This window comes from Nonomuraea monospora (genome assembly GCF_039531895.1).
Classification (GTDB): Bacteria; Actinomycetota; Actinomycetes; order Streptosporangiales; family Streptosporangiaceae; genus Nonomuraea; species Nonomuraea monospora.
This window is the reverse complement of record NZ_BAAAQX010000035.1, coordinates 1-57168: the sequence shown is the minus strand read 5'-3', so window position 1 is coordinate 57168 and position 57168 is coordinate 1. Positions and strand designations below refer to the sequence as shown.

Genomic DNA, 57168 nt, shown 5'->3' with positions numbered 1-57168 from the left:
CGGCGCCGGTGCCGACGACGGCGACAGAGGTCATGATCCGCTCCTTTTCGGGCATGGCTGGGGACCGTGGCGCCCGGAGGCGCGACGGGTGGGGTGGTCCGATGGGAACCGGTCAGGAGCCGCTCAGGTCGGTCTCCACGTAGAAGCGTTCGCCGCCGGGCGGCACGATCTCCTCCAGGAGCTCGGCGATCTCACCGCGGCGGGTCCAGGTCTCGCGGGTCCAGCGGAAGACGGGCGTGCCCGCGGGCAGCCCGAACAGCTCCGCCTCGGCCTCGCCGAGCGCGTACGGCTCCACGTAGAGCCTGGCGCGGACCAGCTCGACCCCGCGGTCGCGCAGGTAGGCGTGGCTGGTCAGGGGCGCTAAATCCTGGTCGAGCAGGTCGGGGGCCAGCCGGAAGGGCAGCACGTGCAGCTCGGTGTTGCTGACCCTGCCGTCCGCGGCGAGCTTGTGGCGCTCCATCTGGACGACCGCCTCCTCGTCGGGCACGCCCGGCAGCCGCAGGCGCGCCGCCCGCGCGGGCAGCACCTCGGCCGAGACGACCCGGTGGTCACCGTGCGTCTCCGGCCCCTGGATGAGCAGGCCGGTGAAGCGCAGCAGGTTGTGCTGTCCGACCGCCTGGGCGACGAAGCTGCCGCGTTTGCGGAAGCGGACGATGAGCCCGGCGTCGGCGAGGTCGCGCAGGGCCCGCTGCACGGTGATGCGCGAGACCTCGAACTCCTGGCAGAGCTCGACCTCGGTGGGGATCCGGGTTCCCGGCCCCCACTGGCCGCTTCTGATACGTGCCTCCAGCGCCCTGCGGATCTGCACATGAAGCAAGAGGTCACGTTCTGACATGACAAAATACTCGTCGTGGCGATTAGTCATGTCAATAGGGGATTAGATATAACTTATCGGCGTTTATCGTGGTGAGAGGGCTCAGCGGACGGCCGCCGTCTCCCGTACCCACGGCAGCAACAGCCGCTCGGCCAGCACCAGCGCGTAGAACAACGCGATGCTCATGACGCCCAGCAACCCGATCGCGGCGAACGCCAGCGCCGTGTCCGAGCTGCCGCCCGCCTGCACGATCACGAAGCCCAGCCCCGCGTCCCCCGCGCTGAACTCCCCGATCACCGCCCCCACCGACGCCAGCGGCATCGCCACCTTCAACCCCGTGAACACCTGCGGCAACGCGCCAGGGAAGCGGATCTTGACGAACGTCTGCCACCGCGGCGTGTCCAGCGACCTGGCCAGCTCCACCAGCTCAGGCGGCGTCGAGGCCAGCCCGCCCGCCACCGACAACACCACAGGGAAGAAGCACACCAGCAGCGCCATCACCACCTTCGGCTGCTGGCCGAACCCCATCCACACCACCAGCAGCGGCGCCAGCGCCACCTTCGGGACCGCGTTGAAGGCCACCAGCAGCGGATAGAACATCAGCTCCGCCACCCGGAACGCCGCGATCAGCATCCCGATCACCAGCCCGCAGCCCACCGACAGCACGAACCCCAGCACCGTCTCACCCAGCGTCACCACCGCCTGCTCCAGCAGGTAGTCCGGGATCCGCAGGAACGCCGCCACCACCTCACCCGGCGACGGCAAAACGATCTCCGGGATCGCGAACGCCGACGCCACCAGCGCCCACGCGCCGACCGCGACGACCACGCCCAGCGTGGACCAGCCCGCCGCAGTCAGCGCGTCCCGGCCGCGCTCCACCCGCCTCAGCCCTTGGGCACCAGGTCGAACGACACCACCGAGTCCGGCGTCAACGGCTCCTCCAGCGCCCCGGCCGTGCTCAGCGCCGTGATCGCCCGCTCCACCCGCTCCCTGCTCATCGTGCCCATCGGCGCCCCGCCGTCCGGGCGCACGTACGACGCCATCAGCGTCAGCTCGGCGGCGGCCACCTCGGCGTTCTGCGTAGGCTGCTTCGCGACCAGGATCTTCGCCGCCTCCTGCGGATGGTCCACCGCGTACGCCAGGCCCTTGAGCAGCGCCCCGGTGAACCTCCTCACCAGATCCGGCTGGCCCCCCGCGACCTTGGCGGAGGTCGTCACCGCCGAGCCGTACAGGTCGGTGATGACGTCCCCGAACGGCAGGACCGTGACCTCCTTGCCCTTGGCGGCGTTGCTCACCGTGGGCTGGCCGACCACGTACTGGCCGATCGCGTCCACCTGCCCCGAGGCCAGGTTCGCGGCGAGCTGCGCCGGCTCCAGGCTGACCCACTTCACCTTCGACGCGTCCACCCCGGCCAGCCGGGCGTAGCTGGGGAACATCATGCTGATCACCGACGACGCGGCGTCGGCCACCGTCTTGCCCTCCAGGTCCTTCGGACCGCTGATCCCGCTGCCGTCCAGCGCCATCAGCGCGGCCAGCGTGCGCTGGTGCAGCGCCGCCACCGCGACCGCGCCCTCCGCCTTGCCCCCGGCGGCGCTGATCAGCGTGGCCGTGAAGTCCACGGCGGCGAACTGCGCCCGGCCGCCGAGAACCGCGGCCAGGTTCTCGCCGCTGCCCTTGCCGGGCTGCACGGCGACCTCCAGACCCGCCTCCTCGAAGAAGCCCTTCTCCTGCGCGACGTAGACATAGGCCTCCCGGCCGAACGCGCCGAACCCGGTCACCCACGTGACCTGATCGGCCGCCTGCCGGGACGGCGACGGCTCCTGCGCCCCCGAACCGCAGGCGGCGGGGAGGAAGGACGTCGCGACCAGAACGGAGATCGTGATGACGCGCGGCAGTCGCCTCATGCCCCAGATCATGACGGACCCTGCGCGGCGGTCAATATGTTCCGGCCCGCCACTCGGCATACCATCGGGGGTCAGGAGGTCCTCAGGTGATCCTGCTGCGCGAGGTTTCCCAGGTGTTCGGCGGACGCCGCGGCGCCGTCGAAGCGCTGCGCGACCTCGACCTCGACGTGGCCGACGGCGAGTTCACCGCCGTCGTGGGCCGCTCCGGCTGCGGCAAGTCCACGCTCCTGCGGCTCATCGCCGGCCTGCTCACCGCCACCTCCGGCCAGGTACGCGTCGCCGGCGAACCCGTCGTCAAACCCCGCCGCGACGTCGCCATCATGTTCCAGCGGCCCGCCCTCCTGCCCTGGCGCAGCGTGCTCGACAACGTCCTGCTGCCCGTCGAGATCTTCGGCTGGCCCCGCCACGAACACCGCGCCCACGCGCACACCCTCCTGGAGACGGTCGGGCTGGAGGCCTTCCACCGGCGGCTGCCGCACGAGCTGTCCGGCGGCATGCAGCAGCGCGTCGCGCTGTGCCGCGCGCTCATCCAGCGGCCCCGCGTCCTCCTCATGGACGAGCCCTTCTCCGCCCTCGACGCGCTCACCCGCGAGGAGCTGTCGATCGAGCTGCAGCAGATCCACATGGAGCACGCCGCCACCGTCGTCCTCGTCACCCACTCCATCGAGGAGGCCGTGCTGCTCGCCGACCGCGTCGTCGTCCTCACCCCGCGACCCGGCCGCATCCTCACCGTCGTGAACGTGGACGTGCCCAGGCCGCGCACCCTCGGCCAGCACGCCTACGCCGCCGACCTGGCCCGCTGCTCCGCCGAGCTGCACGAGGTGCTCGGCGCCCGCGGCGCCGCCTCCGGGCCGCCGCCCGCCACTCAGCGGTAGGCGGCGCGGATCCGGTCGGCGTACGTCGGCAGGTCCAGGCCCAGCACCCGGAAGCGGCCGAGCTGGTGCAGCAGGAAGTGGTTCGCGCCCATCCTCGACAGCCGGCCTACGTCGCCCGCCAGCAGCGCCGTCAGCTCGGCCTCGTCCAGCGGAGGACGGGCCGCGCGCAGCGCCTCCTCCGGCGAGTCCGCCAGCGCCCGGCGGAACTCCGGCTCCCTGACCACCCGGTAACACACCTTGTTCACCGCGTACAGACTCACCGCCGTCACCTCACCGACTCCGACCGCCGACTCACCGCCGTCACGTCACCCGCCCCTGACTTACGGCCGTCACGTCACCCGCCACGCCGCGTAGGCGTGACCGAATCTCTCCTGCGCCTCCAGGAACGCAGGCGCCCGCGGATCGAACGTCCCCAGCATCGCGATCCAGTCGAGCAGCTCGCCGCCCGCGTTGCCCGCCCGCGCGAGCTGCTCCTCGCTCGCCTCGGCCACCAGCTTGCCCACCTCCGCCGCGTCCAGCAGCGTCAGCACCCGCTCCGCCCACCGCGGGTCCGGCACCCCCGTGTGCGAGTCCGCGCTGATCCGCGGCCCGCCGATCTCCAGCGAGAAACTGCCGCTGGCCAGCACCGCCACCCGCGTCGGCGCCGGATCCTCCTCCACCACCGCCCTGATCGCCGCCCCCAGCGCGTGACAGCGCCGCGACAACGGGATCGGCGGCATCAGCCCGCTCACGAACACCGGCACGATCGGCACGTCCAGCCCCGGCGTCAGGAAGTGCAGCGGCACCGTCACCGCGTGATCCAGCTCGAACTCCTGGCTCATGCCGACGTCGAACTCCGCCCGCACCAGCTCCGCCTGGAGCCGCCTGGCGAACCCGGCGTCGATCCGCGCCTCGCACCGCGGCAGCTCCGCGTAGTCGCTCGGCCCGGCCGCCGACTCGGCCACCCCGATGCTGAAGATCGGCACGCTCTCGACGAAGAACGTGTTGTAGTGGTCGGAGGTGAACACGATCAGCACGTCCGGCGCCAGCTCCCGCAACGCCCCCGCCACCTCGCCGTAGAGCCGCTCCAGCTCCCGCCCCAGCGGCTCGCCGCGCCGCACGATGCCGGGGAAGTGCGGGGTGTGCGGCACGCCCGCCGCACCGACGATCTGCCCCACGCGCCGCTCCTCTCGCCCGCCTCCCTCCAGCGTTGGCCGACCCGCCGCCGCCGTCAACCCGGCCGCCTGGGGCGCGAATTTCGGTTGCCTGGCGCCATCTCCTGCCCGAATCATGTGCGTGTGGTACGGATGGCGTTCGGCGTGGTGACGGGGCGGGATCAGCAGGTACTTGACGCGCGCGGGCGGCTGGTGGCGGACGAGAGCGAAGTCGCCGGAGCCGGTCCGTCTGTCGCGGCCGGGCCTGCCGGTGCCGGTACGCCTGTCGCGGTCGGGCCCGCCGGGGCCGATCCGCGTCCTGCCGTGACCGCGCTCGTCCGGTATCTCCACGGCGACGGCGACACCCTCACCGCGGCAGGGGCCGGAATCGCGCTCTCCCCCGGCTTCGTCACCGCCCGGCTGCACGGCGCGCGCGGCGACCGGCGCGACGCCGTACTGGCCGCCGTCCAGATCCTCGGCCTCGACGGGCTGCACCGGCTCGGCGAACGGGCCGGCGTCCTGGTGGCGCTGTTCGGCGCGGAGGCCACCAAGCCGCTGGCCGCCGCGGCCGGGCAGGCCATCGCCGAGGGCCGCTGGGCCGCGCTCCAGCTCGCCTCCGCCGCCAGCGGCGTGCTCGGCGCGGAACAACTCGTCCGCCTCCTCACCCTCGACGGCCCGCCGATCGACCCGACCCCCGACGCCGCCGCCTCCACCATGGCCGCCCACCTCGGGCGGCTCCTCACCCCGTACTCCGGAAGAAGGCGGCTCGACCTCCTCCTCGACCTGTGGCAGCGGGTCGCCGCCCGCCAGCAACGGCTCCGCCGCGACCAGCGGCGGCGCGCCACCCAGGGCAAGCACAGCAGGCTCGACGAGCTCACCACCCGCTACCGCACCCACGACGACGCGCTGCTCCTCGACCAGCTCCGCCAGGACCTCGGCCACGAGCCGACGGTCGCCGAAGCCGCCCGCTGGTTCCCCTACGCCTGGCAGGCGGAGGTGTCCCTGAACCGCACCCTGGCCGACGCCCTGGCCGCCACCGCCCTGGTGCGCACCGCCGCCAACGTCGGCGACCACGGCGTCGTCCAGGGCATGAACCGCTCCACCGCCCTGCTCACCGCCGCCGCCCGCGCCATCAGCCAGGAGGAGGCCCGCGCCGCCGCCCGCCGCGTCCCCGGCCTCACGGGGCTCCCGGCCCGCCCCGGCTGCTACGTCAGGGACCTGGCCGCCCAGCTCGGCAACCCCGCCGAACAGTACGTACGGCAGCGCCTGGCCAGAGCCGCCGAGTACGCCGAGATCCTGCTCGACGTCGCCACCGACCGCCTCATCGAGTTCAGGAACCAGCTCGGCGGCTGGCCGTCCGTCAGCCTGCGCGACTGGCGCGCCGGCGTCGGCTACCTCACCGGCCGCGACCCCGCCCGATGGGCCCAGCCGCCGGTCGGAGGCGGCCGTCCCCCGCTCGCCGAACGCCTGCGAGCCCGCCCCGGCGTGCCGCCTGCCGAGGAGGAGACGGCGGGCGACCTGTTCTGGTACGCCGAACTCGCCGACGCGCTCGCCCAGCTCAACGGCCACGAACAGGCCGACGTCGAGTACGGCGCCCACTACCCGTACACCGACCACGACCCCCTCCCCGACGACGACCGGCAGCTCGTGCCCTCGCTCGACTCCCTGCCCGCCGCCCTGGCGGGAGCGGCGCAGCTCGTCTCGTTCGGCGGGCAGCCGCCCCGCCAGTGCCGCGCCTGGCCCGAACTCACCGACCGGCTCCTCGCCGCCCTCGGCGTCACGCAGCGGCTCACCACCGCCTTCCGCGTCCCCGAGCCGCTGCTCGCCCTAGACGGCACCGTCCTGCCCGGCACGGAGGTGCGGCTGCGGTTCGCCCGGAACGCGCGCACCCTCACGCAGTGGGCCACCTACATGGGCAACTGCATCGCTTCGCTGCCGTACGTGGAAGCGGCCGAACAGGGCGAGTCCGCTCTGGTCGCCCTGCTCGACGAGGACGGGCGGATCGTCGTCAACGTCAAGCTCGACCAGCACGTACGGGGGTGGCGGGCCGGGGAGATGCGCGCCCGCTTCAACGCCGATCCCGACCTGGAGCTGCGCCGTCTCATCGTCGCCTGGGCCGCCGCCCTCCCCTCGGCCCCCGCCGAGGAGCCCGTCCCCGATCCGGAGGGCGAGCGCCTTCCTCCGGCCCGGCCCGCCTTCCGGCGGCGGGCCGATCGCACGTTCCAGGAGGTCGGCGGGCCGCTGGCGCGGCTGGCGGCCGACGCCCTGGCCGCCGGGGAGACGGTGGACGCCCTCCGCGTGCTGCACGCTCCGGACGGTGCGCCTCCGGCGGAGGTTCTGACCTCGCTCCGCCGCCTCTCCGCCGACCGCGTCGAGCGGCTGTGCCGTAACAAGCTGCAGGCGGTGGGCTTACCTGCGCTGTGGCGAGCCACCTCTGTACGCCCCCTCGAACGCGCCCTGACCGCCCTCCCCTCGGCCCGCACCTCGGAGAACGCCCCCACCACCAGCCGCACCTCGGAGAACGCCCCCACCATCAGCCGCACCTCGGAGAACGCCCCCACCACCGCCCGCGCCTCCGAGGACATCCTCCCCCCAGCTCGCGCCTCGGAGGACGTCCGCGCCTCAGCCCGCGCCCCGGAGTACACCGGCGGCCGTCCTCAGCTCGCTCTCCTCCTGCTCGACGCGCCCCTGCCCGGCTCGCTCAGAAAGCTCGCCCGCCACGACGCCATCGCGCCCGCCCGCTCGATGGAGCTCGTCGCCCGCCGGATCCGCGCCGCCCTCGGCCGCCTGGCCCGCGCCGGGGACCCCGCGCTCGCCCACCAGGTGGCCCGCCGCGCCGACACGGCGGTGCTGTGCTCACTGGTCGTCGCCGTCACGTCCTGGCCGCCGGACCCCGCCCTGCCGACCGTCGCGGTGAGCGAGCCGGGCAGGACGAGCGTGCCCGGCTTTCCCCGCTCCGACCTGGACGACCCGTCGGGGCCGTGGCAGCGCGCGCTTCCCGGCGCCGTGGAGCTGGGCGCGGACCTGGACGCATTCCGGGATCGCGTGGCCGGTGCGGGGCTGCACGTGCCGGTCGCCTGGCTGGGGCACGGCGGCTGGAACGCACTGTGGCAACGCGCCGCCCGCTGACACGCGTTCCTTGACACTCCGCTCACCGGCGCACTGACGTGGCATCCCGTCCAGGCGCCTTTACGCTGTAGATTCGCAGCGGCGCCCCTCTACCCTGAAGACCATGGACATCACCACCGCCGCCAAGCTCTGGGACGCCACCCCAGGCTGGCTGAACACCGCCTCCTACGGCCTCCCCCCGCGCCGGGCCTTCGAGGAGCTCCAGACCGTCCTGACCGACTGGCGGCACGGCGACACCGACTGGAAACCCTGGGACGCCTCCGTCGGACGCGCCAGGACCGCGTTCGCCCGCCTGGTCGGAGCCCCGGCAGCCGACGTGAGTGTCAGCTCGACGGTGTCCCAGATCATGTCCGTGGTGGCGACCGCGCTGCCGTCCGGCGGCAAGGTGGTGGTGCCCGAGGTCGAGTTCACCAGCAACCTGTTCCCCTGGGCGGTGGCGGCCGAGGTCGAGACGGTGCCCGCCGACCGGCTGGCCGAGGCGATCACGCGGGACACCGCCGCCGTGGCGTTCAGCCTGGTCCAGTCGGCCACCGGGTACGTGGCGCCGCTCGCCGACATCGTGGCCGCCGCCCGCGACCATGGCGCGCTGGTCATCGTGGACGCCTCGCAGGCGTGCGGCTGGCTCCCCGTCGATGTCACGGGTGTGGACGCGCTGGCCTGCGCCGCGTACAAGTGGCTGATGGCGCCGCGCGGAGCGGCGTTCGGCTACCTGTCGCCGTCGCTGCGCGAGCGCATGCGCCCGCTCGCCGCCAACTGGTACGGCGGCGCGGACGAGGGCGGCTCCTACTACGGCCCGCCGCTGCGGCTGGCCGGTGACGCGCGGGCGTTCGACCTGTCGCCCGCCTGGTTCTCCTACGTCGGGGCCGCTCCCGCCATCGAGCTGCTGAACGAGCTCGGCGTCGAGCGCATCCGCGACCACGACGTCGCCCTGGCCAACCGCTTCCGTGCGGGCCTCGGCCTGCCGCCTTCCGACACGGCCATCGTCTCGGTGGACGCGCCCGGCGAGCGGCTGGAGGCGGCCGGGATCAGGGCGGCGGTGCGGGCGGGCAGGGTGCGGGCCAGCTTCCACGTGTACACGACGGAGGACGACGTCGATCGCGCCCTGGACGCCCTGACGTCCCCACGCTAGCGCCGCGACCCGCTCGCGAGACAGCCGAGGATCCGCCGCGCGCCCCATGATCCGTCACTCGCCCGCCGGACACCCGAGGATCAGCACCAGCGCGTCCAGCAGTCGCTGCCAGTCCCCCTCGCCGAGGTCGCGCCCCAGCGGCACGGCCACGGCCGCGAGCGCCCCCGCCAGCTTCGCGCGTACCGCCGTGTCGTCCTCACCCAGCGACTGCGCCAGCGTCCCGGCCGCGCGGCGGAAGCGGCGTCCGCGCGTGAACTCCACCAGGGACGGCGGCGGCACAGGCGCGCCCGGCTCCGTGCCGTCGAGGGTGATCACCAGCCGGGTGCCGAGCGCCTCGGCGAGCCGGTCGAGGGCGGAGACGGTGGGGTTGCCCCGCCCGTTCTCGAGGTTGGCGACGTACGGGACCGACAGCGCGGCGTCGGCGGCCACCGAGGCGACGGTGCGGCCGAGTGCGGCGCGGCGGGCGCGCAGCCGCCGGCCCAGTTCCACAGCATCCACAGGGCTATCTTGACAGAATAATCGGCAGCCTGTTCTCTCTTGTGAGAATAATTTCCCCGACGAGGAGGAACGGCGATGCCGCATGCCCACGCCCTGCGCGACCGCGACTTCCGGCACCTGTGGGCAGCGGGCGCCGCCGGCGGGCTGGGCAGCGGCATGCTGGTGGTCGCCGTCCCCGCGCACGTCTACGCCGTCACCGGCTCGGTGCTGGCGACCGGCGTCACGCTGGCGTTCGAGCACCTGCCGTCGCTGCTGCTGGGGCCGGTCTCCGGCGTCCTGGCCGACCGGTGGGACCGCCGCCGCCTGATGATCGCCACCAATCTGGTGCACGTGCTGGCGGTGTCCGTCGTGCTGCTCGCCAGGACGCCGGAGACGGTCTGGCTCGTGTACGTGGCGGTGCTGGGGCAGGGGCTGGCCTCGGTGTTCTTCCGTCCCGCCGTCCGGGCGCACATCCCGGCCGTCGTCGGCACCGGCCCCGCCCTCACCAGCGCGAACACCGTCAGCGCCGTCACCACGGGGGTGGTCGGGCTGGCGGGGCCGCCGCTCGGCGGGCTGCTGTTCGCCACGTCCGGGGTGGGCGCGGTCGTCGCGGCAGCGGCGGCGGCCGGGCTGCTCGCGGCCCTGGCCATCGCCCGCACCTCGCCCAGGGCCGTCAAGGAGAAGCCGGCGCGGTCTCTCGTCGGGGAAGGGCTGCGGACGGTGTGGCGGGCGCCCGCGACCCGCGCGCTGCTCGCCGCCGACGGCGTGTACCTGCTGGCCAACGCCGCCCTGACCGCCCTGCTCATCCCCTTCGGCGTCGCCAGGCTCGGCGGCAGCGCCGAGGTGGGCTACCTGCTGTCCGCGCTGGGCCTCGGCTTCCTGCTCGGCGCCCCCGTCAGCCGCCGCCTGGTGGACCGCTTCGCCCCGAGACGCGTCATCTCCGTCGCCCAGGCACTCGTCGGCGCCGCCTTCCTGCTGCTGTTCAACAGCACCTCGCTGCCCGCCGCGCTGGCCGCCGCCGCGCTGCTCGGGCTGCCGGGGGTGACGGTGCTGGTGGCGATCCAGACGTACGTGCAGCGCGCCACCCCCGGCCACCTCCTCGGCCGGGTCACCGCCGTGTTCCTCACCGTGGAGGCCGCCGCCACCATGACGGGCGCCTTCGCGGGCCCGGCACTGAGCGAGCTGTCGGGCCTGCCGGTGGCGCTCAACGCCGCGTGCGCGGTGACGCTCCTGTCGTCGCTGGTGACGCTCTGCCTGGTGCCGCCCCCGTCCCGTCCGGTCAGGTGAGCGGATGCTCGAAGCCGCGCTCCGACATGCGCCTGGCCACCTCCATCAGGTCCGCCCTGAACTCCTCGACCCGCTCGTCGGTGAAGCGCACGGTCGGCCCGCTCAGCGTGAGCGCGGCGACCGTCGCCTTCGACCCCCCGGTCACGGGGACGGCGACCGCCGACAGCCCGGGCTCGCGCTCGCCGTGGCTGATCGCGTACCCGTCGTGCTCGGTCCGCGCGGCCCACTCCCGCAGCGTCGCCACATGCCCCTCCCCGTACGGCGAGGCGCGCGCCACCCGTTCGAGCAGCCGTTCCGGCGCGTCCTTGAGCAGCACCTTCGAGGACGCGCCCGCCCACAGCGGCAGCTCGTCGCCCACGCGCACGACGTGCCGCAGCGGCTGCGGGCTCTCCTGCTGCGCGATGCAGACGCGGTGCACGTCGCGCAGCACGTACAGGTTGACGGTCTCCCGCTGCCGCGCGCCCAGCTCCCGCATGAGCTGCACGGTCTCCGGCGGCAGCTCCCAGGCGTTGCGGGCCAGGTGCGCCCACCGCCACAGGGCCGGGCCCGCCGCATAGCCCTTCGGCGTGGCCCACAGCAGCCCCATGTGCTCCAGCGTCTGCAACATCCGCAGGGCGGTGGTCTTGGCCAGCCCCGTCTCGTCCACCACCTCGCGGATCGTCAGCGTCCGCCGGTCCTCGGTGAGCAGCGACAGGATGTCGAACGCCCGCTGCACGCTGCGCACGCCGCCGGCGTCTTCAGCCTGGTTCGAAGGCACGGGATCCTCACTCGTCGGTCGAATGGTCAACTGCCGCTCACCCTCTCATGGGTACGGAGCGCTGGAGGGCTTGGCAGGTCAGTACGCATATTTCGGATTCCCGAGAGGGCCATCTGAAGATTGCTTGTCGGGGTTCGTCTCAGTTTCGTCCGGCCTGAGGCATGACCTCACGCCGTCCGCAGGCCCGCACACGAGCCGGGATCACCGTCGCAGACCCGTCGACCAGCCACACCTACCCCATGATCACCAAAGCCTGGGCGGACAGCGGCTCCCAAGCGCCTCAATGGGTGGCGATAAGTTCCTGTAGCTGCGGCCCGCTCTGCGGTATCAGATAAGGATGATCTCGAATGAGCAGCTTCGCCACGAGATCGTCGACGCTTTCTCTGAGGAGGCTGCTGTTCATACCGAGAAGCTCTTCACAGATGCCGAGAAAGGAGCCGATTACGTCCTTGTCGTCATCCTCCACGGCTGGCATAAACACTTCGGCAACGACCTCGAGCAGATATTCGAACATGCTGACGTAGGTTTCGCCTTCTTGCTCGGCCTCCACTTCGAGCGCCTGGATGAATCGTCGCGCGGAGGGTATCTTCCAAAGGATCTTCCGAGTTCGCCGGATGAGTTCTTCCAGGCTCACAGACTCGTCGAGATCAAATTCGTTCATGGTCATCCCCGAGGGACTATTCGCTGAGGCCTCGGACTGGCGCGCAGACCCGTTCAATTGAGATGATAACCATACCGCGAAGGAATCCTGCGGACGGAACACCTGCCTCGTCACGTTCTCTCTACGAACTCTTTCGCCGCAAAAAGCTGCCGCTTTGTTTGCGGGCCTGCATGCGTGCGGCTCGCCAGGTGCTGAGGACCGGTTCGAGTAACGCTCAGCGGACGTCTGACAGGTCCGAGGGACAGGGGCGGTGTGAGGTCATGCCGCTCGTGCCGGCAGCTGTCGCCGCGGAAGGTCCGCAGTCTGTCGAGTTGGGCGATTCGGAGGCATCCCGCAATCAAACGGGCAGGAGGGTGACTCCTCAGGCGAAATGCCACCTCGATGGTCCCCTGATCGGGAAGGCTGATAGTGGCGAAAGTTCGATAAATCCCACATCCCCACAAGCCATTTTTAGGATGCCCCCTGAAGAAGCGCTCGGCCGGGAAATCGATTCCGCGTGAGCGTCTGGGCGCGCAGGTCGCCGCCGATGGTGGACACTTGCTGCGATGCCCACGATCTACGACGTCGCCCGCGAGGCAGGCGTCTCCGCGGCCACCGTGTCCCGGGTGCTCAACGGCCGGCGCACCGTCGATCCCGAGATGGTCGCGCGCGTGCTGACGGCGGTCCGCGAGCTGGGCTACCGGCCGAACGCGGTGGCGCGCAACCTGCGCCGCAGCCGTACGACGCTGTGGGCCGTGATCGTGCCCGACATCGGCAACCCGTTCTTCACCTCGACGGTCCGCGGCATCGAGGACGTCGCCCAGCAGGCCGGCTACTCGGTGGTGCTGTGCAACAGCGACGAGAGCCCCGCCAAGGAGGAGACGTACGTGGCGGCGGCGCTGAGCGAGCAGATGGCGGGCGTCATCATCGCCTCCTCGGGCAGCGTCAAGGCGGCCAGGTGCCTGCTCGACTCGCCGGTCCCTGTCGTGGCCATCGACCGTGAACTGCCGCGCGGGGCCGTCGACACGGTCGTGGTCGACAACGAGGAGGGCGCCCGCGCGGCCACCCGTCACCTGCTGGACGCGGGTTACTCGCGGGTCGCCTGCGTCACGGGGCCGGAGGGCGTCAGCACCGCCGACCTGCGGTTGCGCGGCTACGCCGCCGCTCTGGGCGGCGCGCCCGTGGTCGTCAGGACGGACTTCCGCGAGCAGGGCGGCTACGACGCCATGGCCGCGCTGCTGTCGTCCCCCGCGCGGCCCGACGCGGTCTTCGTGGCCAGCAACCTGATGGCGGTGGGGGCGCTGCGGTGCCTGGCCGACCGGGGGGTGGAGGTGCCAGGGGAGGTGGGGCTGGTCGGGTTCGACGAGATCCCGTGGGCGGATCTCGTGCGGCCGTCGCTCACGACGGTGGCGCAGCCGACGTACGAGCTGGGCCGGATGGCCGCCCGTCTCCTGGCCGACCGGATCACCGCGCCCGCCGCCCGTCCGGCCACGGTGGTCCTGCCCACGGAGCTGCGTCCCCGCCGGAGCAGCGCCCGCTGAGCGGGCGTCCGGTCAGATACCGATTTCCGCAGTTCAGAGCAGTGACGCGCGCCTTAGACGCACGAAAGGGGGTTGCGGGTTCGGCAGCCCTCGATCGCAGCTCTGACAGCACACCGTAACCGCTGGTTACGTTGAGTAACTGTCGCGATCGGCAAAGTCAACACAGGACAAACCACGGCCCCCTCCATCACAGAGAGGCATCTTCATGCGTCAATCAGCCCGCATCGCCACCCTCGCCCTCGCCGGCGCGTTCGCGCTCGCCGCCGTCGCCGGACCGGCGGCAGCGAACGTGCCCAGCGGCATCGACGCGCTCAACGGCAACAGCGTCCTCAACGGCAACAACCTCTGCGTGCAGGACATCGACGCGGCCGGCATCGGCGTCAAGGTGCCGATCGGCTCGGTGGACTCCGCCGGCTGCGCCCAGCGCTGACCGGCACGCACGCGGGCCCGGTCACTGACCGGGGCCGCCCCTGAGACCCGCGGCGCGGCGTTCGTCCTGGTGCTCACGGCCGGCACCGATGTCCGGCACCAGTCCCGCACGCCGCGCCGCGGCCCTGCTCGCAAGCTCACAACCCGTAGCGGCTCTTCAGATGCCGCCACCAGTCACGGAACATCCACGCGTCGAACTCCGTGATGGACGACGCGCTGCCCGCCTTCATCAGGAAGCAGCACACGCCGGTCGGCGTCCAGTCGTAGAAGTCGTCCAGGCCGAACGAGTGCCCCATCTCGTGCAGCAGGATGTGCACGTTGTCGGCGTTCAGATTGGACAGGTAGTACTCGCTGCCGATCCGCTGCCCCCAGTCGCCGCCGGCGCCGCCGCCGAAGCCGGCGGTCAGCCACAGCGACATGTCGTAGTGGTGCGAGGCGCCACCCGGGCAGTTCGGGTAGGTGCCGCTCTGGTTGAAGAAGCGGCCGCACGCCTCCGCGCACTGGGGCGCGTTCTCGCGGATGTCGCCGACGTAGACGTCCACGGAGGTGTCGCTCCACTGGAGCTGTGCGCGGTCGCGCACGGCCCAACCCACCACCTTCACCGGCACGCTGCTGTACGGCCAGCCGTTATGGCCCACCATGAGGTCCATCCACTTCTTGAACTGGCGGGCCAGCGTGGCGTGGATCTGGTCGCGCTGGGCGGCGGTCACCGAAGCGCCGCTGTCCCAGCGGACGCAATAGTTGATCGAGCCGCCGTTGGCCATGACCTGGTCCCAGCCGTAGTTGCGGAAGCCGTACAGGTTCGGGTACGTGCTCTCCTGGTGCTGCCAGACCTCGTTCAGCGGGGTGACCAGGTTGCTCGGCGGGTTCCAGCCGGTGCCGCCCGGCGAGCCCGCGGTCCATGCCCTGACCTCCAGCAGGCCGACGGAGCCCTGCCCGCTCTGCAGCACGACGCGCAGCCGGGCGGTGCTGACGGCCGAGGCGAAGGTGACCTTGTTGTAGGCGTTCACGGCGGTCGGGTAGGCGCCGGGGATGTCCGCGTACGTGCTGCCTGTCCAGCGCTGCAGCTTCCACGAGGACGGGACGCGCACGCCGCCGCCGTCGTCGAAGAAGTACACCTCGGCGGAGATGAGCGGCTGGGCGGCGCTCCAGGTCAGCTCGGCCCACTGGGAGCCGGTGTTCGGCCAGGTGCCCCAGCGGCGGTTGGCGGTGTCGTTCGAGCTCGGCGGGTCGATGCCGTCGTTGATCGCCGCGACGCTCTCCCAGGGGGAGGTGTACGAGGCGGTGGGGGTCGCGGTCGTGGCGACGTTCGTGTCCGCCAGGGCCGGGCGGGCTGGTAACAGGAAGCCGCAGATGAGCAGGATGGGCAGGACGGCCAGGCGTCTCACGCGTCTCTTCACGCCGGTCCTCCGTTCTGGTAGCGCTAACATTCGTGGGCCTCGAGAAAGGGCGCGCTTCCTCGAGGCCCGGCTCGCCAGTCTCGCCGTACGTCGCGCACGCCCACCGGGGCGGGACGCCCACGCACGAGACTTGATCGCACGCCCTTGACCGGCCGTCAAATCACGCGGTCGAGAACCACTGCCGACCTGGGGCTTCCCGCTGAAACTTTCACAGTCCCCGGATTGTCGGTGCGGCCCCGTAGGGTTCCCGCCATGACCACGCTCATCGGACGCGAACGCCCCGCCGCCATCCTGCGCGGCAAGATCGAGCGCGCGCTGATCAGCCACGGGGCGCTGGTCCTCGTGACGGGCGAGGCCGGCATCGGCAAGAGCACGCTGGTGGCCAGCGCCGCCGCGGAGGCCGTCCGCGCGGGCGCCAGGCTGCTCACCGGCGCCTGCTGGGAGGGCGAGGGCGCGCCGGGCCACTGGCCGTGGGTGCAGGTCGTCAGGCAGCTCGCGCCCGGGGCCACGCCGCAGAGCCTCGCCGGGGCCGACGCGGAGGTGTTCCAGCTCTACGACGCGGTGACGCGGCTGCTGGTCGACGCCTCGCGGGAGCAGCCCGTGGTGGTCGTGCTGGAAGACCTGCACTGGGCCGACGCCGCGTCGCTGCGGCTGCTGGAGTTCGTGGTGCGGCACGCCTGGTCCGAGCGGCTGCTCGTGATCGGCACGTACCGCGACGGCGAGCTGACCGGCCTCCCACTCGAGGCCAAGGCCACCACCGTGACGCTGACCGGCCTCGATCCCGACGGCGTGCGGCGGCTGGTGGCCCGTACGACCGGCTTGGACCTTCCTGAGCCGGAGCTGGTCGCCGAGATCCACCGGCGCACGGGCGGCAACCCGTTCTTCGTGGAGCAGACGGCCCGCCTGTGGCAGGGCGGCAGCCCGCTCGCCACCATCCCACCCGGTGTGGAGGCGGCGGTCCGGCGGCGGCTGTCACGGCTGGCGGGCGGGGTGCTGGAGGTGCTGCGGATGGCGGCGGTGCTGGGGCGCGAGTTCACCCAGGACGCCCTCGTCTCGGCTCTGCGGCCCGCCTTGCCCGTCGTCGAGGCGCTCGAACAGGCCGTCGCGGCCAAGCTCGTCGTCTCGCACGGCTCCGGGCGCCACTCGTTCGTGCACGACCTAGTGCGCGAGACGCTCTACGCCTCGCTGGACGCGCCCAGCCGGGCCGCCCTCCACGCGTCCGCCCTGGCTGCGCTCGGCACGGCGCCGCCCGCCGTGCGCGCCCATCACGCCTACCTGGCCGGTGCGCCCGACGCGGTGGACCTGCTCGTGGCGGCGGCCCGGGATGCCGAGGGGCGGATGGCGGATGAGGAGGCTGTGCGGCACCTTCGGCGGGCGCTGGAGCTCACACCTGAGTCCGCGTCGCGGCGGCGGGCGCTGATCGGGCTCGATCTGGGCGTGGCACAGCACCGCGCGGGTGACGGTGTTGCGGGGGGACGCAGTTTGGAGGCGGCTCTTGCGGTCGCCCGTCGGCTGGGGGCGCCCGATTTGCTGGCGGTCGCGGCTTTGAAGCTGCACGACGTGTGCGCCACGGGGCAGGGGCGCTGGACCGACTTCGCCCACGCCGCCCATCACGCACTGCTGGGCGCGGGCGGGAGACTGCACGCAGGCGGAGGACTGAGCGCAGGTGGAGGGCCGCACGCAGGCGGAGGGCTGAGCGCAGGCGGAGAGCTGGGCGCAGGCGGAGAGCTGGGCGCAGGCCAGGGGCTGAGCGCGGGCGAAGGCACGAGCGCCGATTTCCGTGAGAGCGACGACAACCGGCTGAACGCCGCCGCGCGTGAGCTGACCGAGGTGGCCGCCGACCTGGCCAGACACGGTGCGGACGACGAAGCGCTCGCCTACAGCCTCCTCTCCAGGCTGGCCGTCATCTGGGACCCAGGCACCACGGCCGAACGCCTGGCGATCACGACGGAGCTGTCAGCGGTGGCCGCCCGCAACGGCGACGACCAGCTCGACCTGACCGCCCGTTCCTGGCGCGTCGGAGCCCTGCTGGAGCTGGGCGACCCCCGCTGCCTCGCCGAGCAGCGCGCGTTCACCACCCGGGCGGACTCCGCGGGGCTGGCCCTGTTCCAGCACGAGGCCGCCGTACTCCGGGCCATGTTCGCCACCCTCACCGGCCGCTTCGACGAGGCGGACACCCACATCGACGCCGCCTACGACCTCGGCGAGCAGCCCGGCATCGGCAGGCAGGACCTGCGCTGGATGCAACGCTGGTCAGCCGCCCTGCTCAGGGGCCGCTTCGACGTGACCGACGCCGTCCTGGCGGAGATGGAGGAGGCGGGCAGCCAGCACGTCCCGCTCTTCCGGGCGGTGACGGCAGTGCAACGGGACGACCTGGCGACGGCAGCGGCACGGCACGGCGACGTCAGCGAGACAGCCGCGCGACAGAGCGACGGCAGCAAGACGGCCATACGACAGAGCGACGGCAGCAAAACGTCCGCGCGACAGAGCGGCGGCAACGAGACAACCACGCGGCGGCGAGACGGCAGCGGGACGGCTATGTGGCAGGGCGACGGTGGCGAGGCGGCCGTGCGGCATCTGGCGCAGATCATGGCGGCGGGTGAGCAGTACCTGCGCTGGATGGCGCCGCTGTGGCTCAGGTTCCAGGCGCAGGCGGCGGCCCGTTCCAAGGACCCGGTGCTCTGCGAACGCGTCCGCGCCGCGATCTCCCCGTACATCGGCCAGTGGGGCGTCACCGCGACCGTCACCATCGAGGGCCCGTACGTCCACTGGGCCGCCGTGCTGGACGCGGCTCAGGAACGCTGGGACGACGCGATCGCCGGCTTCACCGCGGCCTACCGGGCGGCGGACGTCCTGGGCGCGCGGCCCTGGTCGGTCGAGTCACGGGCCCAACTGGCGCGCGCCCTCCAGGCGCGCGGCGACGACGCCTCGGCGCTGATCGAGCAGGTGGAGCGGGAGGCGGCGGAGCTCGGCATGCTGGTACGCCTCCCCCGCCCCGGCACCGCCAACACCTTCCGCCTGGACGGGGAGGTGTGGACCCTGGCCTTCGCCGGCCGCACCGTGCACCTGCCCGACGCCAAGGGCCTCGCCGACCTGCGCGTCCTGCTCGCCCGCCCCGGTAGCGACGTGCCTGCGGTGGAGCTGCTCGACCCGGCGGGCGGTGAGGTGGTGGTCGCGGCGCGCGGCATGGGCGGTGACGACGTGCTGGATGAGGAGGCCAGGGCGCGTTACCGCAGGCGGCTGGAGTTACTGGACGAGGAGATCGAGCGGGCGGTGGGGCTGGGCGAGGAGCGTCGTGCGGCCGAGTTCGACGTGGAGCGGCAGGCGCTGCTGGACGAGCTGCGTGCGGCCACCGGTCTGGGCGGTCGTTCTCGCCGTCTCGGGGACGAGGCCGAGCGTGCTCGCAAGGCGGTCACCAACCGGATCCGCAACACGCTTCGCCAGCTCGACCAGCGCCATCCGGAGCTGGCGGCCCACCTGCGCGCTTCGGTGTCCACCGGCTCGACGTGCCGCTACCGGCCGGAGACGGAGGTGCACTGGTCCACCTGACACCACCAGCCGACCTCCGAGGCGCGCTGGTCGACTAAGGATTGCGGAGGCATGCTGGTCCACCTGACACCACCGACCAACCTCCGAGGCACACCGATGCACTGACGCCACCGACCCGCTGCTGAGGCGCGCTGATCCACCTGACGCCACCCACTCGCTGCCGAGGCGCATGGGTCGATTGGGCGCTGCCGGCCCGCCTTCGAGGCACCGTGGTCGACTGGACGCTGCAACCTAGCTGCCGAGGCGCGTCGGTCCACCTGACGCCGCCGACCAGCTCCGTGGCGCATCGGTCGACTGGACGCTGCCGGTCGGCGGTGGGGTGTGCCGGGCGGTCGTTGGGCCGCTACCTCGTCATCCGCGGGCGTCCAGTTCGTCGCGTCCGACCGCTGCCCGGACCTGGCGGAGCCACTCCACGCCCAGCCGCCGTCCGTCCGGGAGCTGATCGTTGCGATCCCACCGCCACGCCGTGACCATCGCCCACATGAGCGCCCGGCACTCACGCAGCAACTCCTGATCCGCACCCGGGTAGTGCAGACCGGCCGCTTCGGGCGCATGGGCGAGGTCGAACTCGACGGGCCCGCGGCAACACGTCTCAAGGTCGATGAACAGCGGCCCCTCCCGCGTGGCGAGCAGGTTGCCCGGATGCGGCTCACCGTGCAGGAGCTGATCACCGGCGCCACCGCGTTCGCTGATGGCCCGCGTCATGTTGCGGAGCGTGTCGGTGAGGAGCTCCCGGTCCGCGTCCGGGAGCTCCGGGGAGCGGTCGCGGTCCGCGAGGAGGAGCTGGGCCTGCTCGACCCGGTCCGTGAAGTGCGGCGTCGGGACGTCGATCGTGCGCATGCCCGCGTGGAGCCGTTCCAGCGCTCTGGCGTAGTCGGCCGGTGGGATCTCGTGCGGGGTGGCCGGTTCGTAGTAGGTCCACAGCGTGATCGCGAAGCCGTCACGCTCGTGGACCCGCGGCTCCACCCGCGGATCGAGGCTCGCCACGGGGCTTCCCGCCGCGGCGAGCCGTCGCGCCATGTCGATCTCGAACGCCAGGGCCTGGTTGTCCACGGGCGCCACGCGGGCCAGGACGTCGCACGGCAGCAGGCGCAGGGCGAGCTTGTTGGAGTTGTTGAGGACGATCGCGTCGTCGGCGGTCAGGCCGAGTGATGCGGCGGTCGCCATCGCCGCGGCCGTGGCTCGTCTGACCTCTGACGCCTGCATCGTCGCCGGCTCCTCTCCCCCTGTACGCCGCACCGGACTTGGGCACCCTACCAAGTTGACGATCTAGGAGGCGGGTGCCGGGGGTCAGCGGAGCTTGGCGAAGAAGGCCGTGACGTCGTCGGTGAAGAGGGCGGGTTGCTCGGCGGCGAAAAAGTGCCCGCCCCGGTCGTACTCGGACCAGTGGACGAGGTTGTGGTCGCGTTCGGCCCAGGAGCGGATGGTGACGTCGCAGGCCTTGGACACGAGCACGCCCGTGGGGACGGTGCCCCGGGCAGCGGCGGCCCAGTCACCCCCACCGGCCCAGCCCTCGGAGCTTCCGTCGGCACCGCCCCAGCTCTCGGAGCCTCCGTCGGCGTCGTCCCAGTTCTCGGAGGACCAGTCCGCGGAAGCGCTCATGTTCTCGTAGTAGAACTGCGCCGACGACCCCGCCGTCCCCGTCAACCAGTACAAGCTCACGTTCGTCAGCATGAGGTCCCGATCGAGTGACTCCTCCGGCATCCCCTCCACCGGCTCGGTCAGCTCCTTGAACTTCTCCATGATCCACGCGAGCTGCCCCACCGGCGAGTCGTGCAGCCCGTACGCCACGGTCTGCGGCCGCTTGGACTGCGTCTGCAGGTACCCGTCGTTCATGTTCTCCATGGCCTCCCAACGCCGCCGCTCCTCCTCCGACAGCCCGTCCATCTCGCCCTCCTGCCCGACGGGGAAGGTGAGGGCGGCGTTGAGGTGGATGCCGACGACGCGATCGGGGGCGTGCTTGCCCATCTCGGGGGCGATGAAGGCTCCGGCGTCGCCGCCCTGGACGCCGTACCGGGCGTACCCGAGCAGGTCCATCAGCTCGGTGAAGGCGCGGGCGGTGCGGGCGGCGTCCCAGCCGGTGGCGGACAGCGGGCTGGAGAAGCCGAACCCCGGCAGCGACGGGACGACCAGGTGGAAGTCGCGGGAGAGCGGCTCGATGACGTCCAGGAACTCCACGAACGTCCCCGGCCAGCCGTGCAGCAGCATGAGCGGCAGGGCGTCGGCGCGCGCCGACCGGACGTGCAGGAAGTGGAGGCGCTGGCCGTCGATGGTGGTGGTGTAGTGGGGCAGCTCGTTGAGCTTGGCCTCGTGGGCGCGCCAGTCGTAGCCGGTGCGCCAGTACTCGGCGAGTTCGCGCAGGTAGCCGACGGGGACGCCGCGTTCCCAGCTGGTGCCGGGGAGCTGGTCCTGCCAGCGGGTGCGGGCCAGGCGGGCGTGCAGGTCGTCCAGGTCCTGCTGCGGGATCTCAATCCGGAACGGGTGAATGGTCATGAAATTTCCTCTCAAAGGGGTGGAAGAGCGGCGGGGGGCTCGGCTCAGAGGGGGCGGAAGGCGGCGGCGTGTTCGGTGGCCCACTCGGCGAACGTGCGTCCGGGGCGGCCCGTGACGTGTTCCACGGTCGGCAGCACGACGGAGCCGGCCTGCGGCGGGTTCGCGCCGAGCTGGACCCCGAACTCGATCAGCTCGTCGCCCACCCCCGCCGCCCGCATGGCGGCCCGGTACTCCGCCTCGCTCTGCTCCTCGAACCGCAGCTCCCGCCCGATCGCCGCGCCGATGAGCCGCGTCCGCTGCTCCGGCGTGAGCGCCTCGGGCCCGGTCAGCAGGTACGTCTCCCCCGCGTGCCCCTCCTCGACCAGCGCCGCCACGGCGACAGCGGCGATGTCGGCCTCGTGCACCACGGCCCCGGGATGGTTGCCGAAGACCCGCACCACACCCTCCCGCCTGATGGACTCGGCCCAGTCGAAGGCGTTGGCCATGAACTCGACGCACTGCAGCCGCGTCCACCCGAGGTCCCCGGCCCGCAGCGCCTGCTCGACGGTGGACTCGTCCCAGCCGCTCAGCACGCTGACGCGCCGCACGCCGGCCTTGGCCGCCAGCTCGACCAGCTCGGGCCCGTTCTCCAGCGGCGCGCCGTCGTCCCCGCCGAACGTGATCAGGTGCAGCCCCGTCACGCCCTCCAGCGCGGGGGCGAGCGTCGCGGGCTCGGTCAGGTCGCCGCAGGCCACCTCGACTCCGTCGGGGAACGCGGCCTTGCCGGGGTTCCTGGTCAGCGCCCGTACGGGTACGCCGCGTTCGGCGAGCCGGCCGACGATGCGGCGGCCGACCGTCCCCGTGGCGCCGGTCACGAGAATCGTCATCCGTGTTTCTCCTGTCCGATGGTTCTTGTCTGTCGAACGGGAGGCGCTACACGGGAAATAGCGCCCGCTAGGCGGGTGGAAACGGCGGGGAAACGCCGTGCGCGGTTGCATCGGGTCCGGTCAGCGAAGATCACGACGAGATGAGGCGCCCATGACCGGATCCACCGCCGAGCCTCCCCGGCGCACCGCACGCGACCTGCTCAGACCTGCCGACGGCCCGTCCGGCAGCACCGCGAGCGACCCGCCCGGCGGCCCGTCCGGCCGCACAGCGAGCGGCCCGCTCGACGGCCCCACCCTGCGCGGACGTGCCCACGGCCCGTCCCGGCGTGCCGCGCTGGGCCTGTTGGGAGCCGTGCCCCTGACAGCGGGTGGCGTGCTGGCCGCGTCCGGGGTAGCCGCGGCGGCCGGGCGTTCCGGTGGGGTCCCCGCCGACCTGCGGCCGGGCGGCGCGTTCGACCGGTACGTCAGGGATCTGGCCGAACGCGACCAGTTCTCCGGGACGGTGCTGCTGGCGCATCGCGGCCGGCACGTGCTGGCCCGCGCGTACGGCATGGCCGACAGGGAACGGCGGATCCCCAACGACCTGGACACGATCTACGCGATGGCCTCCGCCTCCAAGCCCTTCACCGGCCTGGCCGTGGTGCGGCTCGCCCAGGAGGGCAGGCTCAGGTTCTACGACAAGGTCGGCGCCCACCTGGACGGCTTCCCGGCGGAGATCGCCGAGCACGTCACCGTCCACCAGATGCTCACGCACACGTCCGGAATGACCGACCCCACCAACGACGCGACCGACCCGCGCGTCTTCACCAGCGTCGAGGAGCGCAACCAGGACCTCGCCGCGCGCGCCCGCTCGCAGCGGCTGCGCTTCACGCCCGGCACCGCCAAGGAGTACTCCAGCATGGGTTACGAGGTGCTCGGCGAGCTGGTCGCGAAGGTGTCGGGGCAGCCGTTCCACGAGTACGTCCGCGAGCACGTCTTCGAGCGGGCGGGCATGGCGGACTCCGCCTACTACACGAGGACTCGGTGGCTGGCGGACGAGCGCATCGCGCACCCGTACATGCTGCAGGAGGACGGCACGCGCGTCGACGGCGTGCGCAACCTGGACAAGGGCGGCGTCAGCGGGGTGAAGGGCAGCAACTCGGCGCGCGCGTTCATCGGGTCCGGCGGCGGGAACGGCTTCACCACCGCCCCCGACCTGGTGCGCTTCGCCCTCGCGCTGCAACGCGACGAGCTGCTGAAGCGCGCCTACACCGAGCTGTACGTGAACGCGAAGGTGTCGGGCCCGCCCCTGCGGGAGGGCCCGGCGGACCCGCGCCGCGGGGAGGCGTTCCACGCGTACGGGCCGACCGCGTCCACCTTCAACGACCGCCGCTACATCTCGCATGGCGGCGGCATCGCGGGCGGCTCGACGAACTGGAGCATCTACCTCGACCTCGACTGGGTCGCCGTGGTGCTGTGCAACTACGACCTGCAGATCGAGCCGATCATCGAGCAGGAGCGCAGCCGGATCACCGCGTGAGAGGCTGTGCGCCGCCCGTCAGGTAGTGCTGCACCACCGGCCCGATGTCGCGGGCGAGCGTGTCGACGTCGGCGTCCACCATCGGCGGGAAGCGCAGCACGTACCGGGTCAGTGCCAGGCCGAGAAGCTGCGTGGAGGCGAGCGCGGCGCGGTGCTCGGCGTCGGGCGCGCCGGTCAGGCGGGCGACGAGCGCGGTGATCTGCGTCGCGAACACCTCCCGCATCCGCTCGGCGGCCGTGGGGTTGGTGCTGGCGGAGCGGAGCAGCAGGATGAGCACGTCGTCGGCCTGCTCGCCCTCCCAGCGGGACAGGAAGTGCCGCACGATCAGCTCGCCGAGCCGCTCGCGCGGCGGCCTGGCGAGCTTGTCGAGCTGCAGGTCCACGTCCACGGCGGCGTGGAAGAGCCCGGCCTTGCTGCCGTAGTAGCGCATGACCATGGACGGGTCCACGCCGACCAGGGAGGCGACCGCCCGGATCGTCATCGCCTCGTAGCCGCGTTCGACGAGCAGCTTCCTGGCAGCCGAGAGGATGGCGTTCCTGGTGGCTGCCGATCTCTCGGTGAATGCCATGACAACAAGTGTAGGCCAACACCCGTACGACTTGCATCCCGTCCGGTCAGAGGTGCTTGGCCAGCCACTCCGTGATGGCCTCGGCGATCACCTCCGGGTGGTCCTCCGGGGTGTGATGGCCCGCGACCTCCTCGCGCTCCACCACCTCCAGGGACGCGATGTTCGCGCGGCACCAGTCGATGGTCTCCCGCGTCCACATCATGCCGGGGCCGGGACGGAAGTCGATCAGCAGCTTCGGCACCTCGACACTGGCGGCCAGCCACCGGTCGAACGCCTCGATCCTGGCCACCACGTCGGCGGGCTCGCCGTCCAGCGGCATCGAGCGGGCCCAGCGCAGCAGCGGCAGCCTGCTCTCCCGCGTCGGGTACGGCCGCAGGTACGCCTGCGTGTCCTCGTCGGCCATCGGCGTGGCGACGCTGCCGGGCAGGCCGCGCAGGAAGGCGTTGTCGTCGAGCATCATGGTCTCGCCGACGCCGTCCGTCTTGATCGCCCGGAACAGCGGCCGGCCGCCTTCCGGGAACTCCTCCCAGGTCATCGGCTTGACGATGGCCTCGGTGAAGGCGATGCCGCGGACCCGGTCCGGGTGGCGGGCGGCCCAGTCGAACGCGAGCGCGCCGCCCCAGTCGTGGCCGACGAGCAGCACGTCGCGCAGGTCGAGGGCGTCGAACCAGGCGTCCAGGTAGCGGGCGTGGTCGGCGAAGGTGTAGTCGATGGCGGGCTTGCCCGAGTCGCCCATGCCGATCAGGTCGGGGGCCAGGCGGCGGCCCTGGCCGATGGCGGGCATGACGGCGCGCCACAGGTGGGAGGAGGTGGGGTTGCCGTGCAGGAACACGATCGGGTCGCCGGTGCCTTGGTCGCGGTAGGAGATGGTGGAGTCGAGGACTTGCTGGGTGGGCATTGTGGCGCCTTTCAGAGGTTCAGGTGTAGGAAACGGTCCACCGCGATCTCGATCACTACCCGGTCCGGTGGGGCGGGTGGGGGTGAGAGGTAGCGGTGGGTGTAGCGGGTGGTGGCTTCGGCTATGCGGCTCGGGTCTTGGGAGAGCGTGGCCGGGCCCTCCAGGGTGAGCCAGCGGAAACCCGCGACCTGGCAGAGCGCCGCCCGGCCGCCGGGGGTGGCGGGGGTGGTGAGGGCCGCCGGGCTGGTCGGGCCTGCCGGGCTGACGTAGGCGGCCGGGGTCACGCGGGTGGTGGTCAGGTTGCGGGCCTTGCGGGAGGTGGCGACGGTCAGGACGCGGGCCAGGCCCGACTTCCGGTCCCAGGTGAAGCGGACGGGCACCACGTGCGGGGAGCCGTCGGGCCGCAGCGTGGTCAGGGTCGCCACGCTGGGCTCGGCCAGGAAGTCCCGCGCCGCGCGAGGCAGGCGGACGGTGGTGCCGGTCATCGGGAGCCCGCGCCGCCACGGACCGGCGGGACGTTCATCGGAAGGCCGCGGCGTTGCGGGCCGCCCAGTCGGCGAAGGTGCGCGGGGCGCGGCCGAGGAGCCGCTCCACGTCCGGGCTGACCCGCCGCTCCTCCTCGTTCGGCGTCCCGAGGATGGCCAGCGTCCCATCGACGGCCCGCTCGGGCATGAAGCCGAGCATCTGCGCCCGAGCCTCCTCCCTGCTCTGCTCGACGAACCGCACCTCGGCCCCCACCGCCTCACCGATCGCGGCGGCCCGCTCGCGCGGCGAGACGGGCTGCGGCCCGGTCAGCACGTACGTCCGCCCCGCGTGCCCGTCCTCACGGAGCACCAGGGACGCGACCTCCGCGATGTCGGCCGGATCGATGACGGGCAGGGCGACGTCGGCGAACGGCGCGGCGGCCGTGCGGTGCGCGCGGATCGGCTCGGCCCAGGCGAACGCGTTGGAGGCGAACCCGCCAGGACGCAGGATCGTCCACTCCAGCCCCGACTCGCGCACGGCCTCCTCGAAGGCGACCGGATGCCCGTACAGGCCCGGCCTGGTCCCCGCACCCTGCGAGGAGAGCAGCACCACGCGCCGGACCCCGCCCGCCGCAGCCGCTTCGAGCACGGCGCGCGGCTCGTCCCCGGCGACGAGCAGGAACAGCGCGTCGGCACCGTCGAAGGCGGCCTTCAACCCGGCCGGGTCCCCCAGGTCGGCGGCGCTGTGCCGCACACCGTCCGGGAGGGGCCCGGGACGCCGGGAGACGGCGGTGACCTGCTCGCCTGCGGCGGCGAGCAGCCGGACCAGCTGGCTTCCGACGTTCCCGGTGGCACCTGTGACGACGAACATGGAACACTCCTCAGGAGTTAGTTAGTTGACTGACTCAGCGCCATGACCATAGCGGGACGCCGGGCGGCGTGTCTATAGTTAGTCAGGTGACTAACTCAACACGGGTGGGGAAGCGGGAGCGGCTCGCGGGCGCCGCCGTCCGGGTGCTGCACGAGCAGGGCGTCGAGAAGACCACCCTCGCCGACATCGCGCGCGCGGCCGACGTGCCCGTGGGCAACGTCTACTACTACTTCAAGACCAAGGACCAGCTCGTCGAGGCGGCCATCGAGGAGCACGGCCACCACCTCGACACCATGATCGAGACGCTGGAGCGGCTCGGCACGCCGCAGGAGCGGCTCAAGGCGCTGCTGCAGGGGTGGATCGGCGAGAGCGACCTGACCGCCAAGTACGGCTGCCCGACCGGCACGCTAGCCGCCGAGCTCGACAAGCGCGACGACGGCCTCGACCGCGCCATCGCCAAGGTCATGGGGCGGATGGTCGACTGGGTGGAGAGCCAGTTCGCGGCCATGGGGCGGGCGGACGCGCGGGAGCTGGCGGTCGCCCTGTTCGCCGCGTACCAGGGGGCCGCGCTGCTGACCAACACCTTCCGCGACCCCGGCCTGATGCGGACGGAGGGCCATCGGCTGGAACGCTGGATCGACTCGCTCTGATTCGCCGACCGGCCACCCGGGCGGCGCGGTCCCGGCGTGGGGCGGCGGAAAATGTCTCGTGCACGCACAGTCATCGCTCGTACACTGACCATCACTGGCACAGGTGGTTGGGCCCCGGTTCTGGTCGGGAGAGGTGCGGCGATGAGCACGGAGCTGGAAGGGGTCACCGGGGCGCCGGCTCGTGGCGGCCTGGAGTCGGTGACGCGGCACGAGGAGCTGGTGCGGCTGCTGGCGGAGCAGTTCGCGCGGGCGGACGTGTCGTTGCGTGAGCTGCAGGCCCGGGCCGATCGGGCCGGTGGGACGCGGCTGCCCCGGGCCACCTGCGCCGACATGCTGGCGGGGCGGCGGTTTCCGAAGAAGGCAGTGATGGTGGCGTTCCTGCTCGGGTGCCGGGTGCCCGCGGATCGGCTGCCGGCGTGGGAGCGGGCTTGGGAGCGGGTACGGGTGGGGCGGCTGGCGGCCATGGCGGCACGGGCGCAGGCGGAGGCCCAGGCACAGCTCAGCGCACTGGCCACCACCGCACCGCCACTGCGGGGCACACCGGCCGCGACGGTGGAGCACGACGGGGCGGCACCGCAGCGCGAGCCGGACGTGGCGGGCGCGGCGGGCGCGGCGGGCGCGGCGACTCAGGCGGGCGCGGCGGCTGCGGCGGGCGAGATGGCTGCGGCGACGGAGGGCGGGGCGCACACGTACAGGCCGCGAGCCAGAGCGCGGGGCCGGTCGTTGGGGGTCGCGGTGCTCGCGTCGCTGGCCGCCGCCACCCTGGGCCTCCTGGTGGGAACCTGGCTACCGCACCGGCCCACCCCGGAACCCCCCACCCTCACGGACGACGGCCGCGCGTTCGGCCCGGGCGGTTCGAGCCGTTTCACCGTGACGGTGCGCCCCTCCAACACGGGCGTCCGCCTGACCCGCCGCCTGGACGCGGGCATCGGCGAGCAACACGCCACCATCACGGTGAACGGAACAGAAGCAGCCACCTGGCGCCCGCTGCCGATGCGCGCCACGTACCGATGGCAGGACCAGACGGCGGAGTTCCCGCCCTCGCTGACCACCGGCCGCGGCGCGCTGACCGTGGTCAACACGTTCGTCTCGTCCGAGCAGGACTTCAACGAGTTCAGGTACGTCGTCGAGCAACGGATCAACGGCCGCTGGCAGACCAGCGACACCCTGGACGTGGGCCCCCGGCACCTCGGCGACGAGGCCGCGCACGGCTACGCCATCACCGGCCCTCAGACGTTCGCCGACGTGCGGGAGTTCGCCTACCCGCCGCGTCAGTCGTGAGCGATGAGCATGAGTTGCCGCCACAGCAGCACGACGAACACCGCCGAGCCGCCGAAGGCGAACCAGAAGGGCGCGGCGACGCCGAACCGGGTGGCCAGGACGCCGCCGATCAGGGAGCCGACCACCAGCCCGGCGTACACGCAGATGGTGTTGACGCTGCCCACCCGCCCCTGCAGCTCGTGCGGGACGGCGCGCTGGCGGACGGTGGTGGAGGTGGTGCCCCAGATGAACGCGTGCGCGCCGAAGACGAGGAAGATGCCGCCGGCGACCCACGGTGAGTGGGTGAGGGCCAGGCCGAGGTGGGTGAGGGTCTCGATGACGAGGCCGATCCGCATGAGGGCGCCGAGGCTGACCTTGCGGGTGATGGCCCCGTACAGGCCGGTGCCGATCAGTCCGCCGATGCCTCCGATGGTGGTCATCAGGCCGAAGCCGACGGCGCCGAGGCCGAGCTGTTCCTGGGTGTAGAGGACGAGCACCGACCAGGCCGCGCCGAACGTGAAGTTGAAGATCAGGATGGTGAGCGCGAGCGTGCGGACGGCCGCGTGCCGGACGGTCCAGCGGAACCCGGCGAGCAGTTCCCGCACGGTGCCGGGCCGGGGGTCGCCGTCCCGGCGGCCGTGCGGCGGCAGCGTGATGCGGGAGACCAGCACGATGCCCGCCAGCACCAGGAGGAGCTGGCCCGCGAACGGCCAGGTGAAGCCGAGGCCGAACAGTGCGGCGCCGATCGGCGGCCCGGCGAGCTGGTTGAGGGTGATGAACCCGGTGCCCAGGCGGGCGTTGGCGACGGTGAGGTCGTCCCTGGCGACCATCATGGGGGTGAGCGTGGAGGTGGCGTTGTCGGCGAACACCTCGGCGATGGACCGCAGCGTGAGCGCCACGAGCGCGGTCACGACGGTCACGGTGCCGGTCACCATGAGCACGGCCAGGGCCGCCAGCACCACGGCTCGCACGGCGTTGGCGGCGAGCACGATCCTGCGCCGGTCGTGGCGGTCCGACAGGACGCCCGCGTACAGGCTGAACAGCAGCGGCGGCGCCCAGCTCACCAGGGCCGACAGGGAGATCAGCAGCGGGTCGCGGGTCAGCGTCGCGATGAGCAGCGGGCCGGCGGCGGCGGCGATGCCGTCGCCGAGGTTCGTCAGCCAGCTCGACGCCAGCAGCCATCGGAAGCCCGCCCCCAGGCGGGCAGGGAGGACGCGCTCCACCACAGTGATCACGAGCGCACAACCATACGTTTCTGGGTCATTCTCGGCAACGCGTTTTTCGCAAGGGGGTCAACCGATCGGTGGATATCGGGGCGGGCGCGCGCGGAAGATCCTCGATGCATGACAGTCATCGAGATCAGCGACCTGCGTAAGAGCTACCAGGGCAACCAGGCGGTGAACGGCGTCTCCCTCACGGTGGGGCGTGGCGAGATCTTCGGGCTCGCCGGCCCCAACGGCGCGGGGAAGACCTCGGTCGTGGAGTGCGTGTCGGGGCTGCGCCGTCCCGACAGCGGCACCGTGCGGGTGCTGGGCCTGGACCCGCACGGCGGCGACCGGCGCGCGCTGCAGCAGCGCATCGGCGCGCAACTGCAGGAGGCGGCGCTCCCCGACGGGATCAAGGTGGGTGAGGCGCTGCGGATGTACGCCTCCTTCTACGACCACCCCGCCGACCACCGGGCGCTCATGGACGAGTGGGGCCTGACCGAGAGGAGGGGCAGCCGGTTCGGCGGGCTGTCCGGCGGGTGGAAGCAGCGGCTGTTCATCGCGCTGGCGCTGGTGGGCAACCCCGAGGTGGTCCTGCTCGACGAGCTGACCACCGGCCTGGACCCGGACGCCCGCCGTACCACGTGGGGTCTGATCCGCGCGATGCGCGAGCGCGGCGTGACCGTCGTGATGGTCACGCACTTCATGGACGAGGCGGAGGCGCTCTGCGACCGCGTCGCCATCATCGACGGCGGGCGCGTGACCGCCCAGGGCAGCCCCCGCGAGCTGATCGGCCAGGCCGGCGCGGGCTCGCTCGAGGACGCCTACTTCGCACTCACCGGAAGGAACTGACCATGAAGGGCTTCGCCAACGTCGTCGCCGTCGAGCTCAAGCTGGGCCTGCGCGACCCCATGTCCGCGTTCTTCGCGCTGGCCTTCCCGCTGATCATGCTCTGGGTCAAGCTGCGCGGCGGGAACAAGCCGCTGCCGGGCGGGGTGCCGGTCGTGGACGCGACCGTGCCGATGCTGGCCGTCTTCGTCATCGGGCTGGCCACGCTGGTGGTGCTGCCCGCCACGCTGGCCCAGTACCGGGAGCGGGGCGTGCTGCGGCGGCTGCGCGCCACCCCGGCCGCGCCGGCCATGCTGTTCGGCGCGCAGTGGATCGCCCACACGCTGCTGGCGGTGGCCGGCACGGTGCTGATCGTCGCGGTCGGAGCCGCCGGGTTCGGGCTGGCGGCTCCGGCGAGCCTGCCAGGGGTGCTGCTGGGCTGGCTGCTCGGCGCGCTCAGCCTGGGCGCGATCGGCCTGCTGCTGGGCGCGGTGGTGCCGGGCGGGCGGGCGGCGACCGTGGCCGGGCTCGGTTTGTTCTTCCCCATGGTGTTCCTGTCGGGGGCGGTCATCCCGCGCGAGACGATGTCGGGCTCCATGCGGGCGATCGGCGACCTGATGCCGATGGCGCCGGTGGTGCGGGCGGTCCGCGACGGGTGGGAGGGCGTTCCGGCCTCGGGGGCTAGTCTGGGGATCATGGTGGCTGTCACGGTGGTGGCGGGCGGCGTCGCGCTGAAGGCGTACCGGTGGTGACGTTCAAGCGCTGGGACCGGGTCCTGGCGGCGCTGCCGTACCTGCTCGTCCTGCTGCCCGCGCTGTTCTCGCTGCTGCGGGAGTGGCGGGTGGAGGTGCTGGCCCTGACGCTGTTCGCGGTGGCCTGGCACTGGGTGGTCGTGACCGCGCACCCCGGCTGGATCGCCCGCCGCTGGGTGGTGGCCGTGCACTTCGCGGTGCTGCTGGCGACCGTGGCGGCGCTGGTGCGGATCGACACGGTGTTCACGGTGACCGGGGTGGGGGCGTTCCTGCAGTGCTTCGCCCTGCTGCCCGGTCTGTGGGCGTACGCCGGGGTGGCGGTGACGGTCGGCGTGCTCGTCGCCGCCCGCCCGGCCGACGGGCGGACCCCCGTGGAGCTGCTCGCGTCCTTCGTGGTGGGGGTGCTGATCTCCTCGATGGCGGGCCTGGTCTTCCAGACGGTCGCCGAGCAGAACGAGCGGCTCAAGCAGACCACCGCCAGGCTGGCCGCGCTCGCCGAGGAGAACGCGAACCTGCAGTCGCAGCTCCTGACCCAGGCCCGCGAGGCGGGCGTGCTGGGCGAGCGCCAGCGGATGGCCAGGGAGATCCACGACACCATCGCGCAGGGCCTGACGGCGATCCTCACCCAGCTCGAAGCGCTCGGCGACGTGCCGGGCGCCGGTGACCGGCTCGACACCGTGCGCGGCCTGGCCAGGGAGAGCCTGGCCGAGGCGCGCCGCTCGGTGCACGCGCTGCGGCCCGCGCCGCTGGAGGAGAGCCCGGGGTTCGCGGCGGCCCTGTCCGAGGTGGCGGAGCGGTGGTCGCGGGTGTCGGGGGTGCCCGCCGCCGTGTCCGTGACGGGCGACGCCCGGCCGCTGCACGCCGAGGTGGAGAGCACGCTGTTACGGGTGGCGCAGGAGGCGCTGGCCAACGTCGCCAAGCACGCCTCGGCCGGACGGGTGGTCCTGACGCTCTCCTACATGGACGACGTGGTCGCCCTGGACGTGCGTGACGACGGGACGGGCTTCGTCCACGAGCCCGGCGAGCCCGGGGAGTCGAGCGGGTTCGGGCTCATCGGGATGCGGCAGCGCGTCATCCGCCTGGCGGGCAGCTTCGCCGTCGAGACCGCCCCTGGCCAGGGCACCGGGATCTCCGCCACCGTACCCGCCATCCCCGCCGCCGCGAGGTCGTGAGCCATGCCGATTCGCCTGATCATCGTGGACGACCATCCGATGGTGCGCGACGGCCTGCGCGGCATCTTCGCCACCGGCGACTTCGAGGTCGTCGGCGAGGCGGCCGACGGCCGGGAGGCGCTGGCGGTCGCGCTGCGCACCTGCCCCGACGTGGTCCTGCTCGACCTGCGGATGCCGCACATGAGCGGCGTCGAGGTCATCCGCCGCCTGCGCGAGCAGCAGCCGGACGTGCGGGTGCTGGTCGTGACGACGTTCGACGACGACGCCGACGTGCTGCCCGCCATCGAGCAGGGCGCGACCGGCTACCTGCTGAAGGACACGCCGCGTGACGAGCTGCGGCGCGCGGTGCTGGCCGCGGCCAGGGGCGAGACGGTCCTGTCTCCCACGGTGGCCGGGGTGCTGAACCAGAAGGCCCGCGAGGCCCCCGCCCGGGTGCTGAGCCCCAGGGAGGTGGAGGTGCTCGCCCTCATCGCCAGGGGGGCGACCAACCGGGAGATCGCCGTGAGGCTGTTCATCACGGAGGCGACGGTGAAGACGCACCTGCTGCACGTCTTCGCCAAGCTCGGGGTGAAGGACCGGGCGGCGGCGGTGGCCGCGGCGTACGAGAGCGGCCTGCTCAAGCCCGCTTCGCGCGCATGATTACGCTGAGTGACGGGCATAACACTTCTCGTCCCGAAGAGGGGCCATGTGTCGGGAGAAGTGGGGATATCGGCGATGCGGAACGGCGGCACCATACTCATCAGCACGTCCACGGTGGTGCTGCTCGTGATCGCCGGGTGCACCTCGGCTGAGCAGCCCGTCAAGATCCAGAAGCAGGTGGTGCCGCCTCCCGCGCTGGCGATCTCGCCCGCCCACGGCACGAAGAAGGTGCCGCCGGACATCGGCATCGGCGTCAAGGTCACCGACGGCCGGGTCACCGGGCTGACCGTCGTGGACGCCAAGGGCCACGAGATCGCCGGGAACCTGGGCCCGGACGGGACGTGGCGGCCCACCTGGCCGCTGAAGCCGGCCACCGAGTACACGGTGCGGGCGCAGGCCACCGGCGCCGACGGCAGGCAACTGGTCACGGAGCGGGCCGCGTTCACCACGCTGAAGCCGAAGCACGTGCTGGAGACCGGCCTGTCGCCGCTCAACGGCGAGAAGGTCGGCGTCGGGATGCCGATCCAGGTCCTGCTGTCCAAGCCGGTCAGCCGGCTGGAGGACCGGGTCGCGGTCGAGCGGTCGCTGACCGTGCACATGTCCAAGCCGGTGGAGGGGGCGTGGAGCTGGGTGAGCGACCGGGAGGTGCAGTTCCGGCCGCGCGCGTACTGGCCGGCCGGTGAACGGGTCACGGTCGTCGCGCACCTGGCCGGCCTGCGGATCGGGCGGGGCGTGTGGGGCGCCAAGGACCGCAGCGTGACGTTCACCGTCGGGCCCGAGCACGTCACCACGATCCGCAACAAGACCCACCGGGCGATCGTCCGCAAGAACGGCGAGGTCGTCAGGAAGATCCCCGTCAGTCTGGGCAAGCCGGGGTACGAGAGCTGGTCAGGCACCATGATCGCCCAGGAGAAGGCGGAGAACTTCCTCATGGACTCCGCCACCATCGGCATCCCTGGCGAGTACCTGCACCACACCAAGTGGAACGTCCGCATGACCTACAGCGGCATGTTCTTCCACGCCGCCCCCTGGTCCACCGGGGCGCAGGGGCACCGCAACGTCAGCCACGGCTGCGTGAACGCCGGGACCGGTGACGCCCGCTGGTTCTACAACTTCACCCAGCGGGGCGACATCATCAAGGTCACGGGGACGTCGCAGAGGCTCCAGTTCGGCAACGGGCCGACGCCGTGGGCCAAGTCGTGGGAGGAGTGGGTGGCGGGCAGCGCGATCAAGACCGCTACCGACGCCTGACCTTTTTACGCGCTCAGAACGGCGAGCAGGCCTCGGACGCGGGTGCCGTCGGGCAGGTTCCAGGCACCCGCCACGTACCCGGCCACCCCCGGCCCCGCGCCGTCCGAGATGTTCGTGTCTGGGTGCAGGAGGCGGCGCACGCGCAGCACCGTTCCGTCCGGGGCGCGCAGCTCCGTGCCCTCGCGATCGTCGGCGGCGGCGGCGAGCCCCGAGGGGACGGGACCGACGCGGGTGACCTCCCGGTCGGGCGTGTCGCTGACGTTCTGGTCCTGGGCCTGCGCCTCGCCCCCGATCAGCGCCTGCAACTGGCCCACCAGCACCGGGTCATGGCACCCGTCGTACGCCCAGCGCCGCCCCAGCACCCCGTGCTCCATGGTCCCGACGAGCGCGTCCTCCGCCCCGTCGAGCGGCGCGCCCCGGTAGGTCAGCGGCACCAGGTAGCAGGCGGGCTCGGGCCCCGAGGTGTCGGTGACCACCATGAACTCGATGCCGACCGCGCCCTCGGGATCGTCCAGCCGGAAGCCGCCAGCCTTGACGAGCTCCGGCACGCCGCCCCGGTACCACGGGCGGGTGGGCAGCCAGGAGGTGAGCAGCTCCAGCTTGGTCGGCTTGAGGTGGGTGCGGTGGATGACGGCCATGCCCGTGGTGCCTCTTTCGGTCGTACGTCGTGAGCAGCCACATCTTGTCATCCGATCAACAGGTCGGCGAGGTGCACCGAAGCGCCCATCGCCTGGGCGCCGGCGTCGTTGAGGTGCATCCCGTCGCCCGCGTCGAACTCCGGCCTGATGAAGTCGGGCTCGTCCGGCTTCTCGACCGCCTTGGCCACGTCGAACACCGCGTCGAACGCCGCGCCCGTACGGATCCACTCGTTCACCCGCCGCCGTGCCGCCACCCCCTCCGGCGTGCTCACCCCCGGATAGATCGCACCCGCGAACGGCCCGATCGTGGCGGCCAGCACCCTCATGCCCGCCGCCCGCACCCGCCCGCCCAGCTCGGTGAACCCGGCGATCAGGTCCTCGGCCGTCGCGGGCGGCTCCCCCGCCATGCCGGGCAGGCCGAGGTCGTTGATGCCGAAGTGCACGAGGACGTGCGTCGCGCCCGGCACGGACAGCGCGTCCCGCTCCAGGCGGGCCAGGCCGTGCTCGCCGATCTCGTCCACCAGCAGCCGGTTGCCCGCGATGCCCTGGTTGACCACCCAGCCGCGGGGCAGGCGCCTGTTCAGCACGTCCACCGAGCGCCGGTCGGCGCCCATCGTGGTGCCCACGCCCTCGAACCACGAGTCGCCGAACGCGACCCCGATCGCCGTGCCGCGCGGCGCTCGCACGTCCACGCCGGACACGTAGAAGCGGGCGGCGACCTGCTCGGCGCCGGGCAGCGCGGGGGCGCTCACCTGGTTGCCCGGTGCGATGTGGGCCGTTTCCATCGGCTGGTGGGAGAAGGTGGCGGGCTCCGTCTCGTCCGGCAGGTACAGGCTCAGCACCAGGTGGTCGCCCGCGCGCACGGCCAGCTCCACCGGGTCGCCGACGACCTCGCCGCCCGCCGGGATCGTCACCTCGCCCGCCCCGCCGAATCGCACCTCCCGCTCGGTCTCGGGCACGATCGCATCACCGATCCGGACCTCCCGCGCGGTCACGTCACCGATCCGCGCCTTGCGCTCGGTCTCCGGCACGGGCCCGTCGCCGGTCGGGCGCAGCGCCACCCGAGCGGCCCCGATCGTCAGCGGCTCGCGGCCGTGGCGGTTGGTGAGCCGGACGCGCACCTGGTCGCCGCCTCCGGCCAGCACGAGCGCCTGACGTACCGTCTCGTCACGGAAACCGCGCGACTCGGCGAGCTTGATCTGCTCGTACGGGCTGATCACGCCCGAGCGGAAACCCGCCACCCACGCGCGGCCATCACCTGCGTCTGTCATGAGAACCCCCATCGATCCGTGGATGGCGACCAGCCTGGATCACCGGACGCCGCCCGAGCCAGGCCCTCGCCTTGCGTACGCAACGTTTGATCAGGCGGCTGGCTACCATGGTGCGACGTGCGCCACGACACGGGTAAGGATCGGGAGCTCGCCGCGTTCCTGCAGTCCAGGCGGGCGCGGCTGCGTCCGGAGGATGTGGGGCTGGCCGCGTCAGGGGAGCGGCGGCGCGTGCCGGGGCTGCGCCGCGAGGAGCTGGCGGCACTGGCCGGGGTGAGCATCGCGCACTACACGCGGCTGGAGCAGGGCAACGCGCGCAACGTGTCGGCCGCCGTGCTCGACGCGGTCGCCCGCGCGCTGCGCCTCACCGAGGACGAACGCCTCTACCTGCACCGCCGCGCCCACCCCGAGCCCGCCCCGCCGGTGGACACCCCGGTGCTGCGGCTGGGGCTGCGCCAGTTGCTCGCGTCCATGGAGACGGTCCCCGCGCTCATTCTCGACAGCGACACGACGGTCGTCGCCTGGAACCGGCTGGGCGCGGCCCTGTGGGCCGACTTCGCCGCCGTCCCGCGCGAGCGGCGCAGCATCAGTCACCTGCTCTTCCTGGACGCGGACTTCCGCCGGCTGCACGGCGACCATCTGCCCAGGGTGGCGCGGGAGGCGGTCGCGCACCTGCGTACGCTGGCCGCCCGCTACCGAGGGGACGCCGCGCTGGCCGCGCACATCGCGCGGATGCGGGCGGAGAGCCCCGAGTTCGACGGCCTGTGGAACGCCCTGCACGTGCGCGGCGTCACGCACCGCGTCTACCGCCTGGAGCACCCGGAGGTGGGCGCCATCGAGGTGCACGGTGAGCTGCTGCCGCTGCCGGACGATCCGCCGCTGCGGCTCGACCTGTTCACGACGGTTCCGGGCTCCGCCTCCCACGCGGCCCTGCGTCGGCTGGCGGCCGTCAGCACGCGGCAGGCGTCCAATGTTATGTACGCTCGTACACATGAACCCTGACGTGGACAACCGCACGATGCGCGAACGGATGCTCGCCGGCGACCTCTACCTCGCCGACGACCCTGAGCTGGGCGAGCACCTGCTGCGCGCCGCCGACCTGATGGAGGCGTACAACGGGTCGTCGGCCCGCGACCCGCAGCTCCGGCAGCGGCTGCTGGAGGAGCTGCTGGGGGCCGTCGGCGAGGGGACCGTGATCCGGCCGCCGCTGCGGGTCGACTACGGCAGCCACATCCGCATCGGCGCCCGCTCCTTCGCCAACTTCGGGCTCGTCGCCCTGGACGTGGCCTCCATCACCATCGGCGATGACGTGCAGATCGGGTCGAACGTGCAGCTCATGACGCCTACGCATCCGGTGGATCCGGAGCTGCGGCGGGCCAAGTGGGAGGCCGCCAGGCCGATCGTCATCGGGGACAACGTGTGGCTGGGGAGCGGGGCGATCGTGCTGGCCGGGGTCACCATCGGGGAGAACACCGTGGTCGGGGCCGGGGCGGTGGTCACCCGGGATCTGCCGGCGAACGTGGTGGCGGTGGGGAATCCCGCCCGGGTGATTCGTACGATCGAGCCGGGCTCGACAGAGGCGAGATGAACGGGCCTCCGCACGATCGGGGCGATCCGAGCGGGTCTCGGCCCGATCCGAGCGACACAAGCGGGCCTCCGCGCGGACGGGCCGGGCGCGATCCGGGCGCGGCGGACGGGTCTGCGCGCGATTCAGCCGGGCGCGACCGGAGCGAGACGACCGGGCCTGGGCACGATCGGGCCGGGCGCGGCGCGGAGGACACGGGTGGGACAGCCCCACGGCGGGCGCGGCGGCATGATCCTGGGCGGCGGGATCGGCTGATCGACGCCGCCCTCACCGTCATCGCCGAGCGCGGCGTCGCCGGGACGACGCACCGGGAGATCGCCCGCGCCGCCGACGTGCCGCTCGGGTCGATGACGTACCACTTCACGTCGCTGGAGGAGGTGCTGGCCGAGGCGTTCACCCGGCACGCCGACGCGGTGGCGCGCGTCTTCGACGAACGCATGAGCGCCGCCCGCGACCAGGACGAGGCGGCCGAGGCGGTCATCGCCATGGTCTCGGCCGACCTGTTCGGCTCGCAGCACGACCTGGTCCTCTCCGTGGAGCTGTACGTGGCGGCGGCGCGCAACCCCGCCCTGCGCGCCGTCACCCAGGCGTGGATGGCACGGAGCCGCCGCGCGCTGGAGCGTCACTTCGACGCCACCACGGCCAGGGAGCTGGACGCGCTCATCGAGGGCCTCGTCCTGCACAGCGCCCTGTCGACGGACCCGATGACGCCCGAGCAGATCCGCCACGCCATCCTCCGCTTCCTACGTTGACGCGCCCGCCGGACCCCCGAGCCGAGGCGGGCGACGCTCGGAAGCTTCGAGGCATGGGGGGGCGACGCGCGGGACGTTCGGGGCATGGCGGGCGGCGGGCCGGGGAGCAGGAATACTCCGGGAGCAACGAGCATCTCCTCCGAGGCACAAGGTGATCATGGTGGAAGTCAGGGAACACGCCGACGCGCAGGACAAGACCTCGCGCACCCGGCACGACGAGGCGTACGAGGGGCTGCGCTCGCTGCTGCTGTCGGGCGGCATCGAGCCCGGCGCCCGCCTCACCGAGGCCGAGCTGACCAGCAGGTTCAACGTCTCCCGCAGCACCATGCGCTCGGTGCTGGTCCGGCTGACCCAGGAGGGGTACGTCACCAGCGAGGTGAATCGCGGGGTGCGCACGCGCAGCTTCTCCGTGGAGGAGGCGGCGGACATCCTGGAGGCGCGCGAGGTGCTGGAGTCGGCGCTGGCGGGCAAGGCCGCGGAGCGCGCCACCGCGGAGGAGATCGAGGAGTTGCGCCGGACGCTGGAGTTCATGGAGGACTGCGAGGCGCGGGGTGATCAGGCGGCGTACTCGCAGGGGAACCGCAAGTTCCATCAGCAGGTGAAGGCGGCGGCGCATCAGCGGACTCTGGCCAGGGCGTATGACACGCTGCTGTATCCGCTGGTGATGCGGCAGTATCGCAACCTGTCCGCGCACCATCCGCGGGCCGGCTCGTTAGAGGAGCATCAGGCGATCCTCCTGGCCATCGTGACGCGCAACCCCGAGGCGGCGGTGGCCGCGATGCGCCATCACGTCGCGTCCGCCAGGCAGGCGCTGCTCCTGCACCCGCCGTCCGAGCAGCCGCCCGGCTGACGTCCAGGCCGTCCATCGGACGGAGCAGGCCGGACGGCCGAGCGATCCGAGCGGGGCAGGACAGACGAGCGGGCAGCGAGCCTGGCAGGTCAGGCGGGCGGGCGAGCCGAGCAGACAAGCAGGCGGGCGGGGTGGGCAGGGCAGGTTGGACGAGTGGGTGGGCGGGCCGGGCGGGCTCGCGGGGCAGGCGGGCGCGGGGCAGGCGGGCGCGCGGGGCGGATGGGTGGGGCGGCGCGGGGTGGGGAAGCCGTCAGGAGGTGGGGTTCTTGTTCGCCCGCCACTCCGGCGCCAGCACCGACCACACCTCGACGTCGTACCGCTCCCCCCGATGCAGGTACCCACCCCGCAGCACCCCGTCCTTGCTCATCCCGAGCCTCCGCGCGACCGCGATGCTGGCCGAGTTGGCCGCCGCGACGCGCCACTCCACCCGGTGGATGCCCCGCTCCTCAACGGCCCAGTCGATGATGACGCGCGCGGCCCGGGTGACGAGCCCCTTGCCGGCCGCGGCGGGTTCCAGCCAGCACCCAGCTTCCGCGATGCCCATGGCGAGGTCCATGGTGCGGAAGAGGACGCCTCCGACGAGGGTGCCGTCCGTCCAGATGCCGTAGATGCGGGCCGTGTCGGCGGCGGCCTTGTCCGCGTACGCCTGCAAGAAAGCCCTGCTCGAAGCCGGGTCCACGACGGCGTCCGGCAACCCGATGAAGCGTCCGATGAACTCCCGCCCGCGCTCCATGTGGGCGAGGAGCTCCTCGGCGCGCCACGGTTCCAGCGGTCGCAGAAAGGCGTCGTCTCCGAGGGAAGTCGCGAACATATGACAGCTCCATGATCACAGCGAAGGGAAGGCGACACAACGTACCAAAACCCCACCGCACGCGGGGCCCATGAAACTTTCACGCTCAAATCTTGCAATCGGTTGTTGCAGGAAAGGCGGCACGACCAGCCACGACTCCCTTGCCGGTTTGCAGTTTTACCTGCACTTATTGACGTTTCCGGCAGGTAACGTCACTGTGACTGCAACCGGTTGGCGTCCATGTGCACACCCCCCTGCGGAATGGATGAAAACGTGCCCAAGAACCAAACCCTGTCGCAGAGGCTGGCGGTCGTGGCGACCGCCGGTCTGCTCACCACCGGCGCTCTGATCGCCGTGTTCAACCTGCCGGCCTCGGCGGCCCCGTCCAGCGGCTCGTACACCCTGGTGAACGCGGGAAGCGGGCTGTGCGCGTCCGTACCGAACCAGAGCACCGGCGACGGCGTGCAGCTCGTGCAGAGCGCGTGCACCGACGGCGCCGGGCAGGTCTTCACGCTCACCGCCTCCGGGAGCAGCTACACGATCAAGGCCGAGCACAGCGGCAAGTGCGCGGGCGTGCGCGACGCCTCCACGAGCGCGGGCAAGGCCGTCCAGCAGGAGTCCTGCACCGGGGCGGCGTCGCAGACGTGGCAGCTCACCGCGTCCGGGTCGGCGTACCGGGTGGTGAACGGCAACGGCGGCAAGTGCCTCAACGTCAAGGACAACTCGACGGCGGCGGGCGCCGTCCTGCAGCAGAACTCCTGCGACTCGGCGGCCACCAAGCAGTGGACGCTGCGGCCCGCCGGGAGCGGGCCGACGACGAGCCCGACGCCCACCGTGACGCCCACCGTGACGCCCACTGTCACGCCGACCGTGACGCCGCCGCCGTCCAGCGGCACCCTGTACGTCGCCCCGGGCGGCACGGACGGCGCGGCCGGGACGCAGGCGGACCCGACCACCCTCACCTCCGCCATCACCCGCATCGCCGCCGGCGGCACGATCTACCTGCGCGGCGGCACCTACAACCACGCGCAGACGGTCACCATCGCGCCCGGCAACAACGGCACCTCCAGCGCCCGCAAGAAGCTGTCGGCCTACCCGGGCGAGACGCCGGTGCTGAACTTCTCGGCCCAGAGCGAGGACCCGGCCAACCGCGGCCTGGCCGTGAACGGCTCGTACTGGCACGTCTACGGCGTGGTCGTCGAGCGGGCCGGCGACAACGGCATCTTCGTCGGCGGCAGCGGCAACATCCTGGAGCGCACCGTGACGCGCTACAACCGCGACACCGGCCTGCAGCTCTCCCGCATCGCCTCCGACACCCCGAACTCGCAGTGGCCCGCCGACAACCTGATCCTCAGCGCGCTGTCGCACGACAACGCCGACTCCGACGGTGAGGACGCCGACGGCTTCGCCGCCAAGCTCACGGTCGGCTCAGGCAACGTCTTCCGCTACGCCGTGGCCCGCAACAACATCGACGACGGCTGGGACCTCTACACCAAGACCGACACCGGCCCCATCGGCCCGGTGACCATCGAGGACTCCCTGTCGTACGACAACGGCACGCTCAGCGACGGCAGCCAGGCCGGCAACGGCGACCGCAACGGCTACAAGCTCGGCGGCGAGGACATCGGCGTCAACCACGTCATCCGCCGCAACATCGCCTACAACAACGGCAAGCACGGCTTCACCTACAACCGCAATCTGGGCACGATGTCGATCGCGGACAACGTCAGCATCGACAACGCCGAGCGCAACTTCTCCTTCGACGGGGGGACGTCGGTGTTCAGGGGCAACACGTCGTGCCGCAGCGGCAGCGGCACCAACGACAAGATCGTCGGTAACTCCGACAGCTCCAACCAGTTCTGGACCGGGTCGAACGGGTCCCGCTGCTCGTCCTACTCGGGCGCGCTGCGGTGGTCGTTCGCCTCGGACGGCCGGCTCGTCGTGACCTTCGGCGGCTGAACGGCCGGGGCCGTGGGGCAGGGTCCGCCCCACGGCCCCGCTCCGGGTCAGGACAGGACGGGGAAGTTGGCGCGCAGGACGCCGCGCGGGTCGCGGGCCCGCTTGATGTCCCGCAGCCGCGCCAGGTCCCCCTCGCTGAAGGCCGCCGCCGCACGGTCGCCGCGCCCCAGCATCGTGTACGGCTTGCGCCCGCTGACCAGCGCCCCCAGCTCCCCGGCGAAGCGCTCCTGCCGCTCCCCCACGGCCGCGGACAGCTCGGGGTTGAGCGCCAGGCCGAGCAGGTAGAGCAGGTACGGCTCGGTCATGGGCCCGCTCGGCCCCGCGTCAGGGCGGGCGGCGGCCAGCGCCCCGCCCACGTGCCTGACCTGCACGGCCAGCACCGGCTCCAGCGGGGTGTCCAGCAGCACCTCGGCCGCCGTGTCGTCGAGCCCGGTGAGCAGCTCGGCGCGGGAACGGCCGGGCGCCGGGTCGGTCGGCTCGTCGGTGATGCTGCCGAGGCTCGCCACCGGCACCGGGCCCCGCTTGTCGGCGATCACGTCGTCGATCTTGTCCAGGCGGGCGAGCAGCGCCCGGCCGTCGCCTTCCTCGCCGAGGAACGCGACGTCCACGGCCACCATGGGCGGCGCCTGCGGGAACTGGAACCTGTTGAACCACACCGACAGCTCGTCCGGCGCCTCGGCGGTGATCTCCCTGAAGGCCTCGAACACCTCGCGGGTGCGGTGCCCCGGCCAGATGACGCGGCCCCCGTACAGGTCGGGCGCCGGGTGCAGGTCGAACTCGATCGCGGTGACCAGCGCGAAGTCGCCGCCGCCGCCGCGCAGCGCCCAGAACAGGTCGGGGTCGGAGCCGGCGGTGACCGTGGCGGGCTCCCCGTCGGCCAGCACCACGTCGAACGAGCGCACGCTGTCGGCCGCGAAGCCGTACCGGCGGCTGAACCAGCTCAGACCGCCGCCCAGCGTGTAGCCGGTCACGCTCACGACGGGGCTGCTGCCCGCGAGGCCGGTCAGGCCGAGCGGGCCCGTCTCGGCCAGCACCTCGCCCCACTTGACGCCCGCGCCCACCTTGGCCACCCGCTCGTCGGGGCGCACCTGGACGCCGCCGAGCCGCCCGGTGCGCAGCAGGATCACGCCGTCGGTGTCGCCGGTGGCGCCGTGGCCGCTCGGCTGGGCGGTCACCGTCAGGCCGGTCCTTGCCGCGTACCGGACCAGGGCCGTCACGTCGGCGGCGTCCGCTGCCTCCACGACGGCGGCCACCGGCTGGTGCACGGACAGGTTCCAGGGCTTGGCCGCCTGCTCGAAGGTGTCGTCGCCGGGGAGCAGCACCTGGCCTCGTACGGCGGAGCGCAGTTCCGTGTTCGTCATGTTGTCCTCAGTCCCCCATGTCATGGTCGGTCCCGGGTTGTCCGGGGCACGGATATGACGGATCCCGTGGGAAGAGTGTGACGGCATCGGCCGACATTTCCTGATGCGCGAGGTGGCCGCATCCCCGCCCTGCCGCTCCCGCCTCGTCCGGACGCGCCCCGGCTTTGCCGCTCCCGCCTCGGATGCGGCATCCTTCGCCGGATGGAACGCAACCTGATCAGCCACCTCGCCCACGCCGACCACCCCATCGCCGCCCCGATCAGCGAGGACAACCTGGAACGCCTGCTCGTCCGGGCGAGGCCGCCCGCGCGGGCCCGCATCCTCGACCTGGGCTGCGGCGAGGCGGCGTGGCTGGTCAGAGCGCTGTCCCTCTACCCGGACGCGACAGCCGACGGCGTGGACCTCACCGACTCCGGCTTCGCCAGGGCCAAGGAGGAGGCCGAACGCCGCGGGGTGGCCGACCGGCTCCGCCTGCACCGCGCCTCCGCCGCGGACTTCACCGCCGGCGAGCCGTACGACCTGGTGCTGTGCGTCGGCGCCACGCACGCTTTCGGCGGCCTCGCGCCGACCCTGGACGCCGTCCGCGCTCACCTGCGGCCCTCCTCCGGGCTCGCCCTGGTCGGCGAGGGCTTCTGGGAGCGCCCGCCCTCCCCCGGCCTGCTCGTCCGGCTCGGCGCCGAGCCCGACGAGTACGCCGACCTGGCCGGGACGGTGGCGCGGGCGGAGAACGCCGGGTACGCCACCGTCTACGGGCACGCGAGCACGTTGGAGGAGTGGGACGAGTACGAGTGGTCGTGGACCGGCTCGCTGACCCGCTGGGCGCTCGACCACCCTGGCGAGGAGGGGGAGAGCGCGCTGTCCGCCGCCCGTGAGCATCGTGAGCTGTGGCTCGACGGTTATCGGGGGGTTCTGGGCTTCGTCACGCTGCTGCTGCGCCGAGTCTGAGGCGAGCAGAGCCGCAGGGGTGGGTGGAAAAGCCTTTGCCGGGGTGGAGGCGCGGCTGGAAGGATCAGGTGCCTGTGAGCGTGAACTCCGAGGTCCCGACCGGTCCCGTGCCCGTCCCCGACGCGATCGCCGCGCTGGCGCGCGACGCCGACGCCATCACCTGCGTCTGGCGCAACGACCTGGGCGGCCTGACGTTCCGCCTGGACGACCCGGGTGGCGGCACGCGTTACGCGAAGTGGGTGGCGACGGGCACCCCGGAGATCGACCTGGCCGGTGAGGCGGAGCGGCTGGCGTGGGCGAGCCGGTGGGTGAGCGTGCCGCCCGTGCTCGAACACGGCAAGGACGCCGGCGGCGAATGGCTGGTGACGGCGGCCGTGCCCGGGACGTCGGCGATGGACGCGCGGTGGGTGGCCGAGCCGGCCGTAGCGGCGACGGCGATCGGGCGGGGGCTGCGGCTGCTGCACGACGCCCTGCCCGTGGAGGGCTGCCCGTTCGACTGGGGGGTGGCGCGGCGGCTGCGCCGCGCCGACGAGCGCATCGCCGACGGCGAGGGGCCTGCCGGGTGGGCGCCCGAGCATCGGCATCTACTTCTGGACGAGGCCAGAGCCCGGATCGGTGACCCGCCGCCCATCGATCGGCTGGTCGTCTGCCACGGCGACGCGTCCGTCCCGAACACGTTGCTGCACGACGACGGCGCGTTCGCCGCGCACGTCGATCTCGGCTCGCTCGGCCTCGCGGACAGGTGGGCGGATCTGGCGGTGGCCGCCTGGAGCACCGTGTACGACTACGGCCCCGGCTACGACGGCCACGTCTACGAGGGTTACGGGATCGAGCCGGACGAGGAGCGCATCGCCTACTACCGGCTGTTGTGGGATCTGGCGTGAGCGCCCGTCAGGGGTCCGACGGGGTGATGTTGAAGTTGTCGCGGAAGACGTTGGCCGGGTCGTAGCGGCGCTTGAGCGCCCGCAGCCGCCGCAGCGTCGGCTCCGGGTAGGCCTCCTGGACGCGTTCGGGGCGCAGGTCGGTCTCGAAGTTGATGTACTGGCCGGAGAAGTGGTGCAGCATGCCGTCCCACAGCTCGTCGAGGGCGCGGCGGGCCGGGCCGAACGCCACGAGCGAGAAGTTGGCCGACCGGCCCGCGTAGGCGGTCGCGTCCGGGGCGACGTCGGAGGCGGCGCCGCCCGCGGAACGCACCTGGAAGAAGTACGTGCGCCCGCTCGCGACGAGCCGCGCCGCCGCGGCGGCCAGCTCGGGGGTGAGGTGGTCGGCGAGCGCCGCCCTGGTGACCGGCTCGCCCTGCGCGTCGTGCGCGCCGTGCGGGGCATGCATGATCGCCTCGTACGGCAGCACCTGGATCGAGTGGTCCAGCAGCGGAGCGGCGGCGGCGATCGGCTGCAGCCGGTTGATGATCGTCTCGGCGTCGCCGGAGTGCACGACCGCCATGATCTGCGCGATCAGCGGCTGCCCGGGGCGGGCCTGGCCGATGATGAGCGAGCTGGTGAGGTCGCGCGGGGCCGCCTCCATCGCGGCGCCCCAGCGTTGCAGGAAGCCCGCCGTGTCGGTGGCGTCCACGACGAGCTGGGCGAACCCGACGTCCCCGCCCTCGTGCGCCTCGAACTCGAACGCGGTCACGACGCCGAAGTTCGCGCCCGCTCCGCGCACGGCCCAGAACAGGTCGGCGTTCTCCTGGTCGTCCGCGTGCACCTGGCTGCCGTCGGCCAGCACCAGGTCCACGGCGCGCAGGTGGTCGATGGTCAGGCCGTGCTCGCGGACGAACCAGCCGATGCCGCCCGCGGTGGCCAGCCCGCCGACGCCCACGCCGCCGTAGTCGCCGGAGGTGAGCGCCCAGCCGTGCGGGGCCAGCGCGGCGGCGACCTCGCCCCAGCGCGCGCCCGGGCCGACGCGGATGCGGCGGGTGGCCTTGTCGGTCACCTCGATAGTGTTGAGGCGGGACACGTCGATGACGATGCCGCCGTTGCTGGTCGAGCGGCCGCTGATGCCGTGCCCGCCGCTGCGGATGGAGAGCTTCACTGGTTGGGTACGTGCGTAGCGCACGGCCTGGCTCACCTCGTCCGGTGTGCCGGGGCGCAGGACCAGGCCCGGGGAACCGCCGCGGAGGTAGGTGGAGCGGACGCGGGCATAGGCGGCGTCTCCCGGTTCGACGGCCGACTGGGTGAGGGCTGGGGGGATGGCGTCGTAGTCGATGCCGTCGCGGCGGTGGCGGCGGGCGAAGACGCTGCGGGTGGTGGGGGGCTGTTCGGTGGTGGTGGCGGCGCGGAGGGCGGGGGCCACCTCGGTGGCGAAGCGGCGCAGGGTGTCCTCGTCGTCGGTGGCGAGGAGGAGGGTGGTGAGGGCGCCGTCGTTGATCAAGCGCAGGAGGTCGGCCACCCATCGGTCGGGCGGGCCGACAAGGAACGCTTCGGGGGCGGGTTGGAAGCGGCCGGTGACGATCGCGAGGCGGCGCAGTTCGCGCGGGTCGCGTCCCGCCGCCACGGCCTCCTGGTCGAGCAGAGCGCCGCCGGCCGCCGCCAGGTCAGCCAGGGCGCCCGCCCCCGCCAGGCCGATCCGACCGCTGACCGCCGTGTCGTGCCGGCCGTCGGCCACCGCAGGATCGACGCCGGGCGCGGTGAGCAGCCAGCCGTCGGCCTTGGCCGCGGTGAGCCGCAGAGCGTCCGGATCGGGGCCCGCCGCGAGCCAGAGCGGGATGTCGTGCGCGGGCGCGGGCCCTCGTTCGGCGCCGGACACGCGGTGGTGCCGCCCGTCGAAGTGCAGAGGGGCACGCACGTTCGCCGCCCAGATGCCGCGAATGACGTCAATCGCCTCACCCAGCGCGCTGACATGGTCCGCCTCGCCCAGCGTGCCGACGTCAATCGCCTCTGCCAGCGCGCCCGACCCATCCAGAGCCAGCTCGACCCGCCCACCCGACAGCAGATCAAGGCTGGCCGCCGCACGAGCGAGCACCGCCGGATTGCCCATCTCAGCGACAGGCCCGGCCAACAGCCGGATACGACTGGTACGAGCCGCCACCCAGCTCAGCAACGTCCACACATCCAGCTCGGCGGCCTCGTCCCGAATGGACACCACGTCGTACCCGAGCTCCTCACTCAGCAGAGCCCGACCCACCACGTCCCCGCCCGCACCGAGCAGCACTCCGTAATTCACGCTGACCGCTCCCGGGCCACGAGCTCCCGCACGCCCGGCGCGACCTGCTCGCCGAACGTCCGGATGGCGGCCGCGTCGTCGGCCATCAGGATGTATCCGGAGAAGCCGTACTCCAGGGTCAGCACCGCGAGCTGCTCGGCCCACTGCTCGGGCGGCCCCGACAGCAGCCGGTCGCTGGGCGCGCCGAAGCGTCCGGTGAGGTTGAGCAGGCGGCGGACGGCGGCGGGCGCGCGCCCGGCCTCGGTGGCGGCGTCGTCGATGACGGCGTTGGCCTCGGCGAGCTGGTCGAGGCTCTGCATGTACGGCAGCGACGGCAGCCAGCCGTCGGCCTTGCCGCCGGTCAGCCGGAGCATCCTGGGCTTGTAGGCGCCCAGCCAGATCCCGATGTCGTGCGCCGGGGCCGGGCCGCGCTTGGCGCCGTCCACCTGGTAGTAGGTGCCGTTCAGGTGGAAGCGTTCGCGGTTGCCCGCGTCCCAGACGCCGCGGATGACGTCGATGGCCTCGCTGAGCGCGTCCACGGCTTGGCCGGGGGTCAGCCGCCGGCCGCCCATGGCTTCGATGGCGTCCCAGAAGCCGCCTGCTCCGAGGCCCAGCTCGAACCGGCCGCCGCTGAGCAGGTCGAGGCTGGCGGCGGCTCTGGCGAGCACGGCCGGCGGGCGGAGCGGGAGGTTGATGACGTTGCCGGACAGGTGGACGCGTTCGGTCCGCGCGGCGACGTACGACAGCAGCGTCCAGGTGTCGAGGAAGGCGGCCTGGTAGGGATGGTCCTGGAAGGTGACCAGGTCGAGCCCGGCGGCCTCCGACTCCTGCGCCAGCGCGACGACCTCGTGCGGCGTGGCGTTGGCCGGCGTGATGAACGACCCGAACGTCAGGTCGTGCCCGTAGTCAGGCATGGCTGTGTTCCTCCTCCGCCCGAACGCGGCAGATGTGTTGTGGAGCAGACTATCTCTGCTCCAGACGAGTTGCACAACAGCAAATTGCGCATGGTCATTCCACGCGTGTGCAAGGAAAACGGCTCAGCGGCCGTCCGAGAGCAGCTCCTCCGCCACCGTGCACGGGTCGGCGGCGGCGTCCACGTCGCGCACGTCGCAGGCCACCCGCCACAGGAGCTTTCTGAACGTGTCGCGCTCGGCCGGGTCGAGCGCGCCGAGCAGGCCGTCCTCGGCCTCGCGCACGCGCCGCTCCAGCTCCTCGAACGTGCTCTCGCCGCCCGCCGTCGCCACGATCCTGCGCTGCCGCCGATCGGCCGGGTTGAGCCGCCGCTCGACCAACCCCGCCTGGACCAGGTCGTCAAGGAGGTACGTCAGCACGGTGCGGTCGATGCCCAGGTGGGCGGCCAGGGCGAGCTGCGTCGGATGCTCGCCGCCGACCACAGCGGCGAGCGTCTGGTAGCCGCGCGGGCCGTGGGGCAGGTCGCCGATCACCGTGACGACCGTGCTGTGGTAGGCGCGCAGCAGCACGCCGAGCGTCCAGCCGAGGTTGTCGCCGCCGGGGGCGTCTCCTGGCCGGTCGGTGCTCATGGCCGCATCCTATCCAGGCGTCCTGGCGGGGTCATAACGGTGTGGACGCGCTGACCTGGCGCAGGAAGGCGAGGCCGTCGAACTCGTCCGCCAGGATCGTGTCCCTGAAGGCGGACCTGGATCGCACCCGGCGCGCCATCCCGCCGAAGCCGCGCACCTGGTTGGTGGCCGCCAGCCAGGTGGCCACGTCCTCCGGGTGGTCGCCGCCGCGCAGGTCCACCACGTAGTCGCCGGGGTGGGCGGCGGCCAGCCTGGCCGCCACGTCGCCCGGCGCGCCGGCCGGCGGGACACGGAAGCGGGATGGCCGGACGCGCGGGAGGGACGGCGGGACGCGGAAGAGGGCCGGGGGCTTGCGGACCAGCCTGCCGAAGCGCCGCCGGTGGGCGCGGAACTCGCCGTGGCCGAACAGCACCGCGATCGCGTAGTACGCCTCACCGAACTCCCCGGCCAGATGCGCCCCCATCGGGCGGACGCCGCGGGCGCTCCTCGCGACGTGGCTGTTGTGCGCCCACACGACCACCTTGTCCTCGGGCCCGGTCACGAGCCTGGCGACGTTCTCGGCCAGGTAGCGGTCGCGGGCGGCGGCGAGGGTGCGCTCCGGATCGGTGTGGACGCGCGGCCTGCTCGCCACGTCGGCGAACTGCCGGACGATCCTGGCGTGCTCGCGGGCCTCGTCCGGCCCGTACGCGGCCACGTGCTCCTCCAGGCGGCGCGCGTCCGCCTCGGCCTGGCGGTCCAGCGGCTGCGTGAAGCCGTGACGGCCGAGGTCGCCGAGCGGGTCGAGCAGGGGCGTGGCGGGCTCACCTAGGCAGGCGCGCAGGGCCTCGAGTGCGGGCTGCGGGTGTTGCGGGTCTATCCCGACGAAGCGGACGGGGCGGGCGGCGGTGCAGTTGTGGTCGCGCAGCCGTTCGAGGACGGTCAGCATCTCCGCGGTGTGCAGCGTCCAGAAGCGCAGCCCGGCCAGGGCGTCGCGGGGGTCGCCCGGCCCGCCGGCGGTGTAGGCGTCCACGGCTCGCGCGGCGGCGGCGCTGGCCTCGATGGCGAGCGTGGTGAAGCCGAGCTCCTTGATGCACAGCTCTGTCAGGCGCCAGCGGAGCAGGAAGAACTCGGCGCTGCCGTGCGTGGCCTCGCCCAGGCCGACCAGGCGGGCGTCCTGGAGGGCGGCCCTGAGCGGGGCGAGGTCCGTCAGGCCGGAGCCGGGTGCGAGGCCCGCCAGCGGCACGGCCCGCCCGGCCAGCCAGGCCGTCACGTCGTCCGGCACGTCCACCCCCACACTCAAGCACCTCCCGGCCGGGTCTGCGCCAGCCTGACCGACTCCCCGGACGGGCCGCCCCCCGAACGGGCCGACTCCCCGGACGAACCAGGTTCCCGGACGAGCCGACTCGCGGGACGAGCCGGGTTTCCTAAGGGACCGACTCCCCGGACGGACCAGGCCCTCGGACAGACCCGGCTCCCGGACAGACCGGACAGACCGGGCTGCCGGGCGGGCCGGGTTTCCCGGGCGACGGTTACGGCTCGGCCGGTAGTCGCAGCGCGATGACGGCGATGTCGTCCTGCCCGCTGGTCGGCAGCCCGCTGAGCAGATTGTCGCAGAACGCGTCGATCGGCTCGTCCGCCAGCGACCCCGCGAGCCGGCGCAGCCGCTCCAGCCCCCGGTCCAGATGCTCGCCCGACCGCTCGACGAGACCGTCCGTGTACAGCAGTAACGTGCTGCGCGGCGGCAACGGCATCACCTCCGACGAGCACGGCTGCTCGTGCCGGAAGCCCAGCAGGGGGCTGGCGGCGCCGTCCAGGAAGTAGCTCTCCCCCTCGGCGGTGACCAGGAGCGGCGGCGGGTGCCCGGCGACGGCGTAGTGGAGCCGGTGGCCGCCCTCGACCCGTTCCACGCGGGCGAGCGCGGCGGTGGCCGTCACGTCGTCCGACAGAGACTCCATCGCGAGGTTGAGCCGGGTGAGGATCTCGCCGGGCGGTTCGCAGCGGTCCATGGCCAGGGCGCGCAGCATGTTGCGGAGCTGGCTCATGGCGACCGCGGCGCCGAGGTCGTGGCCCGCGACGTCGCCGATGGCGACCACGGTGACGCCGTCGGGCAGGACGAAGGAGTCGTACCAGTCGCCGCCCACCTCCGCCGCCGACGGGCTCGCCTGGTAGCGGGCCGTGATCTCCAGGTCGGGCAGGGTGGGCGGCTCGGCGAGCAGGCTGTGCTGCAGGGCCAGGGCCACCTGCTGCGCGCGCTGGAAGCGGATGGCGTTGCTCAGCGCGTCGTGCGCGTGGTCGAAGATCTCGTCGAGCAGCTCGATGTCGTCCCAGCCGATCGGCGCCCGATCTCCGCAGGTCACGGCGCTGACGACGGCCGGGACGGCCCCGTCCACCACGACAGGGAGCGTGAGCAGGCTGTTGGCCTCGCTGGCCGTCAGCCACGACTGGAAGTCGGCGGGCGCGAGGTTGGGCGGCGGCGCGCCCTTCGGGAAGATCTTCAGCAGCGGGCGGCGCTGCTGGACCGCTCTGACCAGCGTGTTGTCGGCGGGCAGGTGCTCCTCGCTGTAGGCGGGCAGCCGGCTCAGGCCGCTGCGGGCGGAGGTGGCCAGGCGTTCGACCACGAACGGCACGCCGCCCTGCCTGATGCTGGTCAGGTCGGTGACGAGGTGCACGCCGCAGCCGTCGGCCAGCTCGGGGACGATCACGTCGGCCAGCGCGCCGAGCATCTCGGGCAGGCTCGTCAGGTCGGCCGTGGCGGCGGTCGCGCGGTCCAGCACCTGCTGGCGGCGCCGGTCGCGCCACTGCTGCTCGATGTCGGTGCAGGTGCCCACCCACTCGACGATCCTGCCGTTCTCGCGGATCGGCACGGCCTGCGCCCGGAAGTGCCGGTAGCAGCCGTCGGCGGTGCGCAGCCGGTAGACCTGCTCCCAGATGTCCGCGCCGCCGTGGACCGCCTGCCACCAGGCCCGCATCGTCGGCTCGCGGTCGTCCGGATGCAGCATCTGCTGCCAGCCCTGGCCCTGGAACTCCTCCCACGACTGGCCGGTCACCCGCTGCCAGCTCGGGCTCGGCTCGATGGCCTCGCCCTCGGCGCCCGCCACCCAGATGATCTCCGCGCTGACGCGCATCAGGCTCTCGTAGCGCCGCAGGATGCGGCTGCGTTCGTCGGCGATCGCGCGGAACTCCTGCGTGGCGTTGATCTGCTCGGTGACCTCCGTCGTCACCACGAGCACGCCGTGCGTGCCGTCCTCCAGCGACACGCGCGACAGGCTGGAGGTGAAGAAGCGCTCCTCCCCCTCGCCTGCCATGCTCGCCGGAGCGGCGTTGAGCACGACCGGCTCGCCCGTCTCGTAGACCTGGTCGAACAGGTTTCCGTATCGTTTCTGCACGTATTCGGCAAAGGCCTTCTCCAGCGGGAGCCCCATGGGTCTCTCGCCGAACTGTGCCCGGTACATGGCGTTGGTGTAGAGCAGGCGGTGCTCGGGGCCGCTGGTGACAGCCACCCCCACCGGCGCAGGATCGAGCACCTCGAACGCCAGGCCGCAGCGCGAGCCGTCCCCGGCCCCTTCCATCGTGACCTCCCCCCGATGGTCACCTCTCGCTCTGATACCCCTGAACGGCGGGTGAGAACGCATCGGGCCTGGAAGGGGGGCCGCGGCGGGCTCCGTGGTGGGCCCGCCGCGGCCTCCGTACGGGTGCGTGCGTACGGTGCCGTCAGGCGCAGGACAGGCGCAGCGGCCCGGCCACCATGGCCTGGTCGCCCGTCGCGTTGCCCCTGCCGGTGTCGGTGATCCGGACCATCACCAGCCCACTGGTGATCGTGACGGGAGCCGGGCCCGGAGCCCAGGTGCCCTGGCGCATGCGCTGGTCGAGGGTGAACTCCGCGACCGTGCGGGCGTCCTGGTCGAAGCCGTCGGTGACGGTGTACCAGACCCGCTGGCCCGCGAAGCGGGTCTTCGGCACGTACACCTTCACCTGGCACTGGTGGCGCCCGTCCAGCCCGGTCGTGAAACGCCACTGGAAGCTGTTGCTGCGCGGGACGGCCTGGCCCGGGTCGTACGTCAGCGCAGAGAACAGGAAGCCGTCGCCGCAGCCCGCGCCCGTCCAGCCGGGGGCGCTGGCGTCCTTCCAGCCGTCCCTGCCGGGCACGCCCTCGATGCGCACGCTGCGGCGGGCGTCGCGCGGGCAGCCGGGGCCCGCGACCGCCACGAAGGCCGGGCGGGCGGCGCCCGTCGCCGTGGTCCGCGGCGACGGGGCGGCCGGCCGCAGCGAGGTGGTGGTGAAGGCGTCCTGGCGGCCCGCGACGGAGACGGCCATGGGGACCTGGTTCTGGTAGATCACCAGCGCCGCGGGCACCGCGATCTGCGCGAGCACCCCGAGGATCACCCACGTCTTGATGGAGGTGCGCCGCCGCTCGGCCACGGGCGGCTCAGGGGGCGGCCCCATGCGCGGGAACTCCACCGTCTCGTAGACGCGGTCGCTGTGGCGTACCCGCAGCATGGCGTCCACCACGTGCCACTTCCTGGTCCACTCGTTGCGGTCGCCGCCGCACGCGGCCACGTACGCGAGCGTGACGGCCAGGCTCGGCAGCTCCTCCCCCGACACCGCCGCCGCCAGGCCGGCCGCCGGAACTCCCGTCCTGCGTCTCATCGCGCGGCGGCTCGGATCGCCCGCCGCCGCCCGCAGGTCGCGCAGCCCGCGGGCGAACTCCTTCAGCGGGTCGGGCGCCGCCGGACGCGCGTGCCGTCCCCGAGATCGGCGCGGTAACTCACGAAGCCTTTCCTTGCTCGTCATCGTGCCCCCCAGCGATCGTGTCGGTCCGTGGTGAGGTCATGGACAGGAGAGCCGGACCGGGCCGGCGGCCATGGCCTGGTTGCCCGTGGTGTTGCCGCGGCCCGTGTCGGTGATCTGCACGATCACCAGGCCGCTGGTGACGACCAGGGGAACCGGCGCCGGCACCCACTGGCCCTGGCGCATGCCCTGGTCGAGGGTGAACTCCCCGACCGTTCGCGCCTCCTCGTCGAAGCCGTCGCTGACCGTGTACCAGACGCGCTGCCCGGCCAGCTCCGACTTCGGGACGTACACCGTCAGCGTGCAGTCGTGCGAGCCGCGCAGGCCCGTGGTGAAACGCCACTGGAAGGAGTTGCGCGGGTTCTCGCCGCTCTTCGGCTTCAGCTCGGAGAACAGGAAGCTGTCGCCGCAGCCCGCCCCGGTCCAGCCGGACGCGGCGGCGTCCTTCCAGCCGTCCCTGCCGGGCATGCCGTCGATGCGCACGCTGCGCGTCGTGTCGCGCGGGCAGCTCGGCCCGGCGACCGCGGTGAAGGCCGGGCGGATGTCCCTGGCCTCCGTCTTGCCGTCGTCCTTGCCGTCGTCCGTGGTCGAGATGGCGCGGAACAGCAGGTCGTCGCGGAGAGCCCCGGCCGTGGCCAGCCCCGTCACGCCGATCGCGACGAGGAGCGCGGACAGTTTGACGACGCCGCGGTTCAGCCGCACCCGCCGCGGGCGGCGCGCGGGTGACGGGTGCGCGGACGCCTCGCCGTCGTGCGGCTTGTTGTCCAGTTCCTCCCGCAGGTCGTTCCACTTCCTGGCCCACGCGTCCTGGTCGCCGCCGCACGCCCCCACGTACGCCTTCGTGACCGCCAGACTCGGCAGCCGGTCCCCCGACGCGGCCGCGGACAGTGCCGACGACGAATATCCCGCCTTACGCTCCATGGCCCGGTAACTCGGATTGCCCGCCGCCATCCGCAGGTCGCGTAGTCCCTGCGCGAACTCCTGGAGCGGGCCGGGCGGGACCGGCCGTTCCCGTCTTCCCCGGGTGGTGGTGTCGTGCTGGATCATCGTGCCCCCTGGACGATTTGAAGCTCTCGGCCTCCTATTCGCGGACGCACGCCTCGCGGACTGATCCTTTCCGTTCCGGAATTGACACTGACCAGACAGAGCCCGTCCGAAAAGAGACGACTGCGGGGCGGCCCCTGGCTGGGGGCCGCCCCGCACGACGATCCGGAGCCTCCGGCTATCGCCGGCGAACCTTGCCGATCACGTCCACGACCGGCTCGTTACAGGTGTTGACGTAGCGGACGACCACGGTGTACTTGACGCCCCTCTTCAGGAAGTCCGTCGAGTACCTGACGCGGTCCTCCAGCACCGTGTTCTTCGCGACCTGCGGCTGCGGCCTGAGGACCTCGGCGCCCCGCTTCGAGACGAACACGTAGTTGACCGTGCTGAACCTCTTCAGCTTGTTGCCCGACGGGGCCAGGAACGAGTTCCGGCCGAGGACCAGCGTGCGGCCCAGGTTGTCGCCGCCGATGAAGTTCGTCGGCGCGAAGCGGCCCCTGCGGACCGTCGTGCCGAACAGGCGGACGTTGCCGGGCACCCGGCAGAACTGCCGCTGCAGCTCCGGACGGAAGAAGCGGTCCGGCTCCTTGAACGAGCCGAAACCCCTGCGCCTGTCGCCGGGCTGCCGCTTGACGATCCAGTCCACGAGGCTGATCCCGGCCTCGCGCAGCACCTTCTCGACCGACTCTGGAACCCGCTTGCTCGACGTGGTCGTGGTGGGGCCCTGCAGGGTCAGGTCCTCCGACGGGACGGCGCCCGTCTCGGCCGGAACCTGGGGCAGGGTGTTGGGCTGGGTCTGGGAGGTGTTGTTGTTCTTGTCGCGCTTGAGCAGCTTGTTCAGCGCCTCCTGGCCGAGCTGCTTGCCCAGGTCCTTGCCGAGGTCCTTCAGGAAGTCACCGAACCCGCCGGAGCTGCTGGAGCCGCTGCTCCCGCTGCCGGGCTGAGGCGCGGTCAGACCGAAGTCGAACGAGCTGCCGCCGGACGAGCCGCCGAAACCGAACGGGTCGTCCACTTGCGCGTGCGCCGCTCCCGCGGTGAGGCCGCTACCGGCCAGCACACCGCCGACCGCCAGGCCGGCCACCGCAAGACGAAGCTTCGAAGGTGCTTTCACCTTGGTTTCCTCTCTCATGGTGACGCGATCGGCGGAGAGCGGCGTGCTCCCCCGGGTGCCGAAACGCGTCGGAATGTTTCCAGCGACTTCCTGATTACGGGGCTGGGCGATGACCATCCAGGTGAGGACGTTGTCCAGCGCCGCAAACCGATGTCCAGGCGGGGGGTGGGGCGTCGCGGCTGGTCTTGGGGTTGGCCTGGGTTGGGGGGTGGCTTTGGGGGTGGCTTGTCCACTTGGGGTGGGGTTGGGGTGCGGACGCCGGGGGCCTTCTCGGTGGTTGCGCCGGCGCGGGGGTGTGGGGTTTGGGGAGCGGCGGGCGGTTTGCTGTGGTGGGCGTCGTTGCGGGGGCGGCCTCACGCGGTGCCGACCCTCGCGCCCGTGGCCGTTTCGGGGCTGGGCTGGGCTGGGCTCGGCGCAGGGTGGGGACGCTCGACACAAGGCGGCACTCGGCACGGCTCGCCAGCGCTCGGCACAGCGCGAGGCGAGGCACGGCGGGGCGCGGGGGTGGCGAGGGGCGGGGAGGCGGGGCACGGGAGGCGGGACGGCGCGGGGTGGGGGCGCGGGGGGCGCGGCGAGGCACGGCAAGGCGGCGGGGGCACTCGGCTCGCGGGAGGCGGGAGCGGTCGCGAGGCGGGAGCGGTCGCGAGGCGGGAGCGGTCGCGAGGCGCGCATGGCGCGAGGCACGACGGCGCGGCGCAGCGCGGCGGCCCGAGGCGAGGGCGCGGGGCGGGCGCGCGGGGCGGGCGCGCGGGGCGGCAGGGCTCGACGGGCGGGGTTGCGCGGCGTGGCGGGACAGGGGCGGCGTTCCGCTCGCGGGAGGCGGTGGCGGTCGCGAGGCGCGCATGGCGCGAGGCACGACGGCGGCATGCCTCGAGGCGCGGGGCGGGACGGCGGGGGGCGGGGCGGGGGATGGACG

At 72.7% G+C, this 57168-nt stretch carries 51 protein-coding genes and 1 pseudogene (1 of these 52 only partly in view); 22 read left to right on the top strand and 30 right to left on the bottom strand.

The genetic code is table 11. The annotated features are described in order from the left end of the window. From solA to ABD331_RS45575, 4 genes are all read right to left on the bottom strand, one after another. A protein-coding gene (gene solA, locus ABD331_RS45590; RefSeq protein WP_344489948.1) for an N-methyl-L-tryptophan oxidase crosses the window boundary here: on the bottom strand, positions 1-34 show its start. It extends 1085 nt beyond the left edge of the window; the window shows 34 of its 1119 coding nt (coding positions 1-34); it begins with the start codon at positions 32-34; its stop codon lies beyond the left edge, outside the window. 78 nt (positions 35-112) lie between these two features. Then, positions 113-835 (bottom strand): GntR family transcriptional regulator, encoded by a 723-nt coding sequence (locus ABD331_RS45585; protein WP_344489945.1) that lies wholly within the window; start codon positions 833-835, stop codon positions 113-115. Between the two features lie 81 nt (positions 836-916). Then, positions 917-1693: an ABC transporter permease gene (locus ABD331_RS45580; RefSeq protein ID WP_344489942.1), complete on the bottom strand. Its 777-nt coding sequence runs from the start codon at positions 1691-1693 to the stop codon at positions 917-919. A gap of 5 nt (positions 1694-1698) precedes the next feature. Continuing rightward, positions 1699-2718 (bottom strand): ABC transporter substrate-binding protein, encoded by a 1020-nt coding sequence (locus tag ABD331_RS45575; protein ID WP_344489939.1) that lies wholly within the window; start codon positions 2716-2718, stop codon positions 1699-1701. 86 nt (positions 2719-2804) lie between these two features. On the opposite strand from ABD331_RS45575, the gene ABD331_RS45570 reads away from it, so the two are divergent. After that, positions 2805-3593: an ABC transporter ATP-binding protein gene (locus tag ABD331_RS45570; protein ID WP_344489936.1), complete on the top strand. Its 789-nt coding sequence runs from the start codon at positions 2805-2807 to the stop codon at positions 3591-3593. Here ABD331_RS45570 and ABD331_RS45565 read toward each other — a convergent pair. Both ABD331_RS45565 and ABD331_RS45560 read right to left on the bottom strand, forming a co-directional pair. Next, a complete protein-coding gene (locus tag ABD331_RS45565; protein ID WP_344489933.1) occupies positions 3584-3853 on the bottom strand; it encodes a hypothetical protein in 270 nt (89 codons plus the stop codon). The two genes, ABD331_RS45570 and ABD331_RS45565, sit on opposite strands and share 10 nt — an antisense overlap. Before the next feature lie 69 nt (positions 3854-3922). Beyond that, entirely contained in the window at positions 3923-5077 is a 1155-nt protein-coding gene (locus ABD331_RS45560) for a DODA-type extradiol aromatic ring-opening family dioxygenase (RefSeq protein ID WP_344489930.1), read from the bottom strand. Here ABD331_RS45560 and ABD331_RS45555 point away from each other — a divergent pair. Beyond that, complete coding sequence (locus tag ABD331_RS45555) at positions 5051-7855, top strand: hypothetical protein (protein ID WP_344489927.1); 2805 nt, start codon at positions 5051-5053, stop codon at positions 7853-7855. The genes ABD331_RS45560 and ABD331_RS45555 overlap by 27 nt on opposite strands. A gap of 103 nt (positions 7856-7958) precedes the next feature. Further along, complete coding sequence (locus ABD331_RS45550; protein WP_344489924.1) at positions 7959-8984, top strand: aminotransferase class V-fold PLP-dependent enzyme; 1026 nt, start codon at positions 7959-7961, stop codon at positions 8982-8984. 54 nt (positions 8985-9038) lie between these two features. Here the strand turns inward: ABD331_RS45550 and ABD331_RS45545 are convergent, their stop codons facing one another. After that, complete coding sequence (locus tag ABD331_RS45545) at positions 9039-9482, bottom strand: helix-turn-helix domain-containing protein (protein ID WP_344489921.1); 444 nt, start codon at positions 9480-9482, stop codon at positions 9039-9041. Positions 9483-9557: 75 nt separating this feature from the next. Between ABD331_RS45545 and ABD331_RS45540 the strand changes: the two genes are divergently transcribed. After that, complete coding sequence (locus tag ABD331_RS45540; RefSeq protein WP_344489918.1) at positions 9558-10748, top strand: MFS transporter; 1191 nt, start codon at positions 9558-9560, stop codon at positions 10746-10748. Here ABD331_RS45540 and ABD331_RS45535 read toward each other — a convergent pair. Next, complete coding sequence (locus tag ABD331_RS45535; RefSeq protein WP_344489909.1) at positions 10741-11505, bottom strand: IclR family transcriptional regulator; 765 nt, start codon at positions 11503-11505, stop codon at positions 10741-10743. The genes ABD331_RS45540 and ABD331_RS45535 overlap by 8 nt on opposite strands. Positions 11506-11785: 280 nt before the next feature. After that, positions 11786-12172, bottom strand: coding sequence for a hypothetical protein (locus ABD331_RS45530; RefSeq protein WP_344489906.1), 387 nt, complete (start codon positions 12170-12172; stop codon positions 11786-11788). Positions 12173-12711: 539 nt separating this feature from the next. Between ABD331_RS45530 and ABD331_RS45525 the strand changes: the two genes are divergently transcribed. Continuing rightward, positions 12712-13686: a LacI family DNA-binding transcriptional regulator gene (locus ABD331_RS45525; protein ID WP_344489903.1), complete on the top strand. Its 975-nt coding sequence runs from the start codon at positions 12712-12714 to the stop codon at positions 13684-13686. A gap of 205 nt (positions 13687-13891) precedes the next feature. Continuing rightward, complete coding sequence (locus tag ABD331_RS45520) at positions 13892-14116, top strand: hypothetical protein (protein ID WP_344489900.1); 225 nt, start codon at positions 13892-13894, stop codon at positions 14114-14116. 136 nt (positions 14117-14252) lie between these two features. Here the strand turns inward: ABD331_RS45520 and ABD331_RS45515 are convergent, their stop codons facing one another. After that, positions 14253-15515 (bottom strand): hypothetical protein, encoded by a 1263-nt coding sequence (locus tag ABD331_RS45515; RefSeq protein ID WP_344489897.1) that lies wholly within the window; start codon positions 15513-15515, stop codon positions 14253-14255. Positions 15516-15767: 252 nt separating this feature from the next. Here ABD331_RS45515 and ABD331_RS45510 point away from each other — a divergent pair, with 252 nt between their 5' ends. Continuing rightward, entirely contained in the window at positions 15768-19064 is a 3297-nt protein-coding gene (locus ABD331_RS45510) for an ATP-binding protein (protein WP_344489894.1), read from the top strand. Between the two features lie 351 nt (positions 19065-19415). On the opposite strand, the gene ABD331_RS45505 is transcribed toward ABD331_RS45510, so the two are convergent. The 3 genes from ABD331_RS45505 to ABD331_RS45495 form a co-directional block, all read right to left on the bottom strand. Continuing rightward, a complete protein-coding gene (locus tag ABD331_RS45505; RefSeq protein ID WP_344489891.1) occupies positions 19416-20270 on the bottom strand; it encodes a phosphotransferase in 855 nt (284 codons plus the stop codon). A gap of 84 nt (positions 20271-20354) precedes the next feature. Beyond that, on the bottom strand, positions 20355-21557 hold the full coding sequence (locus tag ABD331_RS45500; RefSeq protein WP_344489888.1) for an epoxide hydrolase family protein: 1203 nt from the start codon (positions 21555-21557) through the stop codon (positions 20355-20357). A gap of 44 nt (positions 21558-21601) precedes the next feature. Next, positions 21602-22423: an NAD(P)H-binding protein gene (locus ABD331_RS45495; RefSeq protein ID WP_344489885.1), complete on the bottom strand. Its 822-nt coding sequence runs from the start codon at positions 22421-22423 to the stop codon at positions 21602-21604. A gap of 151 nt (positions 22424-22574) precedes the next feature. Here ABD331_RS45495 and ABD331_RS45490 point away from each other — a divergent pair, with 151 nt between their 5' ends. After that, positions 22575-23942, top strand: coding sequence for a serine hydrolase domain-containing protein (locus ABD331_RS45490; RefSeq protein ID WP_344489882.1), 1368 nt, complete (start codon positions 22575-22577; stop codon positions 23940-23942). On the opposite strand, the gene ABD331_RS45485 is transcribed toward ABD331_RS45490, so the two are convergent. The 4 genes from ABD331_RS45485 to ABD331_RS45470 are packed head-to-tail and all read right to left on the bottom strand — an operon-like array spanning position 23932 to position 26743. Next, positions 23932-24510: a TetR/AcrR family transcriptional regulator gene (locus tag ABD331_RS45485; protein ID WP_344489878.1), complete on the bottom strand. Its 579-nt coding sequence runs from the start codon at positions 24508-24510 to the stop codon at positions 23932-23934. The two genes, ABD331_RS45490 and ABD331_RS45485, sit on opposite strands and share 11 nt — an antisense overlap. A gap of 46 nt (positions 24511-24556) precedes the next feature. Beyond that, positions 24557-25408: a haloalkane dehalogenase gene (locus ABD331_RS45480; RefSeq protein ID WP_344489875.1), complete on the bottom strand. Its 852-nt coding sequence runs from the start codon at positions 25406-25408 to the stop codon at positions 24557-24559. An 11-nt stretch (positions 25409-25419) separates the two neighbouring features. Beyond that, on the bottom strand, positions 25420-25893 hold the full coding sequence (locus ABD331_RS45475) for a pyridoxamine 5'-phosphate oxidase family protein (protein ID WP_344489872.1): 474 nt from the start codon (positions 25891-25893) through the stop codon (positions 25420-25422). 34 nt (positions 25894-25927) lie between these two features. Next, the gene (locus tag ABD331_RS45470) at positions 25928-26743 is read right to left on the bottom strand and encodes an NAD(P)H-binding protein (RefSeq protein WP_344489869.1); all 816 of its coding nucleotides are present in this window, start codon (positions 26741-26743) and stop codon (positions 25928-25930) included. An 86-nt stretch (positions 26744-26829) separates the two neighbouring features. On the opposite strand from ABD331_RS45470, the gene ABD331_RS45465 reads away from it, so the two are divergent. Continuing rightward, the gene (locus ABD331_RS45465) at positions 26830-27393 is read left to right on the top strand and encodes a TetR/AcrR family transcriptional regulator (RefSeq protein WP_344489867.1); all 564 of its coding nucleotides are present in this window, start codon (positions 26830-26832) and stop codon (positions 27391-27393) included. A 141-nt stretch (positions 27394-27534) separates the two neighbouring features. Next, a complete protein-coding gene (locus ABD331_RS45460) occupies positions 27535-28674 on the top strand; it encodes a hypothetical protein (protein ID WP_344489865.1) in 1140 nt (379 codons plus the stop codon). On the opposite strand, the gene ABD331_RS45455 is transcribed toward ABD331_RS45460, so the two are convergent. Continuing rightward, positions 28665-29888, bottom strand: a complete 1224-nt coding sequence (locus ABD331_RS45455; protein ID WP_344489863.1) for an MFS transporter — start codon at positions 29886-29888, stop codon at positions 28665-28667. The genes ABD331_RS45460 and ABD331_RS45455 overlap by 10 nt on opposite strands. 108 nt (positions 29889-29996) lie before the next feature. On the opposite strand from ABD331_RS45455, the gene ABD331_RS45450 reads away from it, so the two are divergent. The 5 genes from ABD331_RS45450 (at position 29997) to ABD331_RS45430 (ending at position 34500) form a co-directional block, all read left to right on the top strand. Then, a complete protein-coding gene (locus ABD331_RS45450) occupies positions 29997-30710 on the top strand; it encodes an ABC transporter ATP-binding protein (protein WP_344489860.1) in 714 nt (237 codons plus the stop codon). Between the two features lie 2 nt (positions 30711-30712). Then, a complete protein-coding gene (locus tag ABD331_RS45445) occupies positions 30713-31438 on the top strand; it encodes an ABC transporter permease (protein ID WP_344489857.1) in 726 nt (241 codons plus the stop codon). Next, positions 31432-32610 carry a sensor histidine kinase gene (locus tag ABD331_RS45440; protein ID WP_344489854.1) on the top strand — a complete coding sequence of 393 codons (1179 nt, stop codon included), beginning with the start codon at positions 31432-31434 and terminating at the stop codon, positions 32608-32610. Before ABD331_RS45445 ends, ABD331_RS45440 begins: the two co-directional genes overlap by 7 nt. A 3-nt stretch (positions 32611-32613) precedes the next feature. Beyond that, positions 32614-33249 carry a response regulator gene (locus tag ABD331_RS45435; protein ID WP_344489851.1) on the top strand — a complete coding sequence of 212 codons (636 nt, stop codon included), beginning with the start codon at positions 32614-32616 and terminating at the stop codon, positions 33247-33249. A 75-nt stretch (positions 33250-33324) separates the two neighbouring features. After that, entirely contained in the window at positions 33325-34500 is a 1176-nt protein-coding gene (locus tag ABD331_RS45430) for a L,D-transpeptidase (RefSeq protein ID WP_344489848.1), read from the top strand. Between the two features lie 5 nt (positions 34501-34505). On the opposite strand, the gene ABD331_RS45425 is transcribed toward ABD331_RS45430, so the two are convergent. Then, positions 34506-35138 carry a maltokinase N-terminal cap-like domain-containing protein gene (locus tag ABD331_RS45425; protein ID WP_344489845.1) on the bottom strand — a complete coding sequence of 211 codons (633 nt, stop codon included), beginning with the start codon at positions 35136-35138 and terminating at the stop codon, positions 34506-34508. 47 nt (positions 35139-35185) lie between these two features. Further along, positions 35186-36409, bottom strand: coding sequence for a GDSL-type esterase/lipase family protein (locus ABD331_RS45420; protein WP_344489842.1), 1224 nt, complete (start codon positions 36407-36409; stop codon positions 35186-35188). 117 nt (positions 36410-36526) lie between these two features. Between ABD331_RS45420 and ABD331_RS45415 the strand changes: the two genes are divergently transcribed. The 4 genes from ABD331_RS45415 to ABD331_RS45400 all read left to right on the top strand — a co-directional run bounded on the left by ABD331_RS45415 (position 36527) and on the right by ABD331_RS45400 (position 39593). Then, the gene (locus tag ABD331_RS45415; RefSeq protein ID WP_344489839.1) at positions 36527-37408 is read left to right on the top strand and encodes a helix-turn-helix domain-containing protein; all 882 of its coding nucleotides are present in this window, start codon (positions 36527-36529) and stop codon (positions 37406-37408) included. Then, the gene (locus tag ABD331_RS45410) at positions 37398-37994 is read left to right on the top strand and encodes a sugar O-acetyltransferase (protein ID WP_344489836.1); all 597 of its coding nucleotides are present in this window, start codon (positions 37398-37400) and stop codon (positions 37992-37994) included. The genes ABD331_RS45415 and ABD331_RS45410 overlap by 11 nt, the downstream gene beginning before the upstream one ends. Continuing rightward, positions 37991-38743 (top strand): TetR/AcrR family transcriptional regulator, encoded by a 753-nt coding sequence (locus ABD331_RS45405; protein WP_344489833.1) that lies wholly within the window; start codon positions 37991-37993, stop codon positions 38741-38743. Before ABD331_RS45410 ends, ABD331_RS45405 begins: the two co-directional genes overlap by 4 nt. A gap of 160 nt (positions 38744-38903) precedes the next feature. Next, positions 38904-39593, top strand: a complete 690-nt coding sequence (locus ABD331_RS45400; RefSeq protein ID WP_344489830.1) for a GntR family transcriptional regulator — start codon at positions 38904-38906, stop codon at positions 39591-39593. A gap of 250 nt (positions 39594-39843) precedes the next feature. Here the strand turns inward: ABD331_RS45400 and ABD331_RS45395 are convergent, their stop codons facing one another. Further along, positions 39844-40404 (bottom strand): GNAT family N-acetyltransferase, encoded by a 561-nt coding sequence (locus tag ABD331_RS45395; RefSeq protein ID WP_344489827.1) that lies wholly within the window; start codon positions 40402-40404, stop codon positions 39844-39846. Positions 40405-40656: 252 nt separating this feature from the next. On the opposite strand from ABD331_RS45395, the gene ABD331_RS45390 reads away from it, so the two are divergent. Next, on the top strand, positions 40657-42342 hold the full coding sequence (locus ABD331_RS45390) for an RICIN domain-containing protein (RefSeq protein ID WP_344489824.1): 1686 nt from the start codon (positions 40657-40659) through the stop codon (positions 42340-42342). A gap of 47 nt (positions 42343-42389) precedes the next feature. Here ABD331_RS45390 and ABD331_RS45385 read toward each other — a convergent pair whose 3' ends face one another. Further along, entirely contained in the window at positions 42390-43703 is a 1314-nt protein-coding gene (locus ABD331_RS45385; RefSeq protein ID WP_344489821.1) for an FAD-binding oxidoreductase, read from the bottom strand. Positions 43704-43904: 201 nt separating this feature from the next. On the opposite strand from ABD331_RS45385, the gene ABD331_RS45380 reads away from it, so the two are divergent. Both ABD331_RS45380 and ABD331_RS45375 read left to right on the top strand, forming a co-directional pair. Continuing rightward, positions 43905-44648, top strand: a complete 744-nt coding sequence (locus tag ABD331_RS45380; RefSeq protein WP_344489818.1) for an SAM-dependent methyltransferase — start codon at positions 43905-43907, stop codon at positions 44646-44648. A gap of 80 nt (positions 44649-44728) precedes the next feature. After that, on the top strand, positions 44729-45532 hold the full coding sequence (locus ABD331_RS45375; protein ID WP_344489815.1) for an aminoglycoside 3'-phosphotransferase: 804 nt from the start codon (positions 44729-44731) through the stop codon (positions 45530-45532). A gap of 7 nt (positions 45533-45539) precedes the next feature. Here the strand turns inward: ABD331_RS45375 and ABD331_RS45370 are convergent, their stop codons facing one another. The 8 genes and pseudogenes from ABD331_RS45370 to ABD331_RS45335 all read right to left on the bottom strand — a co-directional run bounded on the left by ABD331_RS45370 (position 45540) and on the right by ABD331_RS45335 (position 56252). Next, positions 45540-47810, bottom strand: a complete 2271-nt coding sequence (locus tag ABD331_RS45370) for an LLM class flavin-dependent oxidoreductase (protein WP_344489812.1) — start codon at positions 47808-47810, stop codon at positions 45540-45542. A gap of 2 nt (positions 47811-47812) precedes the next feature. Beyond that, positions 47813-48703 (bottom strand): annotated as a pseudogene (locus ABD331_RS45365) (LLM class flavin-dependent oxidoreductase); the annotation flags it as partial. 123 nt (positions 48704-48826) lie between these two features. Further along, the gene (locus ABD331_RS45360; RefSeq protein ID WP_344489806.1) at positions 48827-49330 is read right to left on the bottom strand and encodes a MarR family winged helix-turn-helix transcriptional regulator; all 504 of its coding nucleotides are present in this window, start codon (positions 49328-49330) and stop codon (positions 48827-48829) included. Between the two features lie 31 nt (positions 49331-49361). Then, positions 49362-50603 (bottom strand): erythromycin esterase family protein, encoded by a 1242-nt coding sequence (locus ABD331_RS45355; RefSeq protein WP_344490138.1) that lies wholly within the window; start codon positions 50601-50603, stop codon positions 49362-49364. A gap of 235 nt (positions 50604-50838) precedes the next feature. Beyond that, positions 50839-52878: a SpoIIE family protein phosphatase gene (locus tag ABD331_RS45350; RefSeq protein ID WP_344489803.1), complete on the bottom strand. Its 2040-nt coding sequence runs from the start codon at positions 52876-52878 to the stop codon at positions 50839-50841. A 142-nt stretch (positions 52879-53020) separates the two neighbouring features. After that, positions 53021-54100, bottom strand: coding sequence for a hypothetical protein (locus tag ABD331_RS45345; protein ID WP_344489800.1), 1080 nt, complete (start codon positions 54098-54100; stop codon positions 53021-53023). Between the two features lie 36 nt (positions 54101-54136). After that, positions 54137-55144 (bottom strand): hypothetical protein, encoded by a 1008-nt coding sequence (locus ABD331_RS45340; protein ID WP_344489797.1) that lies wholly within the window; start codon positions 55142-55144, stop codon positions 54137-54139. A 175-nt stretch (positions 55145-55319) separates the two neighbouring features. Continuing rightward, positions 55320-56252 (bottom strand): hypothetical protein, encoded by a 933-nt coding sequence (locus ABD331_RS45335; protein WP_344489793.1) that lies wholly within the window; start codon positions 56250-56252, stop codon positions 55320-55322. Between the last annotated feature and the right edge of the window lie 916 nt (positions 56253-57168).

Coding starts and splice junctions, on each gene's coding strand:
- ABD331_RS45585 (WP_344489945.1), bottom strand. CDS start 835: ATGTCAGAACGTGACCTCTTGCTTCATGTGCAGATCCGCAGGGCGCTG.
- ABD331_RS45575 (WP_344489939.1), bottom strand. CDS start 2,718: ATGAGGCGACTGCCGCGCGTCATCACGATCTCCGTTCTGGTCGCGACG.
- ABD331_RS45550 (WP_344489924.1), top strand. CDS start 7,959: ATGGACATCACCACCGCCGCCAAGCTCTGGGACGCCACCCCAGGCTGG.
- ABD331_RS45540 (WP_344489918.1), top strand. CDS start 9,558: ATGCCGCATGCCCACGCCCTGCGCGACCGCGACTTCCGGCACCTGTGG.
- ABD331_RS45530 (WP_344489906.1), bottom strand. CDS start 12,172: ATGACCATGAACGAATTTGATCTCGACGAGTCTGTGAGCCTGGAAGAA.
- ABD331_RS45525 (WP_344489903.1), top strand. CDS start 12,712: ATGCCCACGATCTACGACGTCGCCCGCGAGGCAGGCGTCTCCGCGGCC.
- ABD331_RS45520 (WP_344489900.1), top strand. CDS start 13,892: ATGCGTCAATCAGCCCGCATCGCCACCCTCGCCCTCGCCGGCGCGTTC.
- ABD331_RS45510 (WP_344489894.1), top strand. CDS start 15,768: ATGACCACGCTCATCGGACGCGAACGCCCCGCCGCCATCCTGCGCGGC.
- ABD331_RS45505 (WP_344489891.1), bottom strand. CDS start 20,270: ATGCAGGCGTCAGAGGTCAGACGAGCCACGGCCGCGGCGATGGCGACC.
- ABD331_RS45500 (WP_344489888.1), bottom strand. CDS start 21,557: ATGACCATTCACCCGTTCCGGATTGAGATCCCGCAGCAGGACCTGGAC.
- ABD331_RS45495 (WP_344489885.1), bottom strand. CDS start 22,423: ATGACGATTCTCGTGACCGGCGCCACGGGGACGGTCGGCCGCCGCATC.
- ABD331_RS45490 (WP_344489882.1), top strand. CDS start 22,575: ATGACCGGATCCACCGCCGAGCCTCCCCGGCGCACCGCACGCGACCTG.
- ABD331_RS45485 (WP_344489878.1), bottom strand. CDS start 24,510: ATGGCATTCACCGAGAGATCGGCAGCCACCAGGAACGCCATCCTCTCG.
- ABD331_RS45480 (WP_344489875.1), bottom strand. CDS start 25,408: ATGCCCACCCAGCAAGTCCTCGACTCCACCATCTCCTACCGCGACCAA.
- ABD331_RS45475 (WP_344489872.1), bottom strand. CDS start 25,893: ATGACCGGCACCACCGTCCGCCTGCCTCGCGCGGCGCGGGACTTCCTG.
- ABD331_RS45470 (WP_344489869.1), bottom strand. CDS start 26,743: ATGTTCGTCGTCACAGGTGCCACCGGGAACGTCGGAAGCCAGCTGGTC.
- ABD331_RS45460 (WP_344489865.1), top strand. CDS start 27,535: ATGAGCACGGAGCTGGAAGGGGTCACCGGGGCGCCGGCTCGTGGCGGC.
- ABD331_RS45450 (WP_344489860.1), top strand. CDS start 29,997: ATGACAGTCATCGAGATCAGCGACCTGCGTAAGAGCTACCAGGGCAAC.
- ABD331_RS45445 (WP_344489857.1), top strand. CDS start 30,713: ATGAAGGGCTTCGCCAACGTCGTCGCCGTCGAGCTCAAGCTGGGCCTG.
- ABD331_RS45435 (WP_344489851.1), top strand. CDS start 32,614: ATGCCGATTCGCCTGATCATCGTGGACGACCATCCGATGGTGCGCGAC.
- ABD331_RS45430 (WP_344489848.1), top strand. CDS start 33,325: ATGCGGAACGGCGGCACCATACTCATCAGCACGTCCACGGTGGTGCTG.
- ABD331_RS45425 (WP_344489845.1), bottom strand. CDS start 35,138: ATGGCCGTCATCCACCGCACCCACCTCAAGCCGACCAAGCTGGAGCTG.
- ABD331_RS45420 (WP_344489842.1), bottom strand. CDS start 36,409: ATGACAGACGCAGGTGATGGCCGCGCGTGGGTGGCGGGTTTCCGCTCG.
- ABD331_RS45410 (WP_344489836.1), top strand. CDS start 37,398: ATGAACCCTGACGTGGACAACCGCACGATGCGCGAACGGATGCTCGCC.
- ABD331_RS45405 (WP_344489833.1), top strand. CDS start 37,991: ATGAACGGGCCTCCGCACGATCGGGGCGATCCGAGCGGGTCTCGGCCC.
- ABD331_RS45395 (WP_344489827.1), bottom strand. CDS start 40,404: ATGTTCGCGACTTCCCTCGGAGACGACGCCTTTCTGCGACCGCTGGAA.
- ABD331_RS45385 (WP_344489821.1), bottom strand. CDS start 43,703: ATGACGAACACGGAACTGCGCTCCGCCGTACGAGGCCAGGTGCTGCTC.
- ABD331_RS45380 (WP_344489818.1), top strand. CDS start 43,905: ATGGAACGCAACCTGATCAGCCACCTCGCCCACGCCGACCACCCCATC.
- ABD331_RS45360 (WP_344489806.1), bottom strand. CDS start 49,330: ATGAGCACCGACCGGCCAGGAGACGCCCCCGGCGGCGACAACCTCGGC.
- ABD331_RS45350 (WP_344489803.1), bottom strand. CDS start 52,878: ATGGAAGGGGCCGGGGACGGCTCGCGCTGCGGCCTGGCGTTCGAGGTG.
- ABD331_RS45345 (WP_344489800.1), bottom strand. CDS start 54,100: ATGACGAGCAAGGAAAGGCTTCGTGAGTTACCGCGCCGATCTCGGGGA.
- ABD331_RS45340 (WP_344489797.1), bottom strand. CDS start 55,144: ATGATCCAGCACGACACCACCACCCGGGGAAGACGGGAACGGCCGGTC.